At 69.2% G+C, this 56,296-nt stretch carries 56 protein-coding genes and 1 tRNA gene (2 of these 57 only partly in view); 22 read left to right on the forward strand and 35 right to left on the reverse strand.

Translation table 11 applies throughout. The annotated features are described in order from the left end of the window. The 4 genes from GCN81_RS29050 to GCN81_RS29065 all read right to left on the reverse strand — a co-directional run. Window positions 1–313: the 5' end (the start) of a class I SAM-dependent methyltransferase gene (locus GCN81_RS29050; protein ID WP_156727526.1), read on the reverse strand. The gene continues 449 nt to the left of window position 1, outside the view; 313 of the gene's 762 nt are visible here — the first part of the coding sequence; it begins with the start codon at window positions 311–313; the stop codon falls past the left edge of the window. Between the two features lie 142 nt (window positions 314–455). Beyond that, window positions 456–1,187, reverse strand: coding sequence for a class I SAM-dependent methyltransferase (locus GCN81_RS29055; protein ID WP_156727527.1), 732 nt, complete (start codon window positions 1,185–1,187; stop codon window positions 456–458). Continuing rightward, window positions 1,184–2,161, reverse strand: a complete 978-nt coding sequence (locus GCN81_RS29060; RefSeq protein WP_156727528.1) for a WecB/TagA/CpsF family glycosyltransferase — start codon at window positions 2,159–2,161, stop codon at window positions 1,184–1,186. The genes GCN81_RS29055 and GCN81_RS29060 overlap by 4 nt, the downstream gene beginning before the upstream one ends. A 2-nt stretch (window positions 2,162–2,163) precedes the next feature. Then, window positions 2,164–3,285 (reverse strand): MraY family glycosyltransferase, encoded by a 1,122-nt coding sequence (locus GCN81_RS29065; protein WP_156727529.1) that lies wholly within the window; start codon window positions 3,283–3,285, stop codon window positions 2,164–2,166. Between the two features lie 487 nt (window positions 3,286–3,772). Between GCN81_RS29065 and GCN81_RS29070 the strand changes: the two genes are divergently transcribed. Then, the gene (locus GCN81_RS29070; RefSeq protein ID WP_156727530.1) at window positions 3,773–6,049 is read left to right on the forward strand and encodes a (Fe-S)-binding protein; all 2,277 of its coding nucleotides are present in this window, start codon (window positions 3,773–3,775) and stop codon (window positions 6,047–6,049) included. Window positions 6,050–6,319: 270 nt separating this feature from the next. After that, the gene (locus tag GCN81_RS29075; RefSeq protein ID WP_156727531.1) at window positions 6,320–7,291 is read left to right on the forward strand and encodes a Yip1 family protein; all 972 of its coding nucleotides are present in this window, start codon (window positions 6,320–6,322) and stop codon (window positions 7,289–7,291) included. 73 nt (window positions 7,292–7,364) lie between these two features. Here the strand turns inward: GCN81_RS29075 and GCN81_RS29080 are convergent, their stop codons facing one another. Together GCN81_RS29080 and dcd are read right to left on the reverse strand one after the other, a co-directional pair. Then, window positions 7,365–9,014: a choice-of-anchor I family protein gene (locus tag GCN81_RS29080; protein ID WP_156727532.1), complete on the reverse strand. Its 1,650-nt coding sequence runs from the start codon at window positions 9,012–9,014 to the stop codon at window positions 7,365–7,367. A gap of 122 nt (window positions 9,015–9,136) precedes the next feature. Beyond that, window positions 9,137–9,712 (reverse strand): dCTP deaminase, encoded by a 576-nt coding sequence (gene dcd, locus GCN81_RS29085; protein WP_156727533.1) that lies wholly within the window; start codon window positions 9,710–9,712, stop codon window positions 9,137–9,139. A 490-nt stretch (window positions 9,713–10,202) separates the two neighbouring features. Here dcd and GCN81_RS29090 point away from each other — a divergent pair. Next, window positions 10,203–10,276: transfer RNA gene (locus GCN81_RS29090), tRNA-Gly, on the forward strand. 51 nt (window positions 10,277–10,327) lie between these two features. Here GCN81_RS29090 and GCN81_RS29095 read toward each other — a convergent pair. The 13 genes from GCN81_RS29095 to GCN81_RS29150 form a co-directional block, all read right to left on the reverse strand. After that, window positions 10,328–11,515, reverse strand: coding sequence for a tyrosine-type recombinase/integrase (locus GCN81_RS29095; RefSeq protein ID WP_156727534.1), 1,188 nt, complete (start codon window positions 11,513–11,515; stop codon window positions 10,328–10,330). Further along, on the reverse strand, window positions 11,515–11,727 hold the full coding sequence (locus GCN81_RS29100; RefSeq protein WP_156727535.1) for an excisionase family DNA-binding protein: 213 nt from the start codon (window positions 11,725–11,727) through the stop codon (window positions 11,515–11,517). The genes GCN81_RS29095 and GCN81_RS29100 overlap by 1 nt, the downstream gene beginning before the upstream one ends. Then, window positions 11,720–13,111 carry a replication initiator protein RepSA gene (gene repSA / locus GCN81_RS29105; RefSeq protein ID WP_156727536.1) on the reverse strand — a complete coding sequence of 464 codons (1,392 nt, stop codon included), beginning with the start codon at window positions 13,109–13,111 and terminating at the stop codon, window positions 11,720–11,722. The genes GCN81_RS29100 and repSA overlap by 8 nt, the downstream gene beginning before the upstream one ends. Then, entirely contained in the window at window positions 13,104–13,292 is a 189-nt protein-coding gene (locus GCN81_RS29110) for a hypothetical protein (protein WP_156727537.1), read from the reverse strand. The genes repSA and GCN81_RS29110 overlap by 8 nt, the downstream gene beginning before the upstream one ends. A 92-nt stretch (window positions 13,293–13,384) precedes the next feature. Further along, the gene (locus GCN81_RS29115) at window positions 13,385–13,753 is read right to left on the reverse strand and encodes a SpdD-like protein (protein ID WP_156727538.1); all 369 of its coding nucleotides are present in this window, start codon (window positions 13,751–13,753) and stop codon (window positions 13,385–13,387) included. 22 nt (window positions 13,754–13,775) lie between these two features. Next, a complete protein-coding gene (locus GCN81_RS32095; RefSeq protein ID WP_197287827.1) occupies window positions 13,776–13,931 on the reverse strand; it encodes a hypothetical protein in 156 nt (51 codons plus the stop codon). An 18-nt stretch (window positions 13,932–13,949) separates the two neighbouring features. Continuing rightward, entirely contained in the window at window positions 13,950–14,141 is a 192-nt protein-coding gene (locus GCN81_RS29120) for a mobile element transfer protein (RefSeq protein WP_156727539.1), read from the reverse strand. Window positions 14,142–14,173: 32 nt separating this feature from the next. Next, entirely contained in the window at window positions 14,174–14,830 is a 657-nt protein-coding gene (locus GCN81_RS29125) for a DUF2637 domain-containing protein (protein WP_156727540.1), read from the reverse strand. A gap of 79 nt (window positions 14,831–14,909) precedes the next feature. Beyond that, entirely contained in the window at window positions 14,910–15,113 is a 204-nt protein-coding gene (locus GCN81_RS29130) for a hypothetical protein (RefSeq protein WP_156727541.1), read from the reverse strand. 2 nt (window positions 15,114–15,115) lie between these two features. Further along, complete coding sequence (locus GCN81_RS29135; RefSeq protein WP_156727542.1) at window positions 15,116–15,319, reverse strand: hypothetical protein; 204 nt, start codon at window positions 15,317–15,319, stop codon at window positions 15,116–15,118. Then, a complete protein-coding gene (locus GCN81_RS29140; RefSeq protein WP_156727543.1) occupies window positions 15,316–15,507 on the reverse strand; it encodes a hypothetical protein in 192 nt (63 codons plus the stop codon). The genes GCN81_RS29135 and GCN81_RS29140 overlap by 4 nt, the downstream gene beginning before the upstream one ends. Before the next feature lie 94 nt (window positions 15,508–15,601). Further along, complete coding sequence (locus tag GCN81_RS29145) at window positions 15,602–16,957, reverse strand: FtsK/SpoIIIE domain-containing protein (protein ID WP_156727544.1); 1,356 nt, start codon at window positions 16,955–16,957, stop codon at window positions 15,602–15,604. A gap of 3 nt (window positions 16,958–16,960) precedes the next feature. Beyond that, window positions 16,961–17,317 carry an SCO3933 family regulatory protein gene (locus GCN81_RS29150; RefSeq protein WP_156727545.1) on the reverse strand — a complete coding sequence of 119 codons (357 nt, stop codon included), beginning with the start codon at window positions 17,315–17,317 and terminating at the stop codon, window positions 16,961–16,963. 157 nt (window positions 17,318–17,474) lie between these two features. Between GCN81_RS29150 and GCN81_RS29155 the strand changes: the two genes are divergently transcribed. From GCN81_RS29155 to GCN81_RS29195, 9 genes are all read left to right on the forward strand, one after another. Next, a complete protein-coding gene (locus GCN81_RS29155) occupies window positions 17,475–17,795 on the forward strand; it encodes a putative quinol monooxygenase (RefSeq protein ID WP_156727546.1) in 321 nt (106 codons plus the stop codon). Beyond that, a complete protein-coding gene (locus GCN81_RS29160; protein WP_156727547.1) occupies window positions 17,792–19,030 on the forward strand; it encodes a helix-turn-helix domain-containing protein in 1,239 nt (412 codons plus the stop codon). The genes GCN81_RS29155 and GCN81_RS29160 overlap by 4 nt, the downstream gene beginning before the upstream one ends. A 1,074-nt stretch (window positions 19,031–20,104) precedes the next feature. Further along, window positions 20,105–20,575 (forward strand): hypothetical protein, encoded by a 471-nt coding sequence (locus tag GCN81_RS29165; RefSeq protein WP_156727548.1) that lies wholly within the window; start codon window positions 20,105–20,107, stop codon window positions 20,573–20,575. A gap of 16 nt (window positions 20,576–20,591) precedes the next feature. After that, a complete protein-coding gene (locus GCN81_RS29170) occupies window positions 20,592–21,026 on the forward strand; it encodes a hypothetical protein (RefSeq protein WP_156727549.1) in 435 nt (144 codons plus the stop codon). A gap of 359 nt (window positions 21,027–21,385) precedes the next feature. Continuing rightward, window positions 21,386–21,955, forward strand: coding sequence for a hypothetical protein (locus GCN81_RS29175; RefSeq protein ID WP_156727550.1), 570 nt, complete (start codon window positions 21,386–21,388; stop codon window positions 21,953–21,955). 483 nt (window positions 21,956–22,438) lie between these two features. Next, the gene (locus tag GCN81_RS29180; protein WP_156727551.1) at window positions 22,439–23,668 is read left to right on the forward strand and encodes a DUF4365 domain-containing protein; all 1,230 of its coding nucleotides are present in this window, start codon (window positions 22,439–22,441) and stop codon (window positions 23,666–23,668) included. 480 nt (window positions 23,669–24,148) lie between these two features. Then, window positions 24,149–25,084, forward strand: coding sequence for an aminoglycoside phosphotransferase family protein (locus GCN81_RS29185; RefSeq protein WP_156727552.1), 936 nt, complete (start codon window positions 24,149–24,151; stop codon window positions 25,082–25,084). Window positions 25,085–25,710: 626 nt separating this feature from the next. Beyond that, window positions 25,711–26,043, forward strand: coding sequence for a hypothetical protein (locus tag GCN81_RS29190; protein WP_156727553.1), 333 nt, complete (start codon window positions 25,711–25,713; stop codon window positions 26,041–26,043). Next, complete coding sequence (locus tag GCN81_RS29195) at window positions 26,040–26,423, forward strand: hypothetical protein (RefSeq protein ID WP_156727554.1); 384 nt, start codon at window positions 26,040–26,042, stop codon at window positions 26,421–26,423. The genes GCN81_RS29190 and GCN81_RS29195 overlap by 4 nt, the downstream gene beginning before the upstream one ends. Window positions 26,424–26,452: 29 nt before the next feature. On the opposite strand, the gene GCN81_RS29200 is transcribed toward GCN81_RS29195, so the two are convergent. Beyond that, window positions 26,453–26,722: a hypothetical protein gene (locus GCN81_RS29200; protein ID WP_156727555.1), complete on the reverse strand. Its 270-nt coding sequence runs from the start codon at window positions 26,720–26,722 to the stop codon at window positions 26,453–26,455. A 415-nt stretch (window positions 26,723–27,137) separates the two neighbouring features. Next, window positions 27,138–28,544 (reverse strand): NAD(P)/FAD-dependent oxidoreductase, encoded by a 1,407-nt coding sequence (locus GCN81_RS29205; protein WP_231627056.1) that lies wholly within the window; start codon window positions 28,542–28,544, stop codon window positions 27,138–27,140. 78 nt (window positions 28,545–28,622) lie between these two features. Between GCN81_RS29205 and GCN81_RS29210 the strand changes: the two genes are divergently transcribed. Next, on the forward strand, window positions 28,623–29,801 hold the full coding sequence (locus GCN81_RS29210; RefSeq protein ID WP_156727557.1) for a carboxylate-amine ligase: 1,179 nt from the start codon (window positions 28,623–28,625) through the stop codon (window positions 29,799–29,801). A gap of 142 nt (window positions 29,802–29,943) precedes the next feature. Here the strand turns inward: GCN81_RS29210 and GCN81_RS29215 are convergent, their stop codons facing one another. Both GCN81_RS29215 and GCN81_RS29220 read right to left on the reverse strand, forming a co-directional pair. Next, window positions 29,944–30,684 (reverse strand): response regulator transcription factor, encoded by a 741-nt coding sequence (locus GCN81_RS29215; protein ID WP_156727558.1) that lies wholly within the window; start codon window positions 30,682–30,684, stop codon window positions 29,944–29,946. Next, a complete protein-coding gene (locus tag GCN81_RS29220; protein ID WP_156727559.1) occupies window positions 30,681–31,961 on the reverse strand; it encodes a sensor histidine kinase in 1,281 nt (426 codons plus the stop codon). The genes GCN81_RS29215 and GCN81_RS29220 overlap by 4 nt, the downstream gene beginning before the upstream one ends. A 143-nt stretch (window positions 31,962–32,104) precedes the next feature. On the opposite strand from GCN81_RS29220, the gene GCN81_RS29225 reads away from it, so the two are divergent. The 3 genes from GCN81_RS29225 to GCN81_RS29235 all read left to right on the forward strand — a co-directional run bounded on the left by GCN81_RS29225 (window position 32,105) and on the right by GCN81_RS29235 (window position 35,354). Further along, a complete protein-coding gene (locus tag GCN81_RS29225; protein ID WP_231627057.1) occupies window positions 32,105–32,527 on the forward strand; it encodes a DUF4190 domain-containing protein in 423 nt (140 codons plus the stop codon). A gap of 21 nt (window positions 32,528–32,548) precedes the next feature. Further along, window positions 32,549–34,108: an alpha/beta hydrolase gene (locus GCN81_RS29230; protein WP_156727560.1), complete on the forward strand. Its 1,560-nt coding sequence runs from the start codon at window positions 32,549–32,551 to the stop codon at window positions 34,106–34,108. A gap of 181 nt (window positions 34,109–34,289) precedes the next feature. Then, window positions 34,290–35,354, forward strand: coding sequence for an HNH endonuclease (locus GCN81_RS29235; protein ID WP_156727561.1), 1,065 nt, complete (start codon window positions 34,290–34,292; stop codon window positions 35,352–35,354). A 338-nt stretch (window positions 35,355–35,692) separates the two neighbouring features. On the opposite strand, the gene GCN81_RS29240 is transcribed toward GCN81_RS29235, so the two are convergent. The 3 genes from GCN81_RS29240 to GCN81_RS29250 all read right to left on the reverse strand — a co-directional run bounded on the left by GCN81_RS29240 (window position 35,693) and on the right by GCN81_RS29250 (window position 38,910). Further along, a complete protein-coding gene (locus tag GCN81_RS29240; RefSeq protein WP_156727562.1) occupies window positions 35,693–37,375 on the reverse strand; it encodes a 5'-methylthioadenosine/S-adenosylhomocysteine nucleosidase family protein in 1,683 nt (560 codons plus the stop codon). A gap of 25 nt (window positions 37,376–37,400) precedes the next feature. Next, window positions 37,401–37,988, reverse strand: a complete 588-nt coding sequence (locus tag GCN81_RS29245; RefSeq protein ID WP_156727563.1) for a hypothetical protein — start codon at window positions 37,986–37,988, stop codon at window positions 37,401–37,403. Window positions 37,989–38,181: 193 nt separating this feature from the next. Further along, a complete protein-coding gene (locus GCN81_RS29250) occupies window positions 38,182–38,910 on the reverse strand; it encodes a hypothetical protein (protein ID WP_156727564.1) in 729 nt (242 codons plus the stop codon). 606 nt (window positions 38,911–39,516) lie between these two features. Here GCN81_RS29250 and GCN81_RS29255 point away from each other — a divergent pair. The 3 genes from GCN81_RS29255 (at window position 39,517) to GCN81_RS29265 (ending at window position 41,444) form a co-directional block, all read left to right on the forward strand. Continuing rightward, complete coding sequence (locus GCN81_RS29255) at window positions 39,517–40,173, forward strand: response regulator (RefSeq protein ID WP_156727565.1); 657 nt, start codon at window positions 39,517–39,519, stop codon at window positions 40,171–40,173. A gap of 453 nt (window positions 40,174–40,626) precedes the next feature. Next, window positions 40,627–41,193: a response regulator transcription factor gene (locus GCN81_RS29260; RefSeq protein ID WP_231627059.1), complete on the forward strand. Its 567-nt coding sequence runs from the start codon at window positions 40,627–40,629 to the stop codon at window positions 41,191–41,193. A gap of 65 nt (window positions 41,194–41,258) precedes the next feature. Further along, entirely contained in the window at window positions 41,259–41,444 is a 186-nt protein-coding gene (locus tag GCN81_RS29265; RefSeq protein WP_156727566.1) for a hypothetical protein, read from the forward strand. A 68-nt stretch (window positions 41,445–41,512) separates the two neighbouring features. On the opposite strand, the gene GCN81_RS29270 is transcribed toward GCN81_RS29265, so the two are convergent. The 9 genes from GCN81_RS29270 to GCN81_RS29310 all read right to left on the reverse strand — a co-directional run bounded on the left by GCN81_RS29270 (window position 41,513) and on the right by GCN81_RS29310 (window position 55,044). After that, window positions 41,513–42,364: an ABC transporter permease gene (locus tag GCN81_RS29270; RefSeq protein ID WP_156727567.1), complete on the reverse strand. Its 852-nt coding sequence runs from the start codon at window positions 42,362–42,364 to the stop codon at window positions 41,513–41,515. Further along, a complete protein-coding gene (locus GCN81_RS29275; protein WP_231627061.1) occupies window positions 42,361–43,101 on the reverse strand; it encodes an ABC transporter ATP-binding protein in 741 nt (246 codons plus the stop codon). The genes GCN81_RS29270 and GCN81_RS29275 overlap by 4 nt, the downstream gene beginning before the upstream one ends. A gap of 42 nt (window positions 43,102–43,143) precedes the next feature. Then, window positions 43,144–45,306 carry a peptidase domain-containing ABC transporter gene (locus GCN81_RS29280; RefSeq protein ID WP_156727568.1) on the reverse strand — a complete coding sequence of 721 codons (2,163 nt, stop codon included), beginning with the start codon at window positions 45,304–45,306 and terminating at the stop codon, window positions 43,144–43,146. Continuing rightward, window positions 45,303–48,161 carry a type 2 lanthipeptide synthetase LanM gene (gene lanM / locus GCN81_RS29285; RefSeq protein ID WP_197287829.1) on the reverse strand — a complete coding sequence of 953 codons (2,859 nt, stop codon included), beginning with the start codon at window positions 48,159–48,161 and terminating at the stop codon, window positions 45,303–45,305. The genes GCN81_RS29280 and lanM (GCN81_RS29285) overlap by 4 nt, the downstream gene beginning before the upstream one ends. A 104-nt stretch (window positions 48,162–48,265) precedes the next feature. Then, entirely contained in the window at window positions 48,266–48,457 is a 192-nt protein-coding gene (locus GCN81_RS29290; RefSeq protein ID WP_156727570.1) for a class II lanthipeptide, LchA2/BrtA2 family, read from the reverse strand. 67 nt (window positions 48,458–48,524) lie between these two features. Further along, window positions 48,525–51,635, reverse strand: coding sequence for a type 2 lanthipeptide synthetase LanM (gene lanM / locus GCN81_RS29295; RefSeq protein ID WP_197287830.1), 3,111 nt, complete (start codon window positions 51,633–51,635; stop codon window positions 48,525–48,527). A 64-nt stretch (window positions 51,636–51,699) separates the two neighbouring features. Continuing rightward, entirely contained in the window at window positions 51,700–51,885 is a 186-nt protein-coding gene (locus GCN81_RS29300) for a plantaricin C family lantibiotic (protein WP_197287831.1), read from the reverse strand. 450 nt (window positions 51,886–52,335) lie between these two features. Continuing rightward, window positions 52,336–54,108: a M14 family zinc carboxypeptidase gene (locus GCN81_RS29305; RefSeq protein WP_197287832.1), complete on the reverse strand. Its 1,773-nt coding sequence runs from the start codon at window positions 54,106–54,108 to the stop codon at window positions 52,336–52,338. A gap of 315 nt (window positions 54,109–54,423) precedes the next feature. Continuing rightward, window positions 54,424–55,044 (reverse strand): TetR/AcrR family transcriptional regulator, encoded by a 621-nt coding sequence (locus tag GCN81_RS29310; protein WP_197287833.1) that lies wholly within the window; start codon window positions 55,042–55,044, stop codon window positions 54,424–54,426. A gap of 37 nt (window positions 55,045–55,081) precedes the next feature. On the opposite strand from GCN81_RS29310, the gene GCN81_RS29315 reads away from it, so the two are divergent. From GCN81_RS29315 to GCN81_RS29325, 3 genes are all read left to right on the forward strand, one after another. Next, window positions 55,082–55,408: a rhodanese-like domain-containing protein gene (locus GCN81_RS29315; RefSeq protein ID WP_156727573.1), complete on the forward strand. Its 327-nt coding sequence runs from the start codon at window positions 55,082–55,084 to the stop codon at window positions 55,406–55,408. A gap of 124 nt (window positions 55,409–55,532) precedes the next feature. After that, a complete protein-coding gene (locus GCN81_RS29320; protein WP_231627063.1) occupies window positions 55,533–55,871 on the forward strand; it encodes a hypothetical protein in 339 nt (112 codons plus the stop codon). A gap of 288 nt (window positions 55,872–56,159) precedes the next feature. Beyond that, a protein-coding gene (locus GCN81_RS29325) for an ABC transporter permease (protein WP_231627064.1) crosses the window boundary here: on the forward strand, window positions 56,160–56,296 show its beginning. The gene runs 424 nt beyond the window's last position; only the first 137 of its 561 coding nucleotides appear in the window; the start codon lies at window positions 56,160–56,162; the stop codon falls past the right edge of the window.

The following is a 56,296-nucleotide window of genomic DNA, read 5'->3' on the forward strand; positions in this document are numbered from 1 at the left end:
GCATGCTGGCGACGTCGTGGACGTGGTACGCGGCGCCGGTCGGCTCGTCCTGCTCGATCCGACGGGCCAGCGCGACCATCTCGGCCGAGATGTCGACGCCGACGGCGGTCTTGGCGCCGAGTTGTTTGACCAGCCGGGTGTAGTGCCCGTAGCCGCAGGCCAGGTCGAGTACGTCGGCGCCACTGACGTTTCCGAGGAGCCTGCGGACGGTGTGCTGCTCCGGGAGGGGGTTGTGGGACCGTTTGAACTGGAGGTAGCGCTCGCCGACGGCGTCGTATTGGGCGGGGCTGGTGGCGGGGTTGGTAGGGCGCATGGAGGTTGCGGTCTCCTTCTGGCTAGAACCAGCTAGAACCAGAGCAGTCGGACTAGAGCAGTCGAACTGGAGACTGATATCGCGTCAAGTACCCGCCCGGCCCCCCGCGTCCCGGGTCATCTTGCGTAACGTGCGTACGGCGTCACGGCACGGTGTACGGGTGCGCTACGCCGTCCTCTTCCTCGTGCTGGCACTCCTCGTCGTCCTTGAACAGGACCAGTTCGCAGCTCAGCATCTGGCCGGACTCCGGGTGCGAGGGGCCAGGGACGACGGACATCAGGGTGAGGCCGAGGGTCTGCTGGGCGTAGCTGAGGGTGTGGTTGAAGGGGAGGGCAGGGGTCGGGTCCGGACCCGGACCCGGTCCCGGTCCCGGTCCCGGTCCCAGGGATGTTCCGGTCTGGAGGCCCGCGCACTCGGTGATGTACTCGCCGGTGCCGCGCAGCGCCCGTGCCTCGTGGCCGCGCGTGTCCAGCTTCAGGAAGACCCGTTCGCCGGGGGCTACGACCTCCTCCCACAGGTCGTCCAGGCGGCGCGGCCCGGTCGGCTGACCGTCGCTGGTGTCGCCGAGCGCGAAGGGCAGTACGGACCAGCGCTCGTCGGCCGCCGCCGCGCGGTGCAGCGCGGCGCGCGGGGCTCTGAGCGGCTCGAACGAGACGATGCGGCCGTGGTAGCCGCCGCGCCGGAGCTGGGTGCCGTAGCCGCCGGAGCGCCCGCCGACGTCGAGGACCAGGTCGACGGCGTACCGGTGCAGCAACTGGACGAGCTGCGGGCCTGACCAGCAGGGCGGGGTCGGCGGGCGGCGGAGGGCAGGGCCAACGCCGGCTCCGGTGGTGATGCGCTGGGCCAGTTCGCGGGCCCGGTGGACGAGGGTCATACCCGTACCGCTCCTTTACTTACGGCCCACACGAACCGGGGGTTGTTCCACAGCGCCCGGCGCCACCCAACCCCCCGCCGCCGCGCCGCCCCCGACACCTGGTCGACCGCCGCGCGCCCGACCGCGACGTACACGGCGGGGTGTGCGGCGGCCAGTTGGGCGGCCTCCCGGTTCTGGCGCGGGGCGTCGAGGCCGAGCCAGACGAGTTGGGCGCCGCTGTCCCTGATGCGGGTGAGCTGGGCCCGCCGTTCCTCGGCGGTGGGTTCGCGGCGTGGCGGGGCCTCGGCGCCGACGACGCGGGCGCGGGGGTAGCGGTCCAGGAGTGCGGAGCTGAGGCGGTCGACGGACGCCGGGGTCACCCCGATGAGGTAGTGGCGCAGGCCGACGGACTCGCCGACGCGGAACACGTCCAGCAGGAGTTCCGGTCCGTGCACGCGCTCGCGGGGGAGTCGGCGGTCGTGGTGGACGAGGCGGTTGGCCCAGCCCACGCCGGGGCCGTCGGGGAGGTTGAGTGCGGCGGAACGCAGCAGTCCGCGCAGTCTCCGGTCGCGGTCGGCGAGGGCGAGGGCGTACGCGTCGCAGAGGTGGACGTCGGCCGCGGTGCCGCCTGCGGCGAGCCGTACGACCGCGGCGGCGGCCTCGGCGGGGCGTAGGGCGGCCAGCGGCACTCCGGCGCAGCTGACGGTCGCGGCGGCGACACCGGCACCGGCGTCGGGTACGCCGTCGGTTGTGCCCCGGGTGGCGCGGGCGGCTCCGGTGGCACGGGTGGCGCGGGCCGCCGTGTGGGCGGCGAAGGCGGCGCGGGCCTCGGAGGCGGCGCGTGCGACGCGCTCGCCGGTGTCCCCCGGTTTCGGTCCCGGTTCCAGGCCCGGGCCCGATTCCAGTCCCCGCTCCAGTCCCGAACTCGGTCCCGAACTCGGCCCCCGTCTCCGTCCCGGCCTCCGTCCCGGATCAGGCGTCGTCGTCGTGGTCATCGTCAGCCCCTTGCCAGGTCTGCTGCGGACTGTGGTGGTACGTCGTCGGCCCGCCGCCGGAAGCCGTGCCCGGGGAGCGGGAGCCGTACGCCGCTCGCCCTGGGTGCCGAGCGGGCCGAACGCGGGGCGGCGACCCGGCCAGGCGGGCTGGGAGGCAGCGGCGGCGCCCCTCCGCCCGCACCCGGCGCCCGCGTCCTGGACGTACGGGGCGATGCCCCAGCCCCGTACACCCGCACCGCGAGCAGCCCCCCGACCGCCAGCAGCAGGACACCCGCCAGCGGCAGTACGGCGGCGGGGCCGAGCGTCCCGCGGTGCACCAGCAGGCCCGTCAACGTACCGGCGACGGCGAACACGGCGAGGACGACGGCCGTCCCCTGCGCGGTGAGCCCGACGCGGCGCAGCCGGTACGCGATGTGGTCGGCGCCGACAGGCGGCAGCGGACGCCCCGCACGCCGACGGGACAGCCGGGCGAGCAGGGCCAGCACGACGTCGGCGCTGACCACAGCCGTCAGCGCGAACAGCGCGGCCACGCTGGGCAGCGCCGGGTGGCCGACGTGCACCAGGATCGCGGCCGACGCGAGCAGGAAGCCCAGGAAGCGCGCACCACAGGTACCGAGGTGAATCCGGGCCGGCTGCCAGTTATGGACGAGGAAGCCCCCGACGGACGCGGCCAGCACGCTCAGGACCAGGGCGAGCCCGGCGAGCCCCGCGGCGGCCGCGCCCAGCGCGAGCCCGATCGCGGTGACGACGCCGACCAGGCCCGCCGCCCCGTCCGCGTGGTCAAGACCGCCGAAGGCGTGGGTGACGAGGACGATCCAGAGGACGGCGAGTGCCCCGCTGAGCGGCGTGAGCCCGCTGCCGTACACGACGGCGATCGCGGCCGCGGCCTCGACGACCAGCTGTGGCCGGGCGCGCAGCGGGCGCAGATCGTGTACGAGCCCCAGCAGGGCCACCACGCCAGCGGCCGTGAGCAGCGTCAGCGTGCGCGGGCCGGGCTCCAGCGCCGTACGGCCGACGCAGACGGCGCAGAGCACGCAGACGAGCAGCGTGCCGACGGCGACCGCGACACCGCCGATGCGGGGTGTCGGGCGGCCAACACGCCCGCCCGGCCCAACACGAGGCACGCGAACAGCACGACCGACACCACCGGCACCACTGGCACCACCGGCACCACCGGCACCACCGGCACGACCTGTCCGACCGTCCCGACCTGTCCGACCAGCCCGACCAGCCCGATCAGCCCGACCGGCCCGTCCCGTCCGATCGGCAAGCCCGACCCCGGCCCACAGGGCGAACCTGCGCACCAGTCCAGTAAGTACAGCGGTAAGCAGCAGGGCGCCGAGCGCCGCCGCGGTCCCATAGAGCACGGTGACAAGCTAGCCCTAAATGTCGCAATATGTGGTGAATAACACGATCGGAATCATCAAACAAACCCCTGACCGAACACGCTCGCCACACACCAAGGCAACCCTCAGCGACGCAGATCACCGCGACCCTGGCTACAGTGCGGCGTGATAAATGGGTACCCTCAGACGGACTGCATAAGTTACTGCTTAGTAATCGACCTGAAGCCCACCAAAGCCCCACCTCGCAGGCCCGAGGAGCCCCCAAATGCAACTCGCCGCGATCATCGTGTCGCTGACCCTGACCGCGGTCGGCGTCGCCTTGCTAGGCCGCGCCATCGCGCAGTTCGCGCGCTACTTCCGGCTCGGCCAGCCCGTACCGGCCGGGACGCGGACTGACAATCCGTACCAGCGCAGCGTCACCCTGGTCCGGGAGTTCCTCGGGCATACGCGCATGAACCGATGGGGCGTCGTCGGCATCGCCCACTGGTTCGTGGCGATTGGCTTCCTGACGCTGCCGCCGACGATCATCACGGCCTACGGCCAGCTGTTCAAGGCGGACTGGACGCTCCCCGTCATCGGCACCTTCCTGCCGTACGAGATGTACATCGAGTTCATCGGCGCGATGACCACCCTCGGCATCCTCACGCTGATGGCCGTCCGCCTGCTCAGCCTGCCTTCGCGGGCGGGCCGCAAGTCCCGGTTCACGGGCTCCAAGATGGGCCAGGCGTACTTCGTCGAGTACGTCATCTTCATCATCGGCTTGGCGATCATGGTCCTGCGCGGCCTGGAGGGCGCGCTGCACCACGTCGAGGGCTACGACGCCGCGTACTTCGCCTCGTACCCGCTGGTCCTGCTCTTCGACGGCATGAGCGTCGGAACGCTGCAGAACCTCGTCTACTTCTTCGCGATGATCAAGCTGGGCACCACCATGGTCTGGATGATCACGGTGAGCCTCAACACCAACATGGGTGTGGCCTGGCACCGCTTCCTCGGCTTCCCCAACATCTGGTTCAAGCGCGACGCGGACGGCGGAACCGCTCTCGGCGAGCTCCAGCCGATGACGTCCGGCGGCAAGCCAATCGACTTCACCGACCCGGGTGAGGACGACGTGTTCGGTGTCTCCCAGGTCGAGCAGTTCTCCTGGAAGGGCCTCCTCGACTTCTCCACCTGTACGGAGTGTGGCCGCTGCCAGTCGCAGTGCCCCGCCTGGAACACCGGCAAGCCGCTGTCCCCGAAGCTCCTGATCATGTCGCTGCGCGACCACGCGCACGCCAAGGCCCCGTACCTGCTGGCGGGTGGCGGCAAGACGATGGAGGGCGAGGAGAAGGCGAGCGAGGAGCAGCTGAAGGACGTCCCCGCCGCCGCGCTCGCTGAGGCCGAGCGCCCGCTGATCGGGACGCTCGAGGAGAACGGCGTCATCGACCCGGACGTGCTGTGGTCCTGCACCACCTGCGGCGCATGCGTGGAGCAGTGCCCGGTCGACATCGAGCACATCGACCACATCGTCGATATGCGCCGCTACCAGGTGATGATCGAGTCCAGCTTCCCCAGCGAGGCGGGCACGATGCTCAAGAACCTGGAGAAGAAGGGCAACCCCTGGGGTCTGGCCAAGAAGCAGCGCCTGGAGTGGACGAAGGAGGTCGACTTCGAGGTGCCGGTCGTCGGCAAGACGATCGAGGACCTGACCGAGGTCGAGTACCTGTACTGGGTCGGCTGCGCGGGCGCGCTGGAGGACCGGGCGAAGAAGACCACCAAGGCCTTCGCCGAGCTGCTGCACATGGCGGGCGTCAAGTTCGCGATCATGGGCGGCGACGAGAAGTGCACCGGTGACTCGGCACGCCGCCTGGGCAACGAGCCGCTGTTCCAGGAACTCGGCATGGAGAACGTCGCCACGCTGAACGCGGCCTTCGGCGAGGACGACGAGGACGAGTCGACCAAGAAGCCGAAGACGGCGAAGAAGATCGTCGCCACCTGCCCGCACTGCCTCAACACCCTCGGCAACGAGTACCCGCAGATCGGCGGCGACTACGAGGTCATCCACCACACCCAGCTGCTCCAGCACCTCATCGACGAGGGCAAGCTGATCCCGGTGACGCCGGTCGAGGGCCTCATCACGTACCACGACCCCTGCTACCTGGGCCGCCACAACAAGATCTACACGCCGCCGCGCGAGATCATGTCCGCCGTGCCCGGCCTGCGCCAGCAGGAGATGCACCGGCACAAGGAGCGCGGCTTCTGCTGTGGCGCCGGTGGTGCGCGGATGTGGATGGAGGAGCGCATCGGCAAGCGCATCAACACCGAGCGCGTGGACGAGGCGCTGTCCCTCAACCCGGACATCGTGTCGACGGCGTGCCCGTTCTGCCTCGTCATGCTGACGGACTCGGTCAACGGCAAGAAGAACGACGGCCAGGCCAAGGAGGCCCTCCAGGTCGTGGACGTCGCGCAGTTGCTGCTCGACTCGGTCAAGGCTCCGGCCGACACGCCGCCTCCGGCGGGGGAGGCGGAGGGCGCGGACGCGCCGGAGCCGGAGCCTGTGAAGTAGCTCCATACGGCGCATAGAGCGCACACAGCGCATACAGCGCATACAGCGCATACAGCGCATACAGCGCACACGGCACATGAGGGAGAGGCGAGGGGTCGCCCGACGTACACACGGTCGGGCGGCCCCTTACTCGTGTCCGGGTGTACCCCGCCGGGTACGCGCCGGGTACGCGCCGGGCACCCCTTAGGGGTTGTCACAGGTCGGCCGCAAACCACCCCTCTTCGGGCCTCCCCGCACCACCACCCAGCAGGACCAGGTACGTTCGTTGACGTGGCAGGATTCAGGATCGGACGCGGCCGGGACAACCGCTCACAGCAACCGCGACCGCGGCAACCCTCGCAGCAGCAGCAACAGCCGTACGGCCAGCAGTCGCCGTACGGCGGCCCGCCCGCGCACCCGCAGCCGCACCCGTACCCGCAGCAGGGGCGACCGGGCACGCCGGGCTACCCCGGCCAGCCGCAGTGGCCCCAGGCAGGCGGAGCGCACGGCGGCGGGGCCCGGGGCGGTGGGGCCCACGGCGGCGGCGCGCACGGTGAGCCGGAGTACTTCTCGGACCCGTACCAGCCGAGCGCGCCCGCGCCCCACGACCCGTACGCGGCGAGCAACAACCCCGGCCACACCCAGGCGTTCTCCCTCGGCGACGACCCGTACAGCCAGGGCGAGACCTACCGCGCGGGCACCACACCCGCGCCCCCCGTCGGGCCGCGCCTGCACTGGAAGGACCTGCTCAGGGGCGTGGTCCTGCGCCCCGGGCCGACCTTCCTGCAGATGCGCGACTACGCGCTGTGGGGCCCGGCCCTCATCGTCACGTTCCTCTACGGCCTGCTGGCGGTCTTCGGCTTCGACGAGGCCCGCGACGAGGCGATCAACTCCACCCTCGCCACCACCGTCCCGATCGTCCTGACCACGGGCGTCGCGATCGTGCTCAGCGCCCTGATGCTGGGCGTGGTCACCCACACCCTGGCCCGCCAGCTGGGCGGCGACGGCGCCTGGCAGCCCACGGTCGGCCTGTCCATGCTGATCATGTCGCTCACGGACGCGCCCCGCCTCCTCTTCGCCATGTTCCTGGGCGGCGACGCGTCGTTCGTGCAGGTGGTCGGCTGGGCGACGTGGCTGGGGGCGGGCGCGCTGCTGACGCTGATGGTGAGCAAGTCACACGACCTGCCGTGGCCGAAGGCGCTGGCGGCGTCGTCGATCCAGCTGATCGCGCTGCTCTCGATCATCAAGTTGGGCACGTTCTGAGAAGCTGAACGGCAGCTGCGCGGCAGCTGTGCGGCAGCTGTGCGGCAGCTGTGCGGCGGGCGGGGCCGGTGTCCTAACCCACCTGGTAGATCGCCGTCGTGCCCGACACCTCGTGGCCCACGACCAGCAGCGGCTTGCCGTTCGGGCTGTCGGCGGCCGGGATGAAGTGCAGGCCCTCGGGGGCGAGGTCGCCCGCCGTGCCCGCGGCCGGGTCGCCGGTGAAGTCGCGGGTGCTGAGGTGACCGGCGAACTTCGGGCTGCGCGGGTCGGTCAGGTCGTACGCGACGATCCCGCCGACGCGCTCAAGGCCGACGAAGGCGTACGGGGTGCCGTTCACCGTTCCCGTCGTGAGGCCCTCGGGCTCGGGGCCCTTGGCGTCGCTGCGGGAGTCGAAGTTGTTCTTGGAGTTGGTGCTGTTGAAATGGTCGGGGTGCAGGCGTGCGGTCAGCTGCTCGAAGTCGTCGCCCGAGTCCCAGACCAGGCGGCCCTTGGCGTCCCGTACGGAGAACGACCGGCCGCCGAAGGCGTGCAGCTCCGTGACACGGCCCGCGGCGTCACGCGGCGAGGACGACGTCACCGCGAGGCGGCCGAGGGCGGCGTCCTGTCGCAGCTCGGTGGCGTTCGGGAAGACGGTGGGGGACAGGTCGAGGTCCTTGACACGTACCTCTTCCCCGTAGCAGGCGTAGTCGCGGGCGTCGCCTTCGTTGGCCACGACCGTGTACGGCTTCCTGCCCTTGCCCTTGCCCTTGCCCTTGCCGGAGGTGAACGCGGCGATCGAGTCCGGCTGGTACATGCCCTTCACCGGCCACTGGGCGATGTTGACCCCGCCGTCCTTGTCCGACGCGTCCAGGCCGTTGCCGGGCAGGCTGTGGTCCTTGAGGCCGAGCGGCTTGATCTTGCGGACCTTGGCGTGCTTGAGGTCGACGATGGCCATGGCGTTGTTCTCCTGCAGCGTGACCCACGCCGTGCGGCTGTCCGCCGAGACCGCGACGTACTCGGGCTCCAGGTCCTGGCTCGCGGACGCGCCGGGCCCGGTGATCCGTACGCCCGCCGCGCGCAGCTTCGCCGTCTTCCGCTCGCTGTCCCACTTCTCGAAGCCCGCCGTGCGTACGGTGCCGCGCCGCACGTCGATGACGCTCACCGAACCGACCGGGTCGACCGCCCCCTCGCCCGCTCCCTCGCCCGCGCCTTCGCCCGCGCAGTACGAGTCCGGCTCGCCCTCGTTGGCGACGACGACCTGCCGTCCGTCGGGGGTGAACGTCGCCATGTCGGGCAGCGCGCCCACGGTCACCGTACGCAGCTTCTTGCCGTCGGCCGCGCGGAAGAACGACACCGTTCCCCGGTCGGTCTTCCGCTCCGCCTGCTGCGCCACCGCGACCAGGCCCTTGTGCACCGCCACGCTGTTGGCGCCCGGAGTCGCCAGCTCGCCCGTCTTACGGGGCTGGGCAGGGTCGCTGATGTCGAGGATGTCGACCGTGCCCGCCTTGGCGTTGACCGTGAACACCCGGCGGGTGTCCGCGTCGTACGCGGTGATTTCCGCGGCGCTCTCGTCGAACGAGCCGGTGGAGTAGCGGCCGAGGAAGGCAAGATCGAGGCCGACGCCATCCTGCCGACCAGCGGCCATCTCGTTCTCGTTCACGGCGGTGGCGGTCAGGGGCGACAGCGCGGTGGCGCCGATGACTGCGGCGGCGGCCACGACAAGTATGCGGTTGCGGGGTCTCATAGCGCCGCATCGTGCTGCACGCCCGGCGACGGTAGGTGAAGCGCGACCCCGCACCGGGTTAACGCGAGCCCAACGATCGCCCGCGGCGATCGCCGCCCTCGCCCTCACTCACCCGCTCTCACTCACACCTGAGTCCGATGGAACTGAAGAAACGACCGCGAAGCCGTAGGCCCGCGCTGCCCCTGATAACGGGACCCGTACCGATCACTCCCGTACGGGAACTCGGCCGGTGACGACAACCGGAACATACACAGCTGGCCGATCTTCATCCCTGGCCACAGCTTGATCGGGAGCGTCGCGAGGTTCGACAGCTCGAGCGTCACATGCCCGGAGAACCCGGGGTCGATGAACCCGGCGGTCGAGTGCGTGACCAGCCCCAGCCGCCCCAGGCTGGACTTGCCCTCCAACCGGCTGGCCAGGTCGTCAGGCAGCGAGATGACCTCGTACGTGGACGCGAGCACGAACTCCCCCGGGTGCAGGATGAACGGCTCGTCGCCCTCGGGTTCGACCATCCTGGTGAGGTCAGCCTGCTCGACGGCGGGGTCGATGTGCGGGTAACGGTGGTTCTCGAACACCCGGAAGTAACGGTCAAGCCGCACGTCGATGCTCGAGGGCTGCACCATGGATTCGTCGTACGGATCGATCCGCACCCGTCCGGCGTCGATCTCGGCCCGGATGTCTTTGTCAGAGAGAAGCACGCCCTGAGGATACGCAGGGCGCGCGGGCCCGCCGCAATCCGACTCCGCGACAGCCCCACGCGCCCGGTCCTACCTACGTACGCGCTCCCTACCCTCTGGCCCGCTCCACCGGCACAGAATGCCGCAGCCGAGCACAACGCGGGCAGCGGAGCAGCCGCCCAGGCCCGATGCGCTCGGCACCGAGCTGCTGCATCGGGAACGAAGCGGTGCTGAATACGTGCCCCTCGGCACAACGGACGACGGTGCGCTCCATCAAGTCCTCGAGCCCTTCCCCAGTAAGTCAGTGGGTCACCAACGACGAACGCCCACATTACGGGATGAAAGGGACGCCACTCCAGGCGGCACTCCGCCCCTCACGCTACGCCCCAACTCCCGCCCCGCGCACCCACTTCCCCACCCCGAACGCCACGAAGACCCCGCGGCAGATACACCGGGGGCCTTCGATGAGGTATCGTTTCCGAACGATGCAGCCGAGCACGGCTCGCTTCGCGCGGGTGTAGTTTAATGGTAGAACATGAGCTTCCCAAGCTCAGAGCGCGAGTTCGATTCTCGTCACCCGCTCCAGCAGAAAGCCCCAGGCCAGCGGCCAGGGGCTTCTTTGTTGTCTAGACCCATCTAAGAGTCCCGTGCCCGTTGCGTGCCCGATGCTTGATCATCCGGCTTGGCGTTGGCCTTCTTCCGCTTCTTCTTCGCGACCTTCTTCCGCTCGGAACGCACCATCTTGTCCAGACCGCCAGCAACCTCCTGCTGACGCTCCCCGTCCGAGTGCTGATAGATCAGAGCAGCCTTTTCGGAGGACTGCCCGGCGCGCACCATCGTGTCCTTCAGCGTGGCCCCGGATCGGGTCGACAGCGTGTGTCCGGTGTGACGAAGATCGTAGAAGCGGAACCCGTCCGGCATCCCGACCTTGGAACGAGCCTTGCGCCACTTCCGGCCGAAGCTGCTTCGCCTGAACGGAGCACCCCTCTCCCCGACGAAGAGCAGTCCCTCTGGGCCCTTCTCCGCGTACCAGTCGAGGTGACGCCTGAGATCCGTACGCAGGAACTCCGGGAGGACCACGTACCGCTTGCCTGCTTCCGACTTGGTGTCGCCGATGGCCCTCCGACCGGTCGTCAGCTCGGGAGCGGCCTTGCGGACGCAGATCGTCATCGTGTCCAGGTCCACGTCCTTGCGCCGGAGTTCAGCCTGTTCCTCAGGACGCAGCGGCCCGTATGCCCCGAGGTAGACCATCAGCCGCCACCGGACCCCGATCGCGTCGGCGAGCGCATCGACCTGGTGGACACTGGCGATCCGCCGCTCAGCCGCAGACTCCTTGCCCGCACCGCGAATCCGACACGGGTTTCGGCGGATCAGCTCATCGTCGACAGCGGTCTCCAGGATCGCCTTGAGCAGCCGGTAGCACTTGGCGACCGTGCTGTCGGCCCCTGTCGAGTCGAGCCGCTCGGAGCGCCAGGCACGGACCCGAGGCGCGGTGATCTCGTCAAGGTCCAGGCTTCCGAAGGTCGGGAAGACGTGCAGCCGTAAGTTCCGCCGATACAACTCATCCGTAGTGGCCGCGAGACGCCGTTCCTTGACCCACTTGAGCGCGTACTCCTTGAAGTTCACCGCGCCCGCGTCAGGATCTACCCAGTCGCCCCCGCGCACCTCGGTCTGCTTCTCCGCAAGCCAGTCGTCTGCGTCGCCCGAGGTCTCGAAGGTGATCGGCGCCGGGCGGTCGACGCCATCGGGCCCCAGGTAACGCGCCTGAAAGCGGCCAGAGGGGAGCTTACGGATGCGGCCAAAGCGCCGCTTCTTGCCAGCCATCAGGTAGCCCTCCTGTAGCGGGTCCGCCGACGCCGCACGGGCTCTACGGTGTGGGTTTCGATGTAGTCCCGTACGGCGCTCTCGGGGATACGGACGTGACGCCCGACCTTGACGTACCTGATCCGGCGTTCCTCGATCAGGCGGCGGGGGAAGCGGACCGTGGTGCCGAGGACTTCGGCGACCTGAGTGACGCTGAGGTAGCGGTCATTCATGGCTCTGGTCCCCTTCCAGTTCCAGGTCACGCTGGTCGGCGAGGGCTTCGCGGGCGGTTTCGCGGTTGGTGCGGATGTCTTGCGCGATTGATGCGGCGAGGGCGGATTCGCCGGGGGTGTGGCCGTGTCCGGCGTATTGCCAGTCGGCCAGGACGAGGACGGTGTCGGGTTCGGTGTCGTTCAGGCCGTGGGCTTGGCGTTCTTGGGTGGTGCGGTAGTCGGCTCTGATCTGGCGGAGCGCGCCGAGGGTGGTGGAGTAGCGGCGGGACTTGGTGGAGAAGTGGCCGCGGAAGCCGAGCATGTGCGCCCACGCCCACAGGCGCCGGTCCGGGTAGAGCGGATCGAGCCGTTTGCAGGCCTCGATCAACCGTCGGGCGTGGTCGGGCACCGCGTGGCGGTCGAGCTCGGCGATCTCGCCGATGCGCCGGTCTAACGTGCCGGTGGTCTCCGCGGCTTTGGTGGCGTACTTGGCGACGTACGAGGCGACCGCCTGCTCGGTGATGTCGGTGCCGTCGTCGAAGGCGTGGATGGGCCGGATGTCGAGCTGAGCACCCCAGCGGAAGGCACGGACGGGCTGATCGGCGGCCGCGGGGACAGTGATGGTGGTGTAGGCGTGCGCGGCAGCCGCCCGGATCGCGTCGGTGAGCAGAGCAACGGTGGCCCACGCGGGCGGGGCATCTTCGGGTCCGTCGGGTCCGTCGAGGCGGAGCACGGCATGGAAGTGGATCGCGCCGCGCTTCTGGAATTCGGCGACCTTGCCGTACGACAGCCGGGCGGTGTCCGTGAGTTGGCGTTGGGTGATCCCAGCGCGGGCGGCGATCTCGCGGCGTAGCCGGTTGATGAAGCGGTGCCACAGGTCCCCGGTGTGGTTGTTGAACAGCACCGTCCCGGTGTAGTCGTACGACTCGGGGTCGAGCGCGGTACCGAGTACGGAGTCGTCCTCGCCGTGCCGGGTACCGCAGCGACACCGGCCGCGGTCGGGGCGGTTGTGGACGGGTCCGAAGGAGGGGGCGGTGAGGGTGGCGAACACGCGGGGGTGGTCGCGGACGGTGGCGGGGATGTGTTTGCTCGGGTCTCCGGCGAGTCCGGCGCGGATCAGGTGGTAGGTGTCCCCGGCGTAGGTGTAGGCGCAGGCCGGGCAGCGAGAAGCACGGCGGTTGCCGCAGGCGATCCGCAGCCGACCACCCGGCTCTTGCTGGGTGGAGTAGTGGTGCAGCGTCTGGCCGGTGGCCTTGTCCTTGGCCAGACTCCAGCCGGTCAGGTGCACGGGGTTGGCGCAGCCCCCGGTGCGGCGGATCTGCTCGCGCCAGCGGTCGAAGCCGGGGTCCGCGGCTACCCGCAGGACGTCGCCCAGGACGACCGGGTCCAGGAGGGGGTCAGACACGGGCCACCTCCCGCACCGACGCGGCGAGGGGCTGGGTGCCGGTGCCGTGGCAGGCCGGGCAGTGCGCAACGACGGTGCGCAGGTGGCCATGCCGGTTGCGGCCGCCCAGGGTGATGGCCACCGCGGGGAAGCCGTCGCAGTTCGGGCAGATCCGGGCAGGCGCCTGGTCGAGCTCGGGCATGATGGAGGTTCCTTCCGGTTGAGAGATCGGGCAGGGGCTGGGCCGTCCGGGGCGGCGGAAGCTTGGCGGTGAAAGCCGCCCCGGAGGGCCGGTCAGCGTCGCTTGGGCGCCGGGGGCTCGGTGGTCAGCAGTGAGCGGATGACCAGGGCGCAGATGGTGAGCGAGACGCCGGTAACGGCGACCGCGAGCAGCAGCGAGACCAGAACCGCGCCGACGACGAGCACCGTGGCGGTGCCACCGATGACGACAGTGATCAGGGCGCCGGGGGTGAGCTGCACTCCAGTTCGGGACGGCACCGGCACGGCGGGCGGCGGAGCCGGGTGCTGGCAGGAGCACAGGGCCGCAGCGTGCGGAGCCGGGACGTGCGCGTGGGGGTGCTGGTCGACCGCGGTCGCGGTGGTGATCAGCGGGATGGTTTCGCCGGTCGGGGTCGGATTGGCCGGGATGCGGGGGTGGAGCATCAGGTTCTCCCTCCAGGGTGGGTTACTTGGTGGCGGAGTCGATGACCGGGGCGAGCAGGCTGTCGGCTAGGAGGTAGCCGCCCGCGAGCAGCACCAGGACGAACCACAGCGGCGGGCGGATCAGCTTGATGCCGAGGTAGCCGATGATGATCAGGGCGAGCCAGAGCGGCACAGACATGACGAACTCCCTTGCCAGTCAGCGGACACGGCAGCGGTGGCCCTGGGCAGCGACCTCGACCGCGGTGACAGTGGCGTGCTCCACCGACCAGCCGCAGTCCTCGGCGCCGCAGGAGGCGACATAGGTGATCTGGCCGCGGCGAGTGTGGGCGGTGCCGACGGTGATCGGGCCCTTCTGGCTGAGCTTGCGGATGATGTAGCCGATCGGCATGACAGTCCTTTCCTTCCGGGTGGTGGTGCGGGTCAGGTGAGTTGAGCGGCGATCGCGTCGGCCATCGGGGCAGGGACCCCGAGCCGGGCGCGCAGCATGTCGGGGTCGATCGCGGCGCCGGTCCGGGCGCGGTAGTCGTCGGCGACCTTGCGGGCATGCGCCACCAGCGCCGACGGAACCTCCACCGCGGGCTCAGGCGCGGACTCGGGTGCGGAGACCGGCAGCGCCGGAACCGGCTCAGCGTTCTCCACCTCAGGTGCAGGCGCAGAGTCCGTGGGCAGCTCGACCGGCAGGTCGGGCCGGGGTGCGGGCTTGGGGGTGCGATCCGGGGTGGGGGTGTGGGCGAGGAGGGTGCCGCCCAGGAAGGCCAGCGCGGGCCATCCAGCCACCAGGAACCGCAGCCAGGCCGGAGGCTCCGAGAGGTCCAGAAACCCCGCGGTGGCGACGTTCGCCCCGAGCGAGGCGATCAGCGCGATCAGGAACCAGCACCAGGCCAGCCGGGCGGGTCCACCGGTACGCAGGCGGCGCCAGGCGACCACGAGCAGCAGGTCGACGCTGACCGGGTAGGCCCAGGCTTTCCAGCCGGACTGTCCCGCGGCGGCGGCGATGTCGTGCAGGTGGGCGAAGGACAGCGCACCGGCAATAACCGCCTGTACGAGCACGGCGTCGAAGCGGAACGTGGGGCGCATCACGGGTCCTCCTTCCATCGGGTTGGGCCGGGCACGGGGCGGGGAGCGATGTCCAGCCGCCCCGTGCCCAGGAACGGGATCAGGCCGGGGGCCTGGTCGTGTCCGGCGGCGGGGCTTGGCCGGTGCCGAAGCAGCCCAGGCACATCCCGTTCTGTGCGCCGACCACGCGCCGGTTGCGGCCGACCCGGACCGGGACCGGGACCTCGCCGGTGCCCTTGCACGGGCCACACTTGGCGGTGGTCGGTCCGCTCGCCGGGGTCTTCGGCATCCGCTTGGTAGCCATGCTCAGCACTCCCCGTCCCCGTCGTCGAGCGGCGGGAGGCCGTACCCGGGCGGGGCGATGTCCACCGGCAGCGACAGCGCCAGACCGGCGCCGACGATGTCGGTGAAGTGCTGATCCGCGGCGGGGTGTTCGGCGTACAGGCACAGGTCCCCGAGCATCAGCACGGTGCGATTCAGGTCCTCGCAGCGCCAGCACATGACGCTCACCGGTCCGTGCGGGGGTAGTCGTGCCCGGCAGGCGGGTAGGTGCCCTGCTCTTCGCGCTTGCTCTGCTCCAGCAGGGAGTTGACGACGAGGCTGGCGAACTCCACGTCGGAGCCGGAGCCTTCGCCGTAGTCGGCGGCGTCGCTGATGAGACGGGCGCTGCGGTCGTAGTCGTCGGTGCGACGGGACACGTGATCTCTCCTTCGGTGGGGCCTTTTTCGGCATGGAACAGGTAGGGACCTGGCGCGAGACGGTCACGCCGACCGGTGGAACAGAGGGGTGGTGTCAGGCGGCCTTGACGGTCTCGACCGCGGTGGGCGCCGTGATGGGCGCGGCGGGGGCCAGCGGCCGGAAGCGGACCAGCTCCGGCAGGTCCGGCGTCAGGTGGGCGTGCCGGTTGCAGGCGTTGACGGCCTGGCGGACCGAGATGTGCGGGGTGCGGATGCGGGTCCACTCGCCGGTGGAGTAGCCCACCACGGCCATGCCGGGCCGGTGGTTGGGGATCTGGGTGGCGGCGAACACCGCATACGGCGAGATGTCCCCGAACGCCATCTTCGCGCTCGACTCGTCGTTGACCCGGTGCGCGGTCCGGCCGGTCAACTGGGCACGCAGCATGGTGATGCCATCGCCGAGCTCGGAGCCGAAGCGCTGCCCGTACAGGTCCAGGAACACCCCCGCCGCACGGCCGAGCTGAGCCAGGCGGACCAGGGCGGTGATGATCCGCTCCCGGCGCTTCTTCTCCGCCACCGTGCTGAACAACGCCAGCTCCGCGACTTCGTCGATGGTCAGCAGCACCGGCACCGGCCGCAACGACTCGGGCAGTCCCCAGATGTCCGCGGTGATCTCCGCATCCGGGATATCCGCACTGATCCGCTGCTCGCGGCGGATGATCCGGTAGATGCCCTCCATCCGCACCACCAGCGCCTCCAGCAACGCCGCGGCGTCGTCGGGGTTGTCGGCCAGGGCAGAGAAGCGCCGCGCCATCGGGGCCAGTTCCACGCCCTGCTTGCAGTCGATACCGACCAGCGCGATCGGCAACGCCGCCAGCTCTTTGATCACTTGGCGTTGGTAGACGGACTTCCCGGACTGAGTGGCCCCCAGCGTCACCGAGTGCGGCGTTTGGCGGTAGTCCCGGTAGTGCACCGTGCCGTCCTCACACAACGCCACCGGCACCCGCAGCCCAGACCGTTCCACCTTGGCGGGCATCTGCACCCGCTTGAGGACGTCATAGCCAGTCATCGAGATCTCCACCACGCCCGGTTTGATCTCGCGGGAGGTGACCTGATGGACCGCGAAGGAGTGCCGCAGCCGGTCCGCGGCGGCGGAGAACTCGAACGCGTCCTGACCGGGCCGCATCTTGATCCGCAACCGCAGCCCGGTCCGGGTGGGGACCAGCCGGATCAGCCGCGGAACCCGCTGCCGCGGGATCTCCCAGCCGAACATGCGACACACCGCGAGCCGCAGCCGGGTGACCGGGACGGTCAGCTGACAGGCGTCCATCACGGCCACATACCGCACCCGGACCCGGACGATCGCGAGCAGGATGCCGAAGGTGAGCCAGTACCAGGCCGGACGCCGCCAGCGCAGCCACACCGCCACTCCGACCAGGGCCAGGGCGAGGCCGAGCAGTAACCAGTCCATGGCTCAGGCCGCCTTCGGCTTCGTCGCGCCCGCGGCCAGCGAGGTGACGGCCACCGCGCGGAAGCTGATCCCGTGCCGCTTCTGCCCGTTGAACTCGTTCTCCCACGGACGCGCCACCACACCGGTCAAGCCGACCGGGGTGCCCATGGTGAGCTCACCGGTGATGCCCGGCTCGGGGACCGTCAGGGTCAGGATCTCGGCAGTGCCGTCCATCACGAACATCACGTCGACCGTCATCAGCGTGGCGCCGGTCTCGCGGTCGGTAGCGACCTCACCGGTCTGACGGTTCGCAATCTTCGGCTGCGGAGGCTGCGCCACCATCACAGCGGCGGTCGAGACATCTACAGGGATCTGACGCATGAGCGTCGCTCCTTCGCGTAGCAGGTAGCTACCTGGATCACTCCAGGTAGCAGCTTGACTACGAACGTACTCGCAGCGTTTCTGTGAGTCAAGAGATTCTGCTACTCGTAGGAAGTCTGCGTTCCTGCAAGACTGGCTGCGACTGAGAGGAGTGCACATGAACGAGGGATTCGGGCTGGTCGTCCGCTTCACGCTGCGCGACGAACGGGCAGCGGGGGCGTTCGATGAGCTGTGCGCACGCACCCTGGAAGGGATCAAGGCGAGCGAACCGGGCACGCTCACGTACGTCACGCACACCCCCGAGGGCGAGCCGATGGTGCGCGTGTTCTACGAGCTCTACGCCGACCGCGCGGCGTTCGACATGCACGAGGCGCAGCCGCACACCAAGCACTTCCTTGCCGAACGCGAGCAGTACCTTGCAGGTGTCGAGGTGACGTTCCTCGATGCGATCGCGGGGAAGGTGGCAGTTCAGCAGTGAGTTCCGAGGAGCGGCGCGTCTTCGGCGCGCGAGTGGCCGACCTGCGCAAGCAGCGCGGCCTGACCCAGAGCGAGTTGGCTGCGGCGATCGGGCGTACGGCGAGCTGGCTTTCCCAGGTGGAACGGGGAATCCAGCCGGTCAACCGCCTGGATGTGCTGCGTCTGCTCGCCGACGGCTTGGGCGTGCCGCTCCAGGTCCTCCAACCCGATGCACCCCCCGCAGCAGAACCGGAGCCGACCACACCTGTCGAGACGAACGATCTCGACCAGGCCCGCCTGGTTCTCTCTGGGCATCCCGCGGTGGACGTGCTACTCAGCCCGCGCGAGGACTTCCGGCCGAGCGTGATGGCCGACCTACGCGAAGCGGCCGAACGGATCTGGGACCTGACGCACACCGACCAGTTCGCCGAACTAAGCGCTGCACTAGGCCCGTTGGTTCCGCGCCTGGAACGAGCGACCCGAACGGCACCGCAGGAGTACCGCGCCGAGCTGCACGGGCTGAGCGCCCGCACCTACCAGGCTCTGGCAGCGGCCTTCGTCCGGCAGAACGAGCCAGACGCGGCGTGGGTGGCCGCGGACCGCGCCATCCGCGAAGCCGAGCTGTCCGGGGAGCCCCTGGGTGTCTTCGCCGGGATCTACCGTCTGGCCCACGCATTCGTCCGGCTCAAGCACCTTGACCAAGCCGAGCACGCCACGACCACGGCAGTGAACGCGCTGAGGCGGTACGTAGACGATCACGAGCCGACGCCGCAACACCTATCCGTGCTCGGCTCCCTGCACCTGATGCTGGCGCTCATCCACGCCCGAGCCGGTGAGCGGACGAGCGCCCGCAAGCAGATCCAGCAGGCCCGCGCGGTCGCCACTCAACTTGCTGAGGACCGGAACGACTTCAACTTGGAGTTCGGCCCGACCAACGTCGAGATTCAGGCAGTCTCCACCGCTGTAGAACTCGGCGACGCAGGCGAAGCCCTCGACATCGGCGAAGACCTAGACGCGAGCGGTCTATCCGTCGAACGCCAGGCGCGACTCCTGATGGACCTAGGGCGCGCACATACCCAGCGGCGACACTTCGGCGATGCGCTCAACTACCTACTCAAGGCCGAGGACATGGCACCCGAGATGATCCGGACGCACATCGCGGCACGAGACACAATCAGGGAGCTGATGCTCGTAGCAGGTCGGGCGGCCTCTGACGAGCTGCGTGCCCTTGCCGAACGGGCCGACGCCCTGGCGTAATCGATCATGGCTTGGCCGACGGGCCACAGCCGCACACCGAGACGCGTAGGCGTATCCGGCCAACGGGCCTTGGACCAGACGTTCCGGATCACCGCGCGGACAGAGTTTCCCTACTTCATCAAGGCTCGCTCCGCTCGCGGCCGCCTGATCACCCGAAGGCGCCAACCACCCTTGCCCAGAGGCGTTAGCCCCGGTGACGCGGGCGAGCCCACGGGCGTCCGTCGCCACGATCCGACCTAGGAGGGGAGAACCCTTCAGCACCCGCAGGACCACAAGGCGCACGCATCAAGAACACCCCATCAAAGAACACCCCACCAGGCCCGAGCCGTCCCCAAAGGGGATCAATCCGAAGGACCGAGGGCCCCACAAGGGGGCGGCGCCGGTCGGCCGCCGCCCCGCCGCTCCATGCCTCCGTCACCGCTGCGTGTCGCCGTCCGCCCGTCGCCCACCCCAAAGGGCCAAGAACCCAGCACCGGACCATAGGGGTACAAGGGATTGCCGCACCTCAAGGTCACCGACGCTTTGGGTGACCGATCAGGCCGGATCGTGGCGACGGACGCCCGCGGTCTCACCTGCTACCTGGGCCGTTGCCCCGTGGCTGGGGCGGTCGGCTCCACGGCTTTAGGCAGCCACCATGGGGCGAGCCTCGAAGATCATGGCCCCAGATCGGGCTATTGCGGGCAGGTCCACGGACTGCCCGATCGCGGCCAGCGTAAGGGGCCATGATCACTCACCCCATGGCAGCTCCAGCCCAAAGCCGCTCCACCGACCGCGTGGATGCCTGCGGGCTGTCGTGAGCTGGTGTGCCGGGGTGGCGGTTGCGACCGTCGGTCGCCTGACGCCGGGCTGGCTGGGGTCGGTGTGCGGGTATCGGCCGTGGGCGGTTTCGAGCGCTGTCGTTGGCCCTGCCGGTCGGCGCCGCTGTCCTGATGCCCCAGTACACGAGCGCCCACACCGATCCATGGTGCGGGCCCTCGCGCTGTGAGTACCCCGCCAGTCGCAACGCGTGACCGGCGCGGGTCGCCACTTCCGATTTTCCGTGCCATAGTCGGAAGCAGAGATGGGAGGTGTGCCATGACTACCACGCGAGAGCGCGAGGAACAGATGATCCTCGGGTTGTTCGAGAAGGTTGAGCGGGTTGAGGACACCGCACGACGCGTGCCACAGCCCGACCTACGCGATGACCTACTCAAAGAAATCCGGAACCTCATCGCCCAAGCTGGCCCAGTGCGGGCAGGTATCGCCGCGAGCTTGCTGTCGATCAGCGAGCGAACCGTGCGGACCTGGACCGACGAAGGCTTGCTTGCCCCCGTGGCGACGAAGCCTCGACTACTGCTCGACCCTGAGCGGCTGCACACCGTCCTGCACCTGGTGAAGGACCTGCGGGCAGCAGGCCGGGACCGTAACCTGCTGGACGCTGTGTGGGCCAAGCTCCAGGATCAGGCGCTGCTCGACAGGCATGATCTAGCCGATAGCCTGGACCAGATGCGGCGAATAGAAGGCCGTGTCGTTCGCCCGCGTCCAGACGGGCAAGAAGGCGGTTGAACCGTACGCTGCTGAAATGGCTGTCGAGGTTGTCATGACGGTGCTGGCAGACCGCCAGCGCGCAGACTTGCGCGGGCCTAAGCGCCGAAAGTTCGAGAGGTTCCTTGATGACCTGGCAGCTCGCGGCTGCACTGCGCTTGGCTACCGTCTCGCCGGGGACGGTCTGCTGGAGCACTTGTGCGTGAAGCACATCCACTCTTCGCTGCGCGCAGTGGTGGCGTTCGAGTCCCATAGTCGCGCCTGGGTTCTGTTGATCGGCCCCCATGACCAGGACCCGGACCTTAACGTCTACACGGCCTTGTACCGGCTGGCAGGAATCGAGACTCCTCCAGTTGAAGCCCGGACGAAACCGCCATGTTGCTCGTCCGACGATGGTTCGGCACCCGTGTCCGAGAGCGCAGAAGTCGACGACCTCGTTACCAGGGCCAAGGCATTGCGTCGCCGACGGTAAACAGGCGCCCAATCTGAGGGCATGGGCCCTTGGCACACTTGCCTGCCTGCTTACTCTGCGTCGGCGCCGCCGCCAGAAGGGCGGGGAACATTGGTCGTCGCAGGGCGAACGCCTGGTGACATCAGTGGCTGATGCCACCAGAGGCGGATGGCGACGTGGCCGTGCTGTACAGCAGCGGAGTACAGCAACCACGGTGACCGCAGTCGAGCTCCGACGCACCCAAGCAGCCGAGTGGCCAGCCCGGCAGACCTCAGCGACCGCCCGCCGGTAGTTCGCATCAAGGGGACAGGCCAGCGGGAGCGCCTTGACTCGGACATTGAGACTCCGCCGACCTCGTTCTACCCATACGCTGAGCTGCCATGGACGAGGGGCTTGTGGCTCTAGCGGGAGCAGCAGTCGGTGCGGCCGGAACCGCTGCTGGTGCTGGGCTGGCTTTTTGGTCAGCAATCAAGCAAGCAAGGATTCAGGCGAGAGCGGAGCACGCACAGTGGCGGCGGCAGGTGCGCCGGGACGCCTACTTGGCCTTCCATGCCCTGATAGAAGACGTGTACAACAAGAACTGGGACATTCTGGAGGACATGTCCCTTCAGGGAGCGCTGGCACCTGCTCACGTTCCCACTCCCCTGCATGACGCCCGACGCGTAGCAAGCGAGGAGATGGAACCCATAAGGCGAGCACGAGGGGTTGTACAAGTAGAAGGCCCACGGTCCATGTACCGACTAGCCCACCAGCTAGACATGTTGGCCCACATCATCCTTGACGAAGTAGCCATCCTCAGGTCGAAAGAATCTCCTGAGAGAGAAGCAATCGGGCAAACAGATGCGAGGCTCCGGGCGCTATCAGCCGGAGCAGAGAGATTCCTCGACGCCGCTGCCAAGGTGCTTGCTGATCCTGAGCCAACCTCTCCCATTCCACGTGTCCGACGCTGAGTCCCTGGCGCCGCGCCTGACGACTTCGCACACCCCAAGTTGGGGTACAGCATCAGAAGGCAGAGCGTGCCCGATGCGTGCCCGACACAGCGGGGAACCGCGGGCAACAACGGGCGTGGCGGTGATCCAGGAGCATCGCCGAACGCGCCCGTTGTTGCTGTTCAGCCCGCCAAACGCGGCTAGATCACCGGCACTTCCCAAGCTCAGAGCGCGAGTTCGATTCTCGTCACCCGCTCTTCGATGAAGGCCCTGGTCAATGACCGGGGCCTTGTTCATTGCCTGGTCCCCTCAGGGGCTGCGCACCACCTCCACGCCGCTTGCTCCCTCTCTGCGGACGCCACTCCTGGATGCGCCAGCGCCTCGGTGCGTTCCTGGTCGTCCGCCCACTCCACAGATGCGATGTCAGACGCATGGTGCAAGGTAGCCGAGAGCGGGGCTGTCACGCTTCGCCTGGTCAGACGAGGACCCCGTGGAGAAAGTGACATGCCGAAGATCCCCAAAGGGCGGCGCGTAGGCCAGGCCGCGGTGAACGCGCTGCGCACGCTGCTTGAGGAGCACGACCACATCGTGCAGGAGATATCCGGGCAGAACGACTTCGGTGAGGATTTCTACGTCACTTTCACCGATGACGGGGATGTCACCAGCGACACGATCAAGGTCCAGGTCAAGGGAGGGGACAGCTGGCGTCGGGGCAACGGATACGTCGTGCCCGTCGACCGGCATCGCGATACCTGGTCAGAGGGCAACATCCCTGTCTACTGCGTGGTGTACGACCCGAACAGCAAGAATCTGTACTGGGCAAACGCCACCCAACAACTCCGCCGCTTCGGTTCCTTCAATGCACCACACTTCATCGGGATCAGCCCCAATGCGGTGCTGGACGACACCACCATGGGCTCCTTCGTCGCCCAGGCACGCCGCTACGTCGGGCGCTATCGGGGTCGGCAAGCCGTCCTCACCCATCTCGAGGAAATGTCCGGAACGGAATTCGACCCTGCAGATCACGTTCTGCACTTCGTGAACGGCGACGACGATGACCTCATCTTCTGGAAGCGGCCGGGCGACGCAGTGGCGACGCTGCTGCTCAGCACCCAGGACTGGGAACCAGCTTGGGTCACTCTGGAGTCGCTGATGCGGTCCGAGCTTCCGATACCGGAAACGTCGAACGGCCGCGGGGTCCCGGACCTCGATCTGTGGACCGCCGAGGACCTGGGGCTGGACCGAACCGAGATCATGTGGGTGGTTGCGTGCTTCGCCTCCACCCAGCAAGCCGACGAAGGTCCGGAAGGCGAACTCATCGAGTGCGAGGGATGCCCAAGTTGCACCGGGGAGGAACCCCAGGAACACGGCAGCATCGAAGCAGACGTCATCCATGCATATGTGCTCGACTGCATACTCGACCGCATAGATGCCGAGCCCGACCTCGTGCGGCGCTCAATCCGAGCGATGCGAGGGGAAACCGATCTGGAACCGAACATCGTCGCCGAACTCGGCTCCCTCGAAACCGACCCACGTGTCGTCCGACAAGTGCACAAGCTCAGCCGGGCAACGGTCGAGACGGTGGACGACATCGAACCGGAGGCATACCGGCTAGCCATCCTCTATCTCATCCAACGCATCTACGTGGGTGGCCCCTCGCTCCCCCTCGACGAACAAGTCCGCATCGTCTGGCGCATCCCCGAGCCGACGACACCCACGTCGCAGGCTCGATGAGGGGCCCGTGATCCCCATGAGCCGATACCTCTGCTGCAGGATCCTGGTCGCGAACAACACGGTCGACGAAACGCAACGCCTACTCGGCAGTCTCTTTGTCCTGGCCTATCCAGATCGAGACGGAGCCAGTGATGCCGCACGCGGAGACCACTGCAGTGGAAACAGTTTCACGTATTCTCGAAGCCCTGTGGGGCGCCCAGGCACAGGCTGTCGCAGCGTGTGACTTCGAAGAGGAACTTCCCTGGACGGGCAGCCCGGTAACGGAGGTTCGGTCGCGCCGCAAGAGTTCCCCGAAATCCGAGATCATCGTCGTCCCTGGTGCAGGAGGGGTCTCGGTCGAGTCGGCCTGGACCGCGTGGCACGCGACAGAGATCGCCGCTTCCGGAAAGTGCTGGCCGCCTTCGACGAAGCGCTCTCCGTCCCTTGACACCAGCGGCGCGACGCACGGCCGTACGTCGGTTTCGTGATCCTGGAGGAGCCATGGTGCACGCCGAAGCATTCGACGGCAGTGTTCCGGTCTACAGACACATGGTGCGGAACGAGAGCCAGCGCGCCTGGCTCTCGTCTCTTCCCGGACTGGTGGCTGAGTACGAGCAGCGGTGGGGCATCTCCACCGGTGCCCCCTACCGCAGTGGTACGTCCGCCTGGGTGGCGCCCGGCACGCTGCCCGACGGCCGCGAGGCTGTGCTGAAGATCGTGTGGCCGCACCGCGAGGCGGCGGGCGAGGCGGCGGGCCTGCGCCAGTGGGCGGGCAAGGGCGCCGTCGAGCTCTACGACAGCGACGCGGAGCACTTCGCCCTGCTCCTCGAACGGTGCTCCCCAGGCACCGCCCTCACCGACTCGGACCTGCGCCCGGAGGACGCGCTCACCGAGGCCGCCGAGGTCCTCGCCCGCCTGTGGAGCACCGCGCCGCGGGAGGACCCCGGGCCTGGGCTGGACACGGTGGCCGGCATGAGCAAGGAGTGGCTCGTCGAGGCCGAGGAACGCCGCGAGCGGTTCCGCCCGGCGTTCGACCGCTCGCTCATGGAGAAGGGCCTCGGCCTGCTGCGCACACTGCCCGCCAGCGCGACCCGGTCGGTCGTGGTGCACGGCGACTTCAACCCGGGCAACGTGCTCCGCTCCAGCAGGGAGCCGTGGCTGGCCATCGACGCCAAACCCATCGTCGGCGACCCAGGCATCGACCCTGAGCCGCTGGTGTCGCAGGTCGACAACCCGTTCGCACACGCCGACACGGCGGCGGTGCTCCGGCGGCGGTACGCACTCGTCGCCGACATCGTCGGGGAGCCCGCCGAGCGGCTCATCGCCTGGGCCTTCGCCCGCTTCGTCCAGTCCGCGCTGTGGTGCGTGGCCCACGGGGAGGACGGCCTCGACGACATGGCGGACGCCGCCGTGCTCGCAGGTCTCATCGGGGTGTGAGGCATCAATGCGGAGGTGGACTCAGACGTGAACAGGAAGAACCGAGTCCGGCAGGTCGTCGTCGACGCGTGGACAGTGAGCCCCTCTGCACCGGCACTTCCCCGCGTGGGTGTCCTACACCGCTCCGAGGCGGCCGCCGGCCTGCGCGAGGTGTGGCGTCTGCGCGCGGGCTGTGCGAGCCGGTTCTGCTGTTCGGCACGGACTCGGCCGAGCAGGCTCCGCTGGTCCTCCGCACGGCGCAGAAGCTCGCCGAGGTCCACGTGTTCGACGACGTCGTGCCAGAGAAGGTGCGACCGCTCGGCCTCGCCGGAGTGACCACGTTCCACGACAGGGAGCTGGAGACCACCGACGCCCTCCGGAACGCGCTCGGCCTGCCGGGGGGGAGGCCCCCACGCGAACCCCTGGGACAAGTACGCCCAGCGGCTCGCGCTGCGCACCGCCGGGGTGTCGACCGTGCACTCCGTGCCCGTCGACTCCGTCGACGCCTTCCGGGACGCCGTGCCGGACCTCGGCGTCCCCGGCGTCCTCAAGCCCCGCCGGGCCGTGGCCAGCACAGCGCTCGCCTTCGTCCCTGCGAGGACGCGGCGGAACGGGAAACAAAGGAACGCACCGCCTGGCGCGGGCTGGTGGACGAACAGTTCATCCCGTCCGTCCCCCACCCGGGCGGACCCGGCTGGCTGGGGTCGTACGTCTCGGTGGAGACAGTGTCCGACGGCCGCGGACACCACCACACGGCCGTGATGGACAAGCTGCCGCTGTCCGTCGTCGACGAGGTCGGCAGGCTCCGCGCGCATGCCGTGCGGGAGACGGGTGACATCTTCCCCTCCGCTCTCCCGGAAGCGTCCCTCACCCGAGTGCGGGAGCTGGTGTCCCGGACGCTGGACGTGCTGGGCGTCCGCTGGCGGGTCAGCCACACCGAGGTCAAGCTGTCCCGGAGGGCCCGGAGACTATCGAGGTGAACGGCCGGCTGGGCGGCGAGGTGGCGCTGCTGCTGGCCCAGGCCGGAGGCCCGGACATCGTGCGGGCAGCGCTGAGCGTCGCGCTGGGGCAGCCGCCCGACCTCCGGAGCACCGGTCCCGCTCGGTACGCCGCCGCGTTCTACGTGCCGTTCCCGACCCGGTCCGGGCCGGTCAGGTTGGCACCCGGGATCGCCGGGCTCGTGACGGCCGCGGAGGATCCGCCGTCGCTGCGACGGCTGCTGCTGGGCGCCTTCGACGAGGTGGCCTCGCTCTTCGCCGCAGACGAGGCGGAGGGCAACCCCTGGTCGGTCCATGTGCGCGCGGGACTCCGCGACAGCCTGGGTCGCACCGGGACGCTGATGGGCCCACGGTCGCGCTGACCTCGTGCAGGAGGACCTACCAGGCAGCCTCAGGTACGCGAAAGGGTGCAGGCACCGCAGGCCCCGGAGCGGGTGGGCGTGCGGATGACGTGGGCGAAGCCGGGGAGGCGTTCCCGCTCGGTCTCCACGGGGAAGCCGGTGCCGTGCAGCAGCGGCGGCACCTCGCCGGGCGGCAGTGGGCCGAGGAGCCGCCGCGTACCGCCGTCGGTGGCCGGGACGACGGCGCCGGGCGTAACCGACCGCCCGCACTCCAGGCGCAGCCCGTCGGCCCTGGCGCGCCCGAGCACCAGCTCCGACACTCGCCGTCGACGAACCCGACACCGGCTCGACGCGCTGTGGCCGCGGTCGCTCGTGCGACGCCGGGCGGAGACCAGGAAACTCGTCGAGGTCCAACTCCTGGTGAGGCTCCGCGTGTTCCTTGAGCGCGGAGTGGACAGCGTCGAAAATCCGAGTGACTGTCGCGGTGGCCCGCGCTCCCAGGGTCACGAAGGTGCCTTCGCTCCCGGAGGAGAGCGGCGTCGGCGTCCCTGCCGACTCCCGCAAACTGTCCAGCCACTGCGCCCAGGCGTGGACCGCTTCACGCGCAAGGGCGAACTTGGCTCTGGTGTCGGGATGTTGCTCGGTGGAGTCGGTGCCTTCGGCGAAGCAGTTGAGCATGGCGCCCGCCGCGGCCGTAGCCAAACCTGGCCGCGGCCGACCCCCGCTAGATCGAGATCAGGGGATGGGGCGCAGGGTGGGGTAGGGGTTGAGCGAGAGGTAGAGGCCCGCGGCTGCCTGGTCGGGGGTGGTGGGCAGGGAGAGCATCTGACTGGTTCCGTGTCCGCCAAGTCCTTGGGCTCGGTGGCCGGTCAGAGGGGTGCGGAGCTTTTCGTAGAGAGAGTCGAGGGGGGAGAGGGGGGTGAGGGGGTCTTGTTGGGCGTCGTGGAGGTCTTCCTCGCCGGTGATGATGTTGAGGAACGCCTCGTGGAGGCGTAGCCCTTGCTGGTCGCGGCGGGTGAGGGCTTGTGCTTGGCGGAAGTAGGCGTCGCGGCCGTCATGGATGCGGTAGAACGCGCTGACCAGGACGAGGAGGCGTGCGTAAGCGTTCTGGTAGGTGGTCTGGTAGAAGCGGCGGGCGTCGGCCTCATCGACCTCGCCGCGCAGGACGGCGGCGATGGCCGCGGCGCTGAGGAGGCCGCTGTACATGGCCAGGTGCACGCCGGTGGACAGCAACGGGTCGAGGAAGCAGGCGGCGTCGCCAGCGAGGTAGTAGCCCGGGCCGCAGAACGCGTCGCTGGTGTAGGAGTAGTCGCTCTCCACTTTGAGGGCGGAAGCCTGTTGTGCGCCTTGGAGCATGCCGGTCAGGAGCGGGCATCGAGCGAGTGCGTCGTGGTAGACGGCGTCGATGGAGCCCTGTTCGTCCTTTGCCTGGTGGAAGGAGCGTTTGTCGGTGACCAGCCCGACGCTGAGGGTGCCGTCGTGCAGCGGGATGGCCCAGAGCCAGCCGTGGTCGGGCAGGGAGAAGACGCCGATCGCTCCCTCGGGGGCCTCGGGCAGGGCTGCGGCACCGCGCCAGTAGCCCCAGGCGGCGACGTTACGGAACACGTCGTGCACGCGCCGGGTGCGCAGTTGACGTGCGCCCAGCATCCCGGCCCTCCCGGTGGCGTCGATCAGGTGGGTGAAGTCGATCTCGGCGTCACGCCCCTCCCTAGTGCGCCACCAAGCCGTGGTCGCCCGGCCTTCGGGCAGGGCGATATGACGCACCTGGGACTCTTCCCGTACATCCGCTCCCTGATGGCGGGCGTGCTGAAGGAGAAGGTGGTCGAACTGAGAACGGACGACCTGGAAGCTGTGGGTAGCCGGCCGGCCCGGATCGTCGAAGCGCAGGGCCCACTCCTGGCCGCCCCAGCCGTAGAAAGCGCCGGTCTTCCGTACGAAGCCGTGATGTTCGACCACCTCACGGGCGCCGATGATGTCAAGAACCGGCAAGAGCGACGGGAGCAGAGACTCCCCGATGTGGTAGCGAGGGAAACGCTCGCGTTCCAACAGCACGACGTCGATCCCCTGTTGGGCCAACAATGTGGCGGCTGTCGCTCCTGCGGGCCCGCCTCCGGCGATCAGTACTTGCGTTCGCTCGCGCAAGGTCCCGCTCCCAGAAATCGAGACAATGTCGTCTTTTGGTCCTGCTCGACGCTCACCACGCGTGACAGCATGGTCACCATGACGAGTACAGGGCACACGCCCGTCGGCCCGCAAGGGGCGGTCGCGAGCCATGGCCGAAGCGGAACGGCCTCGTTGACGGTAGGTGCGGAAGAGGAATACCTGCTGGTCGATCCAGTATCGCGGCAGGTAAGCCCGGAGGCGGAAAAGGTGGTGGCCGAAGCCGCGGGTGAACTCGGCGACCGAGTCACCACGGAAATAACGCGCTACCAGGTTGAAGTACGCACCGACCCGCATGCCCGCCTCACCGAACTCGCCGATCAAGTCCGGTACACCCGGCTGGTGGTTGCGCAGGCCGCCGCGCGCCAAGGACTGCGCATCATCTCCACGGGAACGCCCGTGCTCGGCCAGGCCACGCCGGCTCCCCTGGCCGCGGGACCGCGCTACGAACGCAGCGCCGCGATGTTCCGTGCTCTGGACGACGAACAGAGCGCCTGCGCCTGCCACATCCACGTCGGCGTTCCCGATCTGGCCACCGCGCTGGAGGTCAGCAATCACCTACGGCCGTGGATCCCGGTCCTCATCGCTGTCGCGGCCAACTCACCGTACTGGGCGGGACGCGACACCGGGTACGCGAGCTGGCGCACGACGATCTGGGGGCGGTGGCCGGTGGCCGGCCCCCCGCCGTTCTTCGAGTCGCCCGCCCATTTCGAAGACCTCGTCTCGGGCTTCCTCGCTACTGGCTCGGTCATGGACCGCGGCGGCCTGTACTGGGACGTCAGGCCCTCGCACCACGTACCCACCCTTGAGTTCCGCTTCGCCGACGCGACGACCACGGCGGGCGAGACCGTGCTGCTCGCCGGGATCATCAGGGCGATGGTCGCCGCCGCCCTCCAGGCTATCGACGCCGGAGACGCGGCACTTCGGCTTGAGCCGGAGATACTGCGCGCCGCGTGCTGGCGGGCAGCCCGCGACGGCCTCGCTGGCAAGATCATCGACCTGCGCAGGGAACGCCTCGCTCCCGCCACCCACCAGGTGGAACAACTGCTGTCCTGGCTGGAACCCGCGCTGCGCGATCAGGGCGACTCCGAGCTCATCGGCACCCTCTGGTCGCGCCTGCGTACCGACGGCGGCGGAGCGGAGCGACAGCGAGCTGCCTACCAACGCTGTGGCAGTGCTAGCGGGGTCGTCGACCATCTCATCTCCGCCACGTCCCCTTCTGGATACGACGAAGGCTGACCGGCCCTCTCATGGGGCAGCGCACCCTCCGCGTGCCCCAAGTTGCCGGAAACCGCGCCCACAGGGCACAAGGCAGCCGGTATCCGGCACCCGCGAGCCGGGGACGACCGCGGGGCGTGCCGCATTCACGCCGCCCCTGCGGTCAGCGCGTGTCCCCGGGCACGACCAGGCCGGTTTCGTACGCGATCACCACCGCGTGGGTTCGGTTCTGCGCGCCCAGTTTGGTCAGCACGTTCCCCACGTGCGTCTTCACCGTCTCCAGGCTCACCCTGCACGACTGAGCGATGTCCGGGTTGGACCGGCCGGTGGCCATCAAGCGCAGCACCTCCTCCTCCCGGCCCGTCAGCGCCGCCTGCGGCAGCGCTTCGGCGGACCCCAGTGGGCGGGCGGTGACCATCTGGCGCAGGGTCGCCGGGAAGAGGATCGCCTCACCTGCGGCGACCACCCGCACTGCCTCCGCGATCTTGGGGACGGGGAGCCGCTTGAGTACGAAGCCGCTGGCCCCGGCGCTGAGTGCGGCGGTGACGTAGTCGTCGTTCTCGAACGTGGTGATCACCACGACTTTCGGCGGGTCGGCTGGCCCGGCGAGGAGCTGCCGGGTGGCCTCTATTCCGTTGCGGCGCGGCATCCGTACGTCCATCAGGACCACATCCGGTCGCAGCTGCCGCGCCTGCTCGACTGCGTCGATGCCATCGACGGCCTCCCCGACGACGGCGATCCCGGGCTGCATTGCGAGCAGCGTGCGCAGACCGCTGCGGGTCACCTCGTCGTCGTCCGCGATCAGAAGGGTGGTGCGACGGGAGGCGTCGGCGGTGTCAGTGGTGACGGCTGCGCTCGCGTCGAGGCCTGTCGCGGCCTTCGCGCTCGCTGGTGAGCCGATCATGCGGGCAAGCGTACTGGCAGCCGGACCGTGAGTCGCCAGTGCTCCGGTCCGTCCGGACCGGCCTCGAGTTCGCCGTGCAGTAGCCGCACGCGCTCGGCGAGACCGGGCAGGCCGTGCCCGGACGTCGGGAAGACACCCGGGCTCTTTGCGCTCCCGGATCCGGTCCGGTTGACCACGCCGAGCTCCAGCGAGTCCGGCGCGGCCGCCACCTTGACCTGGATCGGACCGCCCGCTCCGTGCCGCAGCGCGTTCGTCAGCCCTTCCTGCAGGATCCGGTACGCCGCCCGGGAGAGCGTCCCCCGCACCTGCGCATAGTCGCCCGACAGCTCCGGTTCCACCACCGCACCCGCGTGCCGCAGCCGGTCGAGCAGCTCGGGCAGGTCGGCCAGGGCCCGGGCCGGGGCCGCCCCCGCCTTCTCCTCGCGCAGCATGCCCAGCACATAGTCCAGATCCTCCAGGGCGGCCCGGGTCGACTCCTCGATGCTGCGCAGGGCGGCGCGCGCCGCCACCGGGTCGGCACAGAGCACCTCGCCCGCCACCGCCGCCTGGATCGTGGCGGCCGTCAGGGTGTGTCCGATCGAGTCGTGCAACTCGTGGGCCAGTCGGTTACGTTCGGCCAGTGCCCGCTCCCGCTCGGCCGCCAGCGCGAGCCGCTCGGCCGACGACGGGCCAAGCAGCCTGGGCGCCAGCCACCGCAGGGCGTACGTCACCGCCAGGCACAGAGCCGCCGCCAGCAGCAGGCAGCAGAGCGCCGCTGCCCAGCTCTGCCAGCCGCTGTCCGCCCGCAGCGACCAGCCGTTCACACTCACCCCGGCCTCGGCGCCGGCCCAACCACCGGGAAGGAGCAGGCCCACGACGAACAGCAGGACGCTCAGCTGTGCCCCCGCCCACCCCAGCACCACATGCGACAGCAGCCAGAGTGGGGTCCGCAGGCGGTCAGCGCCCGATGCCGGTGCCGTGGATGCGGCCGCCCCGTCACCAGGCGAGCCCGCGCGCCCGCGCTCGCCCACGGGATCAGGCAACGCCACCCCTAGCATCCGCCGGGCGCAAGCGATCAGCACCCGCCGCGTGGTACGGGCCAGCCCGATCACACCGATCAGTACCGACCAGACCAGCACGGTCAGAGCGAACTGCGCTCCCCATGAAGCCGATGACCACGCCAGCGCCGGTAGTGCCGCGAAAGGCAGCAAAGGAAGGCTCGCCAACGCGCCGCAATAGGCGAATAGCGCACCCGAATACGTGGAGCCGCGCAGCAGCGGCCGGATTCCTCTGAACATGGCCAGGCAAGTATGACCGGACGGCCCACCGGCGACCTCCCTCGATCGGGGGAGCGAATTCTCCCGCCTTCCCGCGATGTGTCCGTGAGACCTCGAAACCAGAATCGAGGTCTCACCGGTTGGCAGGACGGAAGGACGGGCTGATGAACGCTCAGGGAATCGAGACGCCGCTGAACTACGCGGTGTCCGCTCAGGACCAGGCCGTACGGAATCGGATGGCCCCGAACGGCATGGCACCGGGCCAGGCAGCGCCGAAGAACAGCCTGGCCACGGCCGCCATGACACTGGGCATCATCAGCCTGTGCACGTCGGTCGTCTTCGTCGGCGGCCCGCTCGCCGTGATCGGCCTGATCCTGGGCATCGCCGCGCTGATGACGGCCAAGCGGACTGGCGTGGGCCGGGGCAAGGCCGTCACCGCCGTGGTGGCGTCGTGCGTCGCGATCGTGGTGTCCGGGCTGGTCGCCCTCTTCATGGTCTGGTACGCGAACCAGACGCAGGAGTGCTACCAGCCCGACAGCTTCCACCAGTACACGCAGTGCGTCCGCGAGCACCTGAACGACAACTGAGCGGCAAGGACGAGCATCACCGTGCGAAGCAGAAACACCCACCAGACCCCCCTACTCGCCGTCGGCCTCGCGGCGGCCATCCTTTCGACGCTGACGCCCGCAACAGCCCTCGCCGCGTCCACGGCATCCGACGCCTCCACCGCCAAGGACCTCCTGCGGCAGTACACGCAGCAGAAGCTCCCATGGAAACGCTGCGACGCGAAGAGCCCCGACACCTTCCAGTGCGCGACGCTGAAGGTGCCGTTGGACTACAGCGACCCCGACGGCAAGACGATCGACCTCGCCATATCCCGGCTGAAGGCAGGCAGCGCGAGGGCACGTCACGGCGCTCTGCTGCTCAACCCGGGAGGCCCCGGCGTACCGGGACTGCATCTACCCGTCGACCCGCGCATGAAGTTCCCCGCGGAAGTGAAGCGGCGGTACGACCTCGTTGGCTTCGACCTGCGCGGCGCCGGGCGGAGCTCTCCCGTCAACTGCGGGCTGACCGCCGAGGAACAGGCCGACCGGCCCTACCAGGCGAAGACCTTCCCGCAGGACGTGGATCGGGTCCGTACGATCGCCGACAAGTGCCGGGCCAGGGCCGGTGACAAGCTGCCGCATCTCACCACCCGCAACAGCGCCCGTGACATGGACGTCATCCGTGCCGCGCTAGGCGAGAAGAGAATCTCCTACCTGGGGGTCTCCTACGGCACCTACCTCGGCGCTGTCTACATGCAGATGTTTCCCCAGCGGGTCGACCGTATCGTGCTGGACAGTGCAACCGACCCGACCCGGATCTACCGGGGGACGTTCCAGGACATGGCGAAGGCGGCCGAGCACGCTTTCACGCGCTGGGCGGCATGGACCGCCCGGCGGCACACCACCTACGGACTGGGCGACACTCCGGCCAAGGTCCGCACGACCTACTGGAAGCTGATCGCGCGGGCAAACCACAAGCCCATCCTCTTTGAGGGGCGAGCCCTCACCGGCGCCGACATCCGTTCCGACAACGGCACGTTCTTCCACGTCCGGGAGGCCGCGGAACGGATCGCCGGGCTGAAGAAGGCGGCCAAGGGCAAGAACCCGGCTCCGTCCGGCATGCCCGGTCAGGTCCAGGAACCCGACGACAACTACCCCTCCATCGCCTGGTCCTTCATGTGCGCTGACACCCGCACCTGGTCGCACGACCCTGAGGTGTACCGCCGCGAGGCGATCCGCGACAAGGCCTGGTATCCGCTGTACGGCGACTTCGCTGCCGCCATCACACCCTGTGCCTTCTGGGAGCAGGGCAGCGAGCCACAGACCAGGATCAACAACAAGGTCGGTGCGCTGATCACGCAGAACGAATGGGACTCTCAGACACCCCTCTTCGCCGCTCAGGCCATGCGGCGGGCCCTGCGCGGCTCCCGAATGCTCACCGTCGCCGACGGCGAGGGACACGGCGTCCTCTACGCGCCGGACGGCAGCCCCTGCGCGGACAAGGCCGCCACGGTCTACCTGACCACGGGCAGGCTCCCCGCGAAGGACCTGGCCTGCCAGGCCACAGCCGGACAGAACGAGCAGCCCCGCCGCATCGGCAGCACACCCAACAGAAGACGGTAGGCGATCCCCTACGCCACGAAGGTGCGAACGCCACACCGGCCTGAGGCGGGATGCGGTAAGTGTCTAACTGCGTGCCAACGCTCGCGAATAAGTGCGGACAAGGACGAAGAGGTCGCACGTGTCCGCAGCATGACCGTTCGATGCCTACGGCGCCGTCAGTGCTCGGCCGTACGCTTCCGTCATGCGTAGAGGAGAGATCACACGGGAGTCCGTGCTCAAGACCCTGGCAGAGCACGATCAGTTGGGGCGTGATGCCTTCCTGGCGAGGTACGGGTTTGGGGAAGCCCGGTCGTACGTCCTGGTGCACGAGGGCCAGGAGTACGACTCCAAAGCGGTCGCCGGGGTCGCGCACAAGTGGGACCAGGGGCGGGCCCTCGCGCCGGACGAGTTCAGCGGAGGCAAGGAACACGCTGCGGCATGGCTCAAACGGGCGGGCTTCCACGTCAAGGCCATCAAGAACCCGGACTGGGCACGGGACGAGATCATCCTCGCCTGTCAGCTGGTGATGGAGAACGGCTGGAAGGGGCTGGACGCCCACGACAGCCGGGTGGAGGAGCTGTCTGCCCTGCTCCAGTTGCTTCCCATCCACGCTGAAGCCGAGCGCAACGAGAAGTTCCGCAACCCCAACGGTGTCGCACGCAAGACGTTCGATATCGCTACCCGGCACCCGGAGTACCAGGGCAAGCCCACCAACGGCGGCGCCCTCGATGTCGCGGTGCTGCACGAGTTCCTCGCCCGGCCGGAGGAGATGACCGAGACCGCGCGACTCATCCGTCAGGGCATCGCCACGGGCGAGTTGCAGTCCCTTGCGCCGACTGAGGACGAGGAGTTCGACGACGACTACAGCGCGCCCGAAGGGCGACTCCTCATGCGCCGGCACAGGGCACGCGAGCGGAACAAGAGCCTGCGCAAGAAGAAGATTACTTCCGTGCTTGAGCGCGGCGGACGGCTCGCTTGCGAGGCGTGTGGCTTCGACTTCGAAAAGATCTACGGGGACCGCGGCGCCGGGTACATCGAGTGCCATCACGTCCTTCCGCTCCACATAGCAGGTGAAGGCCGGACCAAGCTCAGCGATCTCGCTCTCATCTGTGCCAACTGCCACCGCATGATCCACCGACGCGCGCCATGGCCAACCCCCGGGGAGCTGCGAGCCTCCATAGAGCAGAAGCACGCAGCTGACAGGCGTGCAGCGGAAGCTCTCGCACGTCCACGCAGGGCGGCTGACGAGCAGATGCCGAACCCGTGAGCTGACAATCCACTGCTGACATCAACGTCGGCGCACAACGGCCTCCAGCCCGATCTAAAACGGTGCTCAGCGTCCGCGCCCCATCCGTGCCCGACCGGTCGGTAAGCCACAGTCAACAGCGGGTGCCAGGTGGAGCCCGAGGCTTCACCCTGGCACCCGTTGCCGCCAGTGGGGGCCCGGCCAGGTAGATCGTGGCTGTCTTCTCATGGCCCATGGCGATACCGCTGCACTGCTTAAGCGTTCACGACGCAACGGAGGTCCGGGCGGAGCCCGCCTCCGGCTCGCTGCGGCGGTGTTCGAGATGGGATCGGCGGCCATGGACGCTGGGAGAGCCGTCCTCACTGACCGCCCCGGTCATGCCACTCCCACACCCGGACCATCCCCTTGTCGCCCACGGCGCCCAGCAGGTGCCCGGAGGGGTGGACGACGGCGTCGTCGTAGCGGCCAGTCTGTTCCAGTTGCAGGATCTCCGGAGCGTCGGTCACGTGGGAAAGCTTGCCCCGGCGCAGCCACAACACCGCCCCGGTGTCGGTGCACGACAGCCGCATGCCGGTGGCACCCCCGCTGTCCAGCATCTCCTTGCCGCTCAGGCGGCGGTGGAGGACGACCGACTCGTCGTCCGTGCGCCACACGCACAGTTCCCGCATCGTCGCGCAAGCCACGTAGCCGCCGGAGGGAGAGACCGCGACCGAGCAGCCGGGCTTCATGAACTCCAGGACGTTCCGGATGCTCAGTGCCAGGTTTGGGGCGCCGGAGCGGTGTACGTGGACCCTGTTCGACGTGGCCAGGGCCCCCGTCCTGCCGGTGGCGTCGATGGCCGAGGCGGCGAGGTTCGGCGGGCAGAACAGTTCGTCGAGCACCCGGCCGTCGTCGAAGCTCCGTACCGCCAGCCGACGCCTGTCGTGCGTCGCCAGCACGTTGCCGCCACTGGTGACCAGGAACTCGTCGTCGCCGAGCGGGACCGGAACGCGGTGGTGCTCCCCCGTACGGCCCTTGAAGTGGACCAGTTCGAGGGCGCCGGGGCGGGCAACGGCAACGCTGTGCCGGACCGAGGACACCAATGCCTGGTGGCCCTGGCGCAGGCCAGCGCTGCCCGGGGCGCCTGGCAGGGCCGCACCGGCGTCGAGGGCCCACCTCTCGATGGAGCCGTCCGGGCCGATGGCCACGAAAGTGTCGTCGGGACCGAATCCGGCCGTGGCACCGCCGAGGGGCCCGGTCCTGCGGCTGCTGAGGAGCTCCTCTCCCAGGCCCGGTCGGTGGGTTCGGGAATCACCGAGCTGGTTCAGCAGCTCGTAGGTGAACGCCGCAGCGTGCCGTGCCGCGGCGGGCTGGCGCACCTTGTCGTTCTCCCTCCCCTTGTCGACGAGGAGGTCGGAGATGCCGCGTACGACGAGCGCACCGACTCCGGAGCTGATGTGCGCGCCGCGCAAGAATCCGTAGCCCTCCATCTCGACGGCGAGGGCGTCGCCCGCGAAGTCGCGGAGGTACTGGGCGGTGGGCGATTCGGGGTCGGTGACCAGCTTCGATCCGGCCGCGATGGGCTTGACGTATGCCTCAGGGAGGCAGGTCGGCGCTGGCCCCTGGATCCGGGCCTGCCACTCCTTCTCGCCAGCCACCACTTGGGCGCGCTGGATGAGGTCGTGGGCCGGGGGGAAGGTCTGCATGCGCGGGCGAACCCCCTCTGGGCCGTCCACGCCGGTCTGGTAGTCGTAGACGTGGCGGCCGGCGACGACGTCGCCGTGGGTAACGTCCTTGAGGCCGCCGGCGATGCCCGTGAAGAAAACGTACCGGGGTGAGAGCGCGGCCACGGCCAGCGCGACCAGGGCTGCCGCGCCCTCCGCTCCAGGACCGGTCTCGTGCAGGGCGACGGTCCACCTGGTGTGCCTGCCGACGAATGTGCCCAGCTTGAAGATGCTGCCGGAGACGACCCGTTCGGTGATCGGTTCGTCGAGATGTTCGCGTGCCGCCGCCGTCTCCTCGGGCAGTGCGGTGAAGATGATGACATCAGCTGTACGGTTCATGACGTGTCTCTCGATTCGGCCGGCGTCACGAGGCGCCGGTGCGCAGGTCCGCGTATCTGGCTATCTGCACGGCGAGCAACAGGATGGTGAGCGTCTCGGCGAACGAGGTGCCCAGCAGGGCCGGGTGACTGGGTTCGCCGGCCCAGTACACGGCGAGTGCGGCCAGGGGCGCACCGCAGAACGCCAGTAGGTCAGCGCCGAGTTGGAGCCGTTTGCGGTTCCTGCGGTGGGCGTCAGAGCGGTGCACCCGCTCCCAGCCGAACGCCTCCGTGAACGGGGGCGCGGCGGCTGGGGGCGCCGGGGCGGTGGCGGCGGCGGCAGCGGCCTCCAGGTGGGGGGCGGTGTGCTCCCGTACGTAGCGGCCGATCGCGGAGATTTTCTCGTCGTTGACCACGTAGGTCCAGCCGAGAATGACGCACACCGGCGGCATCAGCAGCAGGAGTCCGGGACGGGAGGGGCCTTGCAGAACGGCGGCGACGATCGCGGCCATCGAGGCGAGCGTCACGTAGAGCAGGTTGTCGCGGAAGCCGATGCGTGCGCGCTGCTCGGCCTTGAGGTGGTCGTACTCGACGAGCAGCAGGTGGCTCGCCGTGACGTTCTCGATGTGGGACACAACACTCCTTTGCCGAAGGGTCGTTGGGGATCGTGCCGGTGGTTGCTCACCGGCCGCGAGAGCTGGCGTCGGCGGGCGCGTCATGTGCTCGCATCGCTCGGCGACGGCCCTCGCCCGGAGGGGGAGGCGCGCCTCACACCGGTCTCAGATCTCCGATCTCAGGACTCGGGTCCCACGTCTCACGTCTCACGTCTCACGACATCGAGATCGTCGCGTCCCCCAAGCCACTGACCGCCGACGTCCGGTCCGGGTCGCCCGACCTGATCAGCGTGCAGGTGATCTTGATCTGGTCCTGGTCCGTGATGTCGACCGCCAGTTGTCCGACGGCGCTGGACCGAACGGTGACCGGTTCGCCCATCCGGTTGCCGGACGCGTTGAACACCTTGATCGAGCCGACCGACGCGATCGAGTTGCCAGTGTCGGCAGGCAGGCCGACCGTGGCCGTCAGGCGCTTGTAGCCGCTGACGTTGTACACCGCCTCGTCGCTGCTGGAGGTGTCGCAGCCGATGCGGATGCTCTTGGGGTAGTTGGTGCCGCGCATGGTCACGGGTGAGGTGTTGACGTAGCCGCGGTCGCTCACTCGGTCCAAGTCCGCCAGGTACACCTCTGCGGGCTGAGGGGACTCCCCTGTCCCGCCGTCGATCGGTTCGCCCGTCGGCGACTCGCTGCCGCCGTCCCTCGTGGGCGAGGACGACGACCCCGACAGTGGTGTCGGCGACGCCGTGACTGTCTGGGTGACAGTGACGGTGACGGTCGGCGCCGGTTCGGCCCGGTCGGAGGACGAGCCGACGTCGCTCGCCCGTCCTCCGACAAACCCGGTCACCACGGTCGCCACAAAGACCACAGTCAGCTCCACCCACCGCGGACCGAAGTGCCAGCGCGACCGCTTCGGCCTGTCCCGCTCCTTCTTACTGAGGTCCATCTCACCCCTTGTGCTGCGGACTCGCGTGAGCGGAACGAACAGGCCCCTGAGGGCGATTGGTTACCTGGGAGTAAGCAGGATGTTGTCGTCGCACGCGCATGAAGGCGACTCACACTAGGGCCGGTCCGCCACACATGCGCGACAATCGCTCCCTTGACCCCAGCGATGGAAGCACGGGTGCAGAACTGTGTTGTGTGGGCGCCGAGTTGGCGCCCCTTGCGCGGATATGTGCGCCCCCTCGCGCGGGATGTATGCGCCCCCTCACGCGACGTACGATCACCGACCCGATGCGCGCTAGGGGTTCGTTTGGATCACCGTGCGAACCACCGTGGAGGCCCTCGGCATAGAACCCGGCCAGGTAGATCGTGGCTGTCCTCTCATAGCGCGTTGGCGATGCCGCGCGTTCACCGCGATGCGGCAAATTGCGGCGCGTCGCGGGGCGTGGCCGCCACAGCCGAACTACAGGGACCGACCCTCCTGCACCATGACCCAGGTCACAGACCCGGGCCTGGTGGGTTGTTCAGGACGCTTTGGCGCGGCCTTTGGCGCGACCCGGCTGCCGTAGTCTTCCGCCACGGTCAGCGGTTGTCGGAGAAGGGGCGCAGGGTGATTCGGGTCGTCGTCGTGGACGGCGAGCAGCTGGTCCGTTCCGGACTGAAGTTGATCTTGAGTTCCGCCGGGGACATCGAGGTGGTGGCCGACTGCGGCGGCGCTGAGGCCGTCGAGGCCGTCAGGGCCCACCGGCCGGACGTGCTACTGCTCGACATCCGGATGCCTGACGTGGACGGCCTGACGGTACTTCGGCAGGTCACTGCCCTGGAGTCGGCGCCAGGCGTGGCGATGCTGACCACGTTTGACGCGCGTGAGTACATCGACGAAGCGCTGCGCGCGGGGGCGGCGGGATTACTGATGAAGAACACCGCCCCTGAGCAACTGGTCCATGCGGTACGGGTACTGGCCGTCGGCGGCAGGATTCTGGCGCCCGAGGCCACGAGCGCCGTGATCGACGGGTACCTGACCGCCAGCCGCGAGATCGAGGCGGCGCGAAGCGTGGAGGCGCTGACCGTACGTGAGCGTCAAGTGCTGGCTCTGGTCGGCGCGGGCCTGTCCAACTGGGAGATCGCTCGTCGGCTGCGCCTGTCCCACGGCACGGTCAAGGACCACGTCAGCTCGCTGCTCGCCAAGCTGGGCGGAGTCAACCGCGTCCAGGCAGCCGTAGTTGCCGATCGCGCGGGCATGGTCGGTCGGCGCACCGGCGGGTGAGGGGTGAGCCTGGGCTCTCCGACCGGGGGCGCCCGCTCAACGGATCGCCCACGCGATCGCGGGAGACGGCTGCGGCAGGTCTGCGTGGAGGCGGGTTTCAGGGCTGCGTCGTCTTCCGGTCTGGCGGTCATCCGGCAGGCCGGGATTCGATTCCCGCTCATTCCGCGGAAGGAGATCTGTCGCGCCGACCCCCGCCGGGTGGCGGGGGTCGACTCCCGTCGATTAGCCGGGCATTTCCGTCAATCTCCTTGGAGTTACCTGTCAGTTGCGACCCCTTAGCTGCGAAAGCTAGGATCGGCGGGCGTTGACATGGGGCGCCAACAGGCGCCTGTACGGGGGAAGTGCAATATGAGGGATAGCGAAGACAGCCCTACGACCATTGGGCTAATTGTCGCGAGAATGTCACTGCGGCGAAGGCTGAAGCGTCTTTTCGCCGGGCGAGGTTGGCATTCCGTGGAGGTGGAGGGCGGCCCGGCCCTTACACCGTGCGATGTCCTGGTCGTGGACATCGACCGACTCGAAGAGGTCCACGACCCGGTGCCGGTCGCGGCGGTGACCTACGGCGCCGAGATGCGGCACCCCGGCCTCCTGGAGGCCGATGTACGCGCCATCGTGGACCGGGACGACCTTGACGACGCTTTTCTGGAGGCCGTGCACGAGGTCGCCGCGGGGAACGGGTGGATCTCGCCCACGCTTGTACGTCCACTGTTGCGCGGCCCACACACCGCGCACAGCGCGCACAGCGCGGAAGCCGCGCAGCAGCCCGCGCACACCGCAGCGCGTGTCCGGCGGCGCGATCCGGCGCTCACCGCCCGCGAGTACGAGGTCGTGTCACTGGTGACGCAGGGCATGAACAACAGCGAGATCGCCGGAGCCCTCTATATCGCCGAGAGCACGGTGAAGTTCCATATGTCGAACATCCTGCAGAAGACCGGGTTTCGGGACCGGAGCCAACTCGCGGCACGCGTACCCACACGCGTACCCGCACGCGTACCCGCACGCCTTTCCGTCGCCCGATAAGCGACAACGTACATACGTATACAAGGCGCGAGACACTAGACACTAGACACGAGAAAGAGACCGTTATGGGGAACAAGAAGGAAACTCTGCGCTGGGCCCCGGTGGCGATTCTGCTGGTTCTGGCGATCATCGCCCCGCTCTTCGGGGACAGCCCCACCGCCGTGGTGACCCCGCTGCTGCTCGCCATCATCCTGGCCAGCGCCAATGGTGTGCAGCTGAAGCGGGAACGGGCCGCCCACGACGCGGGCTGAGAAGCCGACCGGCCGCCGGGGTGCGAACGCCGGCGGCCAGGGGGTCAGGGGGTCAGGGGGTCAGGGGGTCAGGCGACCTCGTAGCGCGCGAAGCGCAGGCCCCCCAGCGCGCCCGTCACGACGGCGTACAGGGCGAGGACCAGGAATCCGAGTGCCTGTGGCGCGCCCTCGGCGTCGGCCGCCGCGGTCATGATCGTGCCGCCACCGGCGATCTCCCCGGCCCCACCGGGCAGCAGGTTGCCCAGGCCCGGGCTGCCCAGCTGGGAGGCGAGAATCCGCAGCGTCGGCTCCAGGAACTGGGTGACCAGCAGGATGCCGACGATCGCGACGACCTGGTTGCGTACGAGCGCGCCGACAGCCACGCCGATCGCACCCCACAGCGTCATCACCAGCACGCTGCCCGACAGGGCGCCGAGCACCGGGCCGTCCATGAGGTACGGGGATTCCCCGTGCCCCGACAGCAGCGCGGCCGCGACCAGCGCGCTCGCGCCCACCGACGCGGCCCCGTACACGAATGCCGTGCCGAGACCGACCAGGACCTTGGCGCCGTACACCCGCATCCGGCGGGGCTCGGAGAGCAGCGTGGCGGTAATGGTGCGCGAGTTGTACTCCTGGGTCACCAGGGCGGTCCCGATACCTAGCGGGAAGACATAGGCGAGCGCGACCGGGAGGTTGTACGCGGGTACGACCTCGTCCGCCGAGTCGAAACGGAGCGGACTTCTGGGGGCGTTGAGGCCGCCGAAAACGACAAGCGCCGTGAGACCGGCGCTGCACACGACCATGGTGAGCAGCAGAATCCACCACAACCTGGTGGTGGTGAGCTTCCGCAGCTCGGTTGAGACTTGCGAGCCCAGCGAGAGTTGCGAGTCCAGGGACACTTGCGAGCCCAGCGAGGGTTGCGAGCCCATACTCGTCTTCATGCTCGTCCTCCGATTCCGGCCTGTGTAAGGCGCATAAAGGCCGACTCCAGACGCTCGTCCGTCTCCAGCAGGCCGCTAAGCGGTTGTGCGCAGAGCAGTCGCCCGTGGTGCATGAGCAGTACGTCGTCGACGATCTGCTCCATCTCACCGAGCAGGTGGCTGGAGAGCAGCACCGTCCCGCCCCCCGCGGCGTACGAGCGCAGGAACCGCCGTAGCCACAGCATCCCTTCGGGGTCGAGACCGTTGCTCGGCTCGTCGAGGATCAGCAGCTCCGGGTCGCCGAGGAGCGCGGTGGCCAGCGAGAGCCGCTGTTTCATCCCGGTCGAGTAGCCAGAGACCGGACGGTCCGCGGCCCCTTCGAGGCCGACGTCCGCCAGCAGCCGCGCGATCCGCTCGGGTCCACAGCCCGCGGCCCGGGCATAGCAGCGCAGGTGGCCGCGGCCCGTTCGTCCGCCCAGGAACGCGCCGCCGTCCAGGCCGACCCCAACCCTGCGGGTTGGCGTGGGCAGTTCGCCGTACGGGCGGCCCCAGAACCGCGCGGTGCCCTCGGTGGGCCGGATCAGCCCGAGCAGCATGCGCAGCGTCGTGGTCTTTCCGGCTCCGTTGGGGCCGAGGAAGCCGGTGATTCTGCCGCGCGCCACATCGAAGGAGACGCTGTCGACGGCTCTCGTACCCTGGAACTCCTTCGTGAGGCCCCGGACCGAGATCACGTACTTCTCTTCCTCCACCTGCTTCACATCTCCTCATCTCCTCAGTACGTCTCGCGGGGCGGCGTTCGCTCAGACCGCGCTCAGGTCGACCTGCGAGCGGATCAGCTCCCGGTACAGGCCGGATTCCGCCAGCAGTTCGGCATGGCGTCCGGTCTGGACCACCCGGCCGTGTTCGAGAACGACGACGAGGTCGGCGCTGACGATCGTGGACAGCCGGTGCGCGATGACGATCCGCGTGCACTCCAGCCGGTCCAGCGCGTCGGCGATCCTGGACTCGGTGACGGTGTCCAGCGCGCTGGTCGCCTCGTCGAGTACGAGGACGCGCGGCCGCCGGGCCAGCGCACGGGCCAGGGCGATGCGCTGGCGCTGGCCGCCGGAGAGGCTGCCGCCCATCTCCCGTACCGGCGTGTGATAGCCGAGTGGCATGGCGGCGACATCCTCGTGGACATGCGCCTCGCGTGCGGCCTCGACCACCGCTTCTATGGTGGCCTCGGGAACGCCGAAGCGGATGTTCTCGGCGATGCTGCGGTTGCTGAGCACGATGTCCTGCGGGACGTACGCGGTGTTCGCGTAGAACGTGTCCGCGTCGATCTCCTGGAGCGATACTCCGTCGTAGGCGATGTCTCCTGACTGGATCGGGTACAGCCCCATCAGGAGCTTGCCCAGGGTGCTCTTTCCCGAGCCCGAGCTGCCGACGATCGCGACGCGCTCCCCGGGCCGGATGTCGAACGAGATGTCCCGCAGCGCGGGGGTCTTGGCGCCCGGGTACGTAAACCCGACCTCGCGCAGCGAGACCGCGCCCCGGATCGCCACGGGCCGGTCGCCGAAGGCGCCCCTGGACTCGGGCTGGTGGAGGATGTCGCCGACCCTGGCCACCTGCGTGTTCGCGGTGATCAGCTGGGTGAAGACACCGGACAGGGACATCACCATGCCCAGGCTGGTGGCGGTGAGCGTCTGCGCCGCGACCGCCGAACCGAGGTCGAGCGAACCGTCCAGGACCAGCCACAACCCCACGGCCAGCACCAGCAGCGGCCCGAACACCTGGAACACGGAGTAGCCACTGGACGCCACGCCCTGGAGGACGATCCGCCGCTGGGTCTGCTCCATGCCCACCGAGTACACCTTCCTCCAGTCGCGGAAGAAGGTGTCGGTCATGCCGGAGACCTTCAGGGTCTCGATCGATGACAGTGCTTCCATCTGGAGCGAGGAGGACTTGGCGGTCTCGCTGATCTCCCGCTCGGTGACCCGGCGGAGCGGCCGGTACATGCACACGGCGACCGTGAGCATGGTGAGAAAGATGGCGAAGGCGGTGGCCCCCAGGATGAACGAGCGGTGGAACATATAGCCGAAGATCACGATCAGACTGCCGACATCGAGCAGGACGGCCGGCAGTTGGCTGGAGATCATGTCCCGGACGGACGTGATGCTGGACAGCCGGTAGAAGAGCTCGCCCTGTGAGCGGTTGGCGAAGTACTTGTACGGCAGATCGAGCAGTTTCCTGAACGTTCTGCCCATCATCGCCTCGCCCAGGCCACGGATCACCGCGGCCAGGCACACCGTACGCAGCAGGGAGAGGACGAAATAGACCGCCATCGGGACCGTGAAGGCCAGCAGGACCAGCGCGATCGGCGAGTTCTCCAGGTATCCGGCGTAGTCGTTGACCGCGTGCTGGGTCGCGATCGGCATGAAGATGGTGAACGAATACAGCACCAGCGACATCACAAACGCCTGGAGCAACGGCCGTCGCGCCCCGCTCAGCGACCGCAGGAACTCCCGCCACACGCTCGGCTCACGGTGGCGCACCGGCTGGTGGTCGGCGGTGGGCGTGGCTTCCAGGGCTAGCCCCGAGTAGTGCCGCTCGAACTCCTCGACCGGGTACTTCCGCCGCCCGGCGGCCGGGTCGACGACGGTGACATGGCGGTCGGTGATCTCCTCCACGACCACGACGTGGCTGTCGTCCCAGTACGCGATGAGCGGGAGGGCCAGCCCGTCCAGGCGGTTGGCGCCGGCCCGGAAGGCCCGTACCTGGAAGCCGCGACCGCGCAGGATGGTCGCTATCTCCTTGATGGTGAGCCCGTCGCGGCCCACCTCGTGCTCGCGCCGCAGCGCGGCGACCGAGTCGCGTGAGCCGTACGCGGACAGCACCATCGCGATGCAGCACAGGCCGCATTCGGACTGGGCGAACTGCTGGACCTCCCGGACTCTGCGAGCCCGGCGGGTACGCACCGTCATGAGCGGCCTCCGAGGCAGCGGGGAAGGGCGGCTTGCGGGTGGTGCAGCATCAGTCGCGCGTAGTGCCAGCCGGAGAGGCCGAGGAAGAAGGAGGGAAGGTGCGGCTCGGTCCCGATGCCGCACGACCAGCCGCCGTCGGCCGCCGCGTAGCGGTCGAGGAAGGCGGTGTGCAACGCGGCGGCTTCGTCACGCAGTTCCGGCCAGTCGAACCGGTCGGCCAGCTGGCACAGGACGGCGATCCGGCCGGCCAGGCCGTGGCAGAAGCTGATGTCGTGGCCGAGATCGCCGTCGGCCAGCCGCTCCACCTCGGGTGCGATGGCGGTCCGGACGCGCCCGGTGGACTCGCCGAGCGCGGTAAGGAGTTCACCGGCCGCGTACGCCACACCCGCGTACCCCTTGCACCAGCCGCTGCCGCTCGCCCGGTCGCGCAGACTCTCGTCCTGCCACCTGTTCCGTACGTAGGCGTGGGCGAACCGCTCCAGGTGGTCCCGGGCGCCGCTGCCGCCGTCGAGGCCCTCGGCGACCATCGCGCTCATAGCGGTGATGCGTCCGAACCGGCCATGCGCGAGGCCCAGTTCACCGGTGTGCTCTTCCGGGGTGCCGTCCACGGTGACCAGGCGCCGCAGCAGCCGCTCGGGCGGGACACCGGTCAGCTCGGGTGCACCGTGCTTCTGGTAGGCGGCGAGGTAGACGAGGTAGCCGCCGTACCCGTTGAGGTAGTCGAAGTCGGCCGCGGTGAGGCTGTCGACATCGAGGGGACGGTCCGCAGGGTGGAGTTCCGTATGGGTGAAGAGGGCGTCGGGCGTGCGGCGGCGCCGGATCTCCCAGTCGGTGACGAGTTCGGAGAGGGCTCCCGTGAACGGCGACATCGCCAGCGGTGTCGTGTCACCCGCGAACGGCGGCTGCGGCTGCGGCTGCATGGCGGCTCGGGAGACCTGTGCGATGTCCACACCGAGCGGCGATGTGCCGGTGAGTGCCTCGGCCTGGGCCAGATAGAGGAGCAGGCCGCCGCCGTCGTAGAGCGGTGCGTTGACCCCGCCCAGGCGCAGCCCGTCGCCTCGCAGTTGGGGCAGCAGCCAGGTCGGCGCCGACTCCTCGCCGACGACGAGGTCACGGAGCGTGCTGTGCCAGGCCGTGGCGTCGGCCAGGTCGGGGAACACCTCGCGGCGCGATGCCCGCCGTACGTCCCAGACGTCGTCAACGGAGCCGGCGAGGGCGTACCGCAGATAGCTGAGATCCCGCTGCGGCGGCCGGGCGAAGAAGGACCGGACAGCGGCCAGCGCGGCCTCCCGGGGAGTGCTGTCGGCGGCGCTGCGCATCTCCTCGTCCAGATCACCCCGCAGCAGACCGGAGTCGCAGTCCACCGTGAAGAACGGCACGTCGAGATCGAGCAGGGCGGCCACCTCCTCGCGGTGCAGCGCGTCCGCCGACTCCTTGGCCGCGCCCCGGTAGTACCGGGGCAGCTTCCCCAGCAGTTCGGCTCGTGCCTCGGTGCTGCCCAGGTGCACGGGGTGGGTGGAGGCCTCCAGGAAGCGCGCGTACACATACGTCGGCCGTACGACCTGACGCACCGCCCAGTCACCGGAAGCCCGTACGGCCGCTTCAATGGCGTCGCGGAGGGTGGCGAGCAGTTCGCGCGCCTCGCCGTACCCGGCGGATATCTCGTCCACCCAGTCGCGGGGGTCCAGCGGTTCGCCCGCCACCTTGGCCATGTTCGAGCCGTGCTCGACGACGACGGGGCTGCGGTCGAAGCGGATGTCGTCCGTCCCCGCGTCGACAACCGTGTACGACGTGAGGTGCTCGGAGGCTCCCGGCCGCACGCAGCCGATTCCGGAGATGTCGATGTCCAGCTTCGCGCCCGCGTAACGGGCGGGAAAGAGCAGGGTGTTGAGCACCGAGTGCTCGATGTCCAGGTTGAGCGCGGCCCCCGCTGACGGGCTCTGCGCCGACGCCGACGCCGACGCCGAGGCCGACGTGTCCGTGGGGCCGTTGGGCAGCGATACCAGGGTCTCGGTGTCGATCACGACGGGGCCCTGGGGTACGGCGATGATGTTCTCGTGGTGCAGATCGGTCGCACCGATCATGCTGAGCAGCGCGGCGACCCGCCCGAAACGCCGGAAGTACTGGGCGCCCTCTGTGACATCGTCGAGATCCGTGTGCTCGATGAACTCCTGCCACACATATGCCGACCGGACGAGCGACCTCGGGTGCAGCGGGCCGAAGAACGAGCCGTCCTCGTCGAGGAGCGTGCGCAACGTCGCGAGCAGGCTCTGGCAGTTGTCCTGCTGCGGCTTGTACACGACCCGCGTTCCGTCGCCGAAACCCACCAGGCAGACCGTGCGGCCGCCCCGGTGGGCGTCGCCAAGGCCGGTGGTGAGCGAGGTGACGGGCCCTTCAGCGCCCAGGAGTTCAGCGAGCTGCCGCCGGTCCGCGGCCAGGGCGCGCAGGACCTCGCGGGCGGTCCGCGCGGTGCGGGCGGTGACCAGACGCAGCAGCCGGTCCAGTTCGGGGAAGCGGGCGAGCAGCGCGCCGCGGCCCTCCGCACCGGCGACCCGGGCGTGGAACGCCTCGTACGTCCCGCCCTCGGCGCGGAAGGAGGCGATGAGGGTCCGTACGCCGGTCTCTACACAGACGCCCATCAGCGAGCGGAGTACGGACTCGACGACGCTCTCGGCGTCGACATCAGCATCGGCTGCGTCGGCTACATCGCCTGCCGCGTCGGCTGCCTCGGCTGCTGCCTCATCCAGGTACCCGGCGATCTGCCGCGCGCAGTCCGTCAGGTACGGCGTGTAGAAGGCGCCGAAGACATCGGCCCTCTCCTCGGTGACGCGCTTCACCAGCTCTTGGGGGTGCACTGTCTGCACTGTCTGCTCTCGGATCGTGGACGGTGGTGGGAGGGTGGGGGCGGGTGCCCCGGAAGTACCGGTTCCGGGGCACCCGTTCCGCGCCGGTTCAGCGATCAGCAGCGCTTGGTGCACCCGCTGGTCGGGCAGCCGCCCTGCAGCGCGGCGCTAGCGCCGACGATCACGCCGGTGGCCGGAAGGATGGTGGGCGTGATGCCCGCGGCCAGGGACTCCGGCGCGTCGGCGAGCTCGACAAGCTCGTCGGCGGAGACGTAACCGGTGGCGTCGTTCATGGCGATGTTGCCCATGAGGGTTCCTTTCACTTGGTGGTGCTCTTCTCGGCAAGGCCCCTGACGGGGCCTCGTTCGTGGTGCGCTAGGCGAAGCGCAGGAGGGAGGGGTAGCCCTCCGGGTCCAGGTGGTGGAGTACGGACCAGGCGAGTCCGGCCTCCCCGACCATGAGGCTGTTGCTGTACGCGTACTTCGTGTCGCACCGCTGCTCGTACCTCTCGACGACCTCGCCGAAGAGGCGCGGATAGAGGTCGTCGATGCCGCCGGTGTCACCGAACACGCCGGTGTCGTCGAACACGCCGGGGAGGCGCTGTGCGGCCAGGGCCACGACTTCCGCGCTGGCCAGGTCGCCGTGGCAGTACGTCGGGTTGTTGCCGAAGCCGCGGCTGACGGTCAGCTCCGCGAGCCGGACCAGCACGGCGTCGGGCACGGACCCGGTCGCGTACTCCACGGCCGTCAGGGAGCCGAGCAGCAGGCCGGGCGCGCCATGGCACCAGCCGTACGAGCGCTCCGGCTCGTCCCACACCCGTGGCCAGTCCCGGTCGCTCGCGTCATAGGAGTCGAGCACCGCGCCGGTGATGCGCAGGCCGAGGTCCCGCACCGGCGCGTCGGCGAACTCGGTGCCGTACCGGATGAGTACGGGACCGATGCCCATCGCACCGTGGGCATAGCCGGTGTACGACGTGACCCGGGCGTCGGCCGTGTCGCGCAGGCCGAGATCGATGCCGCCCAGCGCCCGTACCTCCGCGGCGGCCACGGTCGCCGCCGCCTCGGCCACCGCACGCTTCTCGGCGGGGGTCGTCGCCCGCTCGTGCAGGGCCAGGGTGACGGCCAGGGCCCCGGCGAGGCCGCTCACATAGTCGGTGCCGACCTCGGGACCCGAGCTGCGGGCGAGCTCCCGCGCCAGCTCGCCGGCGCGCGTGCCGTCCGGCTCGTCCAGGAGGTCCCGGGCGACGGCGAGGGCATACGCGGTGCCGGCCAGGCCGGTCATACCGCCGACGGATACGCCCTGTTCGGCGAGTTGACCGCCGCGCAACTGCTCCTCTACGGGGTCGAGGACGCGGCGCGCGGCGTCCGCGAAGTCACGCCGCCCGGTCTCCCGCGCCAGGCCGGCTAGGACCAGGGCGGGGCCGGGGCTGCCGCCGTAGAGGTCGTAGCCGAGGGTGCCGGGGCTCCACTGGCTCTGTGAGTCGGTGGTGACCTGCGGGGCGATCCACGTCGCCGGGTGGCGTGGATCGGTGCTCGCGATCAGGGTCGCCAGCAGCCGGTCGCCGATGCGCTCGGCTTCGGCCACCAGCCGGGCGCGGCTGACCGCCGCGGGCCTGTCCGCCGCGGGCCTGTCCGCTGCGGGGCTGACCGCTGCGGGGCTGACCGCTGCCCGTACGGGGACGAAGCCCGTCCGCTCCTGGTCCGTCGGCAGCTTGTTGACGAAGGAGTAGTCGATCAGCCGGAGTTCACGGGCGATGACGGCCTCGTCGAGACCGTGCACTCGGGCGCGTACGGTCTCCAGCGGCGGCTCGGCCAGGGCGTCCGCCCGGACCACCCGGCCACCCGCGTACAGAGCGCGGCCGCGGGCGGAGTAGGAGAAGTACGGGACGTCCCCCTCGGCCATCTGCCGCACTTCCTCGTCGGCGAGCGCGGGGTTGTCACCGGTGCGCAGGACAACCCGGTTGAGGACCGCGGCACGGACCACCGGATCGGCCATCGCGTGCGGGTGAGTCGCCATGCGCAGCAGCTGCCCGTAGAAGATCGTCGCCTGGTTGACGTGCCGGAACCGCGCATCCCCGAGGAACGTCTCGATGGCCTCCATGACGGCGTCAGGCTGAGCGGCCGCGTACTCCAGGACCCGCCGGAATTCGGCCTTGATGATGTCCCGTTGGGCGGTCACGGGCAGCTCGGTGGCGCGCTGCACGACGAGGTTCGCGTTGGCCGCGGTGGTCTCCGTGGTCACCATGCCGACGAACATGTCGTCGCGGCCGGGGTTCTGGAGGCTGAGTGCCTTGTACGGGGCGCGCTGGCCCGTGTCGTAGCCGATGGCACCGATATCCATGCCGGGGTCCTTGTCCCCCGCCCTGACGACGAGCGGCAACAGCCCGGACCCGATGACCGAGTCCTGAAGGGTGAGCGCCCCGAGCCGGGACGCCGCGCCGTCGTCGTACGCCGCGGGAACGGTCAGCCGGGGCGACAGCAGCGTCTCGGTGTCGATGACGACGGGCCCGTCGGCGCACGACACCATGTTCTCGAAGTGGATGTCGGTGGCCTTGAGGAGGAACAGGATGCCGCCGATGGCACCGATGCGGGCGAAGTAGTCCTTCTGCTCGCCGGCGTACTCCTGCGTGGGGATGAACTCGACGAACCCGCCGTGCTCGGTGGGCAGGACGGAGACGGTGGGCAGATCGTTGCCCAGCCGGTCGTTCATCCAGGAGACGAAGGAGCTGTAGCCCGCTTCGGCGTCCATGGGGTGTGGCTTGTAGAGCACGCGACTGCCGTCGGTGAAGACGATCTGGGCGACGGACTTGCCGCCGTTGTGGGTGTCGCCCTCACCGAGGGAGAGCCGCTCGACCTCCAGAGGCGCGGAACGGCCGTCACCGCCGCGGATCACCGCACTCAACCCGGCTCCCGCGACCTCGATTTCGCGGAGTACCTCGCGGACGTACCGTGCGGACGCCTCGACTTGACAGTCGACCAGGTGGAAGAGGTGGGGGTACCTGGCGAGCAGCTCGCCGTGCCCCTCGTCGCTGTTGGTCCAGCGGCGGAAGGCCGCGTACCGCTCCTCGGGCGTCTCACCGTCGAGGAGACCCTGGGAGCGGTGCCGGTGGAGCTCCTCGACCAGGGTCCGGACCATCAGACGGGAGACGAGACCCGTCTGATGAGCCAGAAAGTCGTCAATGACAGTGTTGTTGTCGGTGGAAACGACAGGGGACGACGCGACAGCGGCGCGGACCTGCTCCGCCCAGGGCTCCACGAAGTGCGCGAAGTAGTCATGGAAGAGGCCGTCGGAGTCGAGTGACGGGTCATATCCCGAGGGCCGCGCGGGCCGCCGCCTCTTCTCATCCTGCGCACCGTCGGCGGCGTGGGCGGTCCGCAGCCGCTCCTCGGCATGCTTTATGAGCTCGGGTGAGGTCAGCTCCGGCAGGTACGTTCGCAGCGCTTCGGCTATGTCGGGTGAGTCGGCTGAATCGACGTGACTCTTCATGAACACCGGGTCCAGGGCAGGGAGATGGGGTGACGCCGGGATGGGGGATCCCGGCGTCATTCGGTCACTGGCAGTTGCTCTGGCACTCAGCGGTGGCAGTGCAGAAGTTCCCGTTGTTCCCCAGGACGTAGCTGGCGCCGTAGCAGCTCAGGGAGGACAGGGTCGTGCCCCAGCCCTGGCCCGCGGCGCTGACGGCGTCGAGGTTCTGGTCACTGATCTCTTCGAGGATTCCGACGTTGGCGTTCGCCATCTGGCCCTCACACCTTTCACACGAGAGAACGGCCTGGCCAAGGCCAGGCCGTCCCGTACTGATCTTGACGACCAGAACGCTAGGCATGTGCGCCGCGAGATACCCCCGTCCAGGGACGGGTTCCGCCCCGTACCAGCGGCCTGCTCCACACGCCGGGAGGGGAGGTCACTCCCGCGCGACGTCGCTCGATGTTGGGGGCCAGATGGTTGAACATCGGCGATGGGCTGGACGCGGGAGACGTTGACGAGGGCGGTCAGGAAGCCGTCGAGCAGATCTCCGTGTTCATCGCGATCTCCGGTGAAGCGGTGTCGCGGTGGCCAGGGCCTTGGAGTGGGTCGCCGGATCGAAGTGTGCGGAGCCGGTGTTCTGGGCGCGCGTTCGATGGGCTCGGTGAGGGGCGCGGACCGCCCGGGTCCGGCGGGGTGTGCCGGGCCCGGGCGGGTGGCCGGGTTAGAGGGAGAGAGTCCAGGTGTCGAGGGTGCCCGTGTCGTACCGGGCGGTGTCCTGGACGCGGAGCGACCAGGTGCCGTTGCGCGCCTCGCCGGACAGGTCGACCGTGTAGGTCTCGTGGATGTCGTCGGCGCTGTCCCCGCCGCTTGCGCTCTTCAGCGGGTAGACGGTGCCGTCGGGGGCGATCAGGTCGACGGTGAGGTCACCGCGCCAGGTGTGCTCGACGTGGACCTCGACGGTACTGGCGTCCGACGCATTGCCGGTGCAGCCCGAGATCTCGATGCCGCTGGTGACGGCTGAGCCGTTGTCGGGGATGGCGACGTTCGTCCCGTTGGTGGCGCTGCACTCCGAGGGCGGGGGTGTGGTGCCGCCGCCGTAGGGGTTTTCGGCGTGCTCCGCCGCGTAGACCAGCATGGGCTTGACCTGGTTCCAGAACGTGTCCTGGCAGGAGTAGCTGGGGTGGAAGCCTCCACAGGAGCCGCCGGAGGGGCCGACCTCCCAGGTGAAGCTGGGCACGCCGAGGTCGTCGTAGGCCCAGTCGTCGTGGGTGCCGCTGGCGTTGTAGAGGATCTCGCCAGGCTGTCCGTACTGCCAGCCGCCCGCCAGGTTCGCCATGTCCTTGGCCATGGTGCGTAGCGCGGCGTCGTTGCCGGCGTCGATGGAGGAGTTGAATCCCCAGGGGAACAGCACCATGTTGGAGTAGCTGTGCATGGAGACGAACATGCCCTGGGTGTCGGGGTCGGCAGCGGCGTTGTCACCGGCGGGGCGGGTGTCCGGGAACAGGTCACGGTAGAGGGCCTGGAGGGCCCGGGTCTCGGTCTCGGAGTCCGCGGAGGGCCCCTTGTAGACCTTGGAGCACGGGTTGGAGCTGGTACCGGCGCCGCCCCAGTGGCTGCCGTTGTTGCGGTTGAGGTCGATGCCCTCACCGCCGTAGGAGCCCTCGGAGCATCCGCTGCTGTGGGTGTGGTTGGAGTTCTTGCGGTGCCACTGCTGCTGGCTGGGCCCGCCCGTGAAGCCCTGCTGGACCATGTCGACGCCGTCGGGGTTGCCGATCGGCACGACCCAGATCTCCCGGTTGTCCAGGATCTCGGTGGCCGTCGGGTCGGTGCCGTAGCCGTCGGTGAGGTAGTCGATCCAGCGATAGGCCATCTCGCCGGTGCTCAACTCCCGGGCGTGGACCTGGGCCTGGACGAGGAGCCGTGGTTTGGAGGAGTCCGGGTTCAGCTGGCAGTCGCCGGACTGCTTCTTGGTGATGCAGATGGCTTTCAGGTCGTAGCCGTTCGGCCGGCCGGTGGCCTTGCGCCAGGAGTCGCCGACATCGAAGACGGTGGCCAGGCCGGAGTGGTCGGAGGCGACCTGGTCCAGGTGGGCGTACTGGGCGTTCACCGTGCGGTAGCCGCCGTAGTAGGTCTCCTCGGCGACCTTGGCGGTCAGCCGCGGGGCCTGGCCACTGCGCTTGGGCGGCCCCCAGGGGGCTGGGCTCAGCCGCTGCTCGACGGTGGCCTCCAGCCCGGCGGCCTTGAGGTCCTTGGCGGTGCCGGCGTCGCCGAGGACGAACAGGTCGTCGCCGTCGCGGTCTTCGATCAGGTCGAAGCCGGCGAGCCTGCTGTCCGCCGCGTGTGCTCCGTCGTGGACGCGGTAGACGTAGGCGCGTTCGTCCTGAGCCGATGCGGGTCTGTCGGGTGGCGGGGCGGCGGCACCGTAGCCGGTGCCGACTGCCAGCGCGGCCGTCGTGGCGGCCGCGACCAGCCAGAAGGTCATTTTCGTACGCACGTGAACCTCATTCAGTGGGGGTAGCGGTCGGTTACCGCCGTATGACGAGGTGGTGCCTGGCGACTGTAGTCATGGACATGATTAGCAACAGCTGCCGGATCTGTGAATGCGCCTGCGCTTCCGATCCCGGACAATGACCGATTCCGACGCCACCCCATCGGCACGGATGGCGTGAAACGCACTCTTGACGGGGACTTGAGCGCCAATCAGTTTCGGCCGTGCCGAGAACGGCGCGCGCCTGGGGCGAGACGGAACCTCACAGCAGGCAGCGTGCGTGAGCCCCCGCCGCCAGAGCAGGAAACCGGACCGGACCGCTCACATCGCCGACTGGGCGAGGTGGAGCAGGCCGGTACGCATCCGCTGTTCGCCGAGTTCCGGCAGGAGCGCGGCGACGTGGTCGGCCGCCAGCGCGGCGAGCAGGGCGTGGGCGGCATGGTCGGGGTCGGGGTCGGGTGCGGTGGCGAGCAGGATCGCCACGTGACGGTGCCAGAACCGGTAGGCCCCGATCCGGTACCGGGCGCCGGGGGTAGCGGTCTCGGACATCCGGACCAGCGCCAGATGCTCCAGCAGGTAGTCGAAGTAGGCGTTGAGGAACGCGGCCAGGCGCTCGTCGGCGGGAGCCCCCGGGCCCAATGGGGGTGGGCCGTACAGGATCGCTTCCTGCAGCACGCGCTCGCGGGCGTCCAGTAGTGCGACGGCCAGCCCCGACTTGTCGCCGAAGCGGCGGAACAGGGTGCCTTTGCCGACGCCGGCGGCTGCGGCCACCTGATCCATGGAGACCGCCTCGACGCCCTTCTCGGCGAACAGCCTGGCGGCCGCCTCCAGCACCGCGGCCCGGTTGCGGGCCGCGTCCGCGCGCTCCTTGGGCGGCGGCGTCCGCAGCAGTTCCAGGGGCATTGCCGAAACGGACCGCAGTCCGTTACTGTCGTGAGCCATAAGAGGACTGTAGTCCGATTTCCTTGGAGGCAGCAGCATGACCGCACTCATCACCCGCGACGAGCTGGCAGCGGCGATCAAGGCCGAGTCCGTGACCGTCGTCGACGCGCTCGGCGGCGCGTACTACGCCCAGCAACACCTGCCCGGCGCGCTGGCGCTGATCCCGGCCGACGTCGACGCTCAGGCGCCCGCCCTGCTCCCCGACCGCGACGCCGCGATCGTCACGTACTGCTCCAACCCGGCCTGCCCCAACAGCGGACAGGTCGCCGACCGGCTTACCGCCCTCGGCTACACCAACGTCCGCAAGTACCGCGAGGGCATCCAGGACTGGGTCGAGGCCGGACTCCCCACCGAATCCGCCTGACCTCGCCTGGCCTCGCCTGGCCTCGCCTGGCCTCGCCTCAGTGCGAACGCCCAGAGCGGCGCCCCTGAAGCGCCTGTCCGCGCGAGTTCCCGATCAGCCGGAAGCGAGCGGATAGCTGTGCGCGATGGCCGTGCGCGATGGCCAGTCGCCGGTCGGGCAGGTACGCCTGGCCGGTAGCCGCATCGTGGCCGACGGCCCGGCCGATGAACTGTCCCGGCAGGCGTCGGCCGAGGCCACCGTGCGCTGGACGCGGGACGGTCGGCCCTTCGAGCAGGCGACGGCCGAGCCCACCCGGTTCGTCCGTCGGCTGTTCGAGGAGCACGGAGAGGCGATCGACGGTCTTGAGGTGCGCCGGGCAAGCCTGGAGGACACCTATCTGACGATGGTGCGGGAGCTGGAGGAAGCGCCGGGGAGCGTCAGGTACGGGCAGACGGCGCACCCGTTCGAGGAGGGAGCGCGATGAGCCCGGTGTGGTACGCGGCCAGAACGGGGGTGCGGCGCGGCTGGACGGAGCTCCGGCAGACCTTCACCACCGGTCAGGACGTGTTCGGGTACGTGATCTGGACGGCTCTGCTCATCGTGCCGCTGTTCCTGCTCAGGGACGATCCGCTGAAAGGCGCCGGTATCTCGGTCGGTGCGTTCATGCTGCCGAGCATGCTGGGGATGACGCTCGCCTTCACCGGGATGATGACGACGGCGCAGCTGCTGGCGGCCGAGCGCGAGGACGGGACCCTGCTGCGGGGCCAAGGCCGTGCCCCACGGCATGGTCGGCCATCTGATCGGCAAGATCATCATGGTGTCGGGTACGGCTCTCGCCTCCATGGCACTGGCCCTCGCCGCCGGGGTGTTCCTGGTGGACGGTGTGGCCCGGCAGGGCGGCGGAGCGTG

Source organism: Streptomyces apocyni, assembly GCF_009739465.1.
GTDB lineage: Bacteria > Actinomycetota > Actinomycetes > Streptomycetales > Streptomycetaceae > Streptomyces > Streptomyces apocyni.

Bases quoted from the DNA above. Each gene is read 5' to 3' on its own strand.
- GCN81_RS29055 (WP_156727527.1), bottom strand. From the start codon at position 1,187: ATGACCCTCGTCCACCGGGCCCGCGAACTGGCCCAGCGCATCACCACC.
- GCN81_RS29060 (WP_156727528.1), bottom strand. From the start codon at position 2,161: ATGACCACGACGACGACGCCTGATCCGGGACGGAGGCCGGGACGGAGA.
- GCN81_RS29070 (WP_156727530.1), top strand. From the start codon at position 3,773: ATGCAACTCGCCGCGATCATCGTGTCGCTGACCCTGACCGCGGTCGGC.
- GCN81_RS29080 (WP_156727532.1), bottom strand. From the start codon at position 9,014: ATGAGACCCCGCAACCGCATACTTGTCGTGGCCGCCGCCGCAGTCATC.
- GCN81_RS29095 (WP_156727534.1), bottom strand. From the start codon at position 11,515: ATGGCTGGCAAGAAGCGGCGCTTTGGCCGCATCCGTAAGCTCCCCTCT.
- GCN81_RS29100 (WP_156727535.1), bottom strand. From the start codon at position 11,727: ATGAATGACCGCTACCTCAGCGTCACTCAGGTCGCCGAAGTCCTCGGC.
- GCN81_RS29110 (WP_156727537.1), bottom strand. From the start codon at position 13,292: ATGCCCGAGCTCGACCAGGCGCCTGCCCGGATCTGCCCGAACTGCGAC.
- GCN81_RS29115 (WP_156727538.1), bottom strand. From the start codon at position 13,753: ATGCTCCACCCCCGCATCCCGGCCAATCCGACCCCGACCGGCGAAACC.
- GCN81_RS32095 (WP_197287827.1), bottom strand. From the start codon at position 13,931: ATGTCTGTGCCGCTCTGGCTCGCCCTGATCATCATCGGCTACCTCGGC.
- GCN81_RS29120 (WP_156727539.1), bottom strand. From the start codon at position 14,141: ATGCCGATCGGCTACATCATCCGCAAGCTCAGCCAGAAGGGCCCGATC.
- GCN81_RS29125 (WP_156727540.1), bottom strand. From the start codon at position 14,830: ATGCGCCCCACGTTCCGCTTCGACGCCGTGCTCGTACAGGCGGTTATT.
- GCN81_RS29130 (WP_156727541.1), bottom strand. From the start codon at position 15,113: ATGGCTACCAAGCGGATGCCGAAGACCCCGGCGAGCGGACCGACCACC.
- GCN81_RS29145 (WP_156727544.1), bottom strand. From the start codon at position 16,957: ATGGACTGGTTACTGCTCGGCCTCGCCCTGGCCCTGGTCGGAGTGGCG.
- GCN81_RS29150 (WP_156727545.1), bottom strand. From the start codon at position 17,317: ATGCGTCAGATCCCTGTAGATGTCTCGACCGCCGCTGTGATGGTGGCG.
- GCN81_RS29155 (WP_156727546.1), top strand. From the start codon at position 17,475: ATGAACGAGGGATTCGGGCTGGTCGTCCGCTTCACGCTGCGCGACGAA.
- GCN81_RS29165 (WP_156727548.1), top strand. From the start codon at position 20,105: ATGACTACCACGCGAGAGCGCGAGGAACAGATGATCCTCGGGTTGTTC.
- GCN81_RS29170 (WP_156727549.1), top strand. From the start codon at position 20,592: ATGGCTGTCGAGGTTGTCATGACGGTGCTGGCAGACCGCCAGCGCGCA.
- GCN81_RS29175 (WP_156727550.1), top strand. From the start codon at position 21,386: ATGGACGAGGGGCTTGTGGCTCTAGCGGGAGCAGCAGTCGGTGCGGCC.
- GCN81_RS29180 (WP_156727551.1), top strand. From the start codon at position 22,439: ATGCCGAAGATCCCCAAAGGGCGGCGCGTAGGCCAGGCCGCGGTGAAC.
- GCN81_RS29185 (WP_156727552.1), top strand. From the start codon at position 24,149: ATGGTGCACGCCGAAGCATTCGACGGCAGTGTTCCGGTCTACAGACAC.
- GCN81_RS29210 (WP_156727557.1), top strand. From the start codon at position 28,623: ATGACGAGTACAGGGCACACGCCCGTCGGCCCGCAAGGGGCGGTCGCG.
- GCN81_RS29215 (WP_156727558.1), bottom strand. From the start codon at position 30,684: ATGATCGGCTCACCAGCGAGCGCGAAGGCCGCGACAGGCCTCGACGCG.
- GCN81_RS29220 (WP_156727559.1), bottom strand. From the start codon at position 31,961: ATGTTCAGAGGAATCCGGCCGCTGCTGCGCGGCTCCACGTATTCGGGT.
- GCN81_RS29225 (WP_231627057.1), top strand. From the start codon at position 32,105: ATGAACGCTCAGGGAATCGAGACGCCGCTGAACTACGCGGTGTCCGCT.
- GCN81_RS29235 (WP_156727561.1), top strand. From the start codon at position 34,290: ATGCGTAGAGGAGAGATCACACGGGAGTCCGTGCTCAAGACCCTGGCA.
- GCN81_RS29240 (WP_156727562.1), bottom strand. From the start codon at position 37,375: ATGAACCGTACAGCTGATGTCATCATCTTCACCGCACTGCCCGAGGAG.
- GCN81_RS29250 (WP_156727564.1), bottom strand. From the start codon at position 38,910: ATGGACCTCAGTAAGAAGGAGCGGGACAGGCCGAAGCGGTCGCGCTGG.
- GCN81_RS29265 (WP_156727566.1), top strand. From the start codon at position 41,259: ATGGGGAACAAGAAGGAAACTCTGCGCTGGGCCCCGGTGGCGATTCTG.
- GCN81_RS29270 (WP_156727567.1), bottom strand. From the start codon at position 42,364: ATGAAGACGAGTATGGGCTCGCAACCCTCGCTGGGCTCGCAAGTGTCC.
- GCN81_RS29280 (WP_156727568.1), bottom strand. From the start codon at position 45,306: ATGACGGTGCGTACCCGCCGGGCTCGCAGAGTCCGGGAGGTCCAGCAG.
- GCN81_RS29290 (WP_156727570.1), bottom strand. From the start codon at position 48,457: ATGGGCAACATCGCCATGAACGACGCCACCGGTTACGTCTCCGCCGAC.
- lanM (WP_197287830.1), bottom strand. From the start codon at position 51,635: ATGAAGAGTCACGTCGATTCAGCCGACTCACCCGACATAGCCGAAGCG.
- GCN81_RS29300 (WP_197287831.1), bottom strand. From the start codon at position 51,885: ATGGCGAACGCCAACGTCGGAATCCTCGAAGAGATCAGTGACCAGAAC.
- GCN81_RS29310 (WP_197287833.1), bottom strand. From the start codon at position 55,044: ATGGCTCACGACAGTAACGGACTGCGGTCCGTTTCGGCAATGCCCCTG.
- GCN81_RS29315 (WP_156727573.1), top strand. From the start codon at position 55,082: ATGACCGCACTCATCACCCGCGACGAGCTGGCAGCGGCGATCAAGGCC.
- GCN81_RS29320 (WP_231627063.1), top strand. From the start codon at position 55,533: ATGGCCGTGCGCGATGGCCAGTCGCCGGTCGGGCAGGTACGCCTGGCC.